General features: G+C 64.6%; 60 protein-coding genes (1 of these 60 running past the window's edge). 26 read left to right on the top strand and 34 right to left on the bottom strand.

All coding sequences use genetic code 11. The features are described 5' to 3' along the window. From EWH12_RS09150 to EWH12_RS09120, 7 genes are all read right to left on the bottom strand, one after another. Positions 1-1169, bottom strand: the 5' portion of a protein-coding gene (locus EWH12_RS09150; RefSeq protein ID WP_006966728.1) for a HipA domain-containing protein. The gene continues 685 nt to the left of window position 1, outside the view; only the first 1169 of its 1854 coding nucleotides appear in the window; it begins with the start codon at positions 1167-1169; the stop codon falls past the left edge of the window. Between the two features lie 232 nt (positions 1170-1401). Then, positions 1402-1797, bottom strand: coding sequence for a type II TA system antitoxin MqsA family protein (locus tag EWH12_RS09145; RefSeq protein WP_006966729.1), 396 nt, complete (start codon positions 1795-1797; stop codon positions 1402-1404). A 104-nt stretch (positions 1798-1901) separates the two neighbouring features. Then, positions 1902-3182: a tyrosine-type recombinase/integrase gene (locus EWH12_RS09140; RefSeq protein WP_129926373.1), complete on the bottom strand. Its 1281-nt coding sequence runs from the start codon at positions 3180-3182 to the stop codon at positions 1902-1904. Positions 3183-3715: 533 nt separating this feature from the next. Beyond that, positions 3716-5101, bottom strand: coding sequence for an efflux transporter outer membrane subunit (locus tag EWH12_RS09135; protein WP_129926372.1), 1386 nt, complete (start codon positions 5099-5101; stop codon positions 3716-3718). Then, a complete protein-coding gene (locus tag EWH12_RS09130; RefSeq protein WP_066599048.1) occupies positions 5098-6279 on the bottom strand; it encodes an HlyD family secretion protein in 1182 nt (393 codons plus the stop codon). The genes EWH12_RS09135 and EWH12_RS09130 overlap by 4 nt, the downstream gene beginning before the upstream one ends. Before the next feature lie 14 nt (positions 6280-6293). Then, complete coding sequence (locus EWH12_RS09125) at positions 6294-7961, bottom strand: MFS transporter (RefSeq protein WP_066599049.1); 1668 nt, start codon at positions 7959-7961, stop codon at positions 6294-6296. Further along, positions 7958-8527, bottom strand: a complete 570-nt coding sequence (locus EWH12_RS09120; RefSeq protein WP_066599051.1) for a TetR/AcrR family transcriptional regulator — start codon at positions 8525-8527, stop codon at positions 7958-7960. Before EWH12_RS09120 ends, EWH12_RS09125 begins: the two co-directional genes overlap by 4 nt. A 154-nt stretch (positions 8528-8681) precedes the next feature. Between EWH12_RS09120 and EWH12_RS09115 the strand changes: the two genes are divergently transcribed. From EWH12_RS09115 to EWH12_RS09105, 3 genes are all read left to right on the top strand, one after another. Then, positions 8682-9107 (top strand): organic hydroperoxide resistance protein, encoded by a 426-nt coding sequence (locus tag EWH12_RS09115; RefSeq protein WP_066599057.1) that lies wholly within the window; start codon positions 8682-8684, stop codon positions 9105-9107. Between the two features lie 11 nt (positions 9108-9118). Continuing rightward, positions 9119-9577 (top strand): MarR family winged helix-turn-helix transcriptional regulator, encoded by a 459-nt coding sequence (locus EWH12_RS09110; RefSeq protein ID WP_207212381.1) that lies wholly within the window; start codon positions 9119-9121, stop codon positions 9575-9577. Positions 9578-9937: 360 nt separating this feature from the next. Beyond that, entirely contained in the window at positions 9938-11380 is a 1443-nt protein-coding gene (locus EWH12_RS09105; RefSeq protein ID WP_207212380.1) for a mannose-1-phosphate guanylyltransferase/mannose-6-phosphate isomerase, read from the top strand. Between the two features lie 50 nt (positions 11381-11430). Here EWH12_RS09105 and EWH12_RS09100 read toward each other — a convergent pair whose 3' ends face one another. From EWH12_RS09100 to phhA, 6 genes are all read right to left on the bottom strand, one after another. Then, the gene (locus tag EWH12_RS09100; RefSeq protein WP_066599063.1) at positions 11431-11790 is read right to left on the bottom strand and encodes a Rieske (2Fe-2S) protein; all 360 of its coding nucleotides are present in this window, start codon (positions 11788-11790) and stop codon (positions 11431-11433) included. Next, on the bottom strand, positions 11787-12431 hold the full coding sequence (gene maiA, locus EWH12_RS09095) for a maleylacetoacetate isomerase (protein WP_129926370.1): 645 nt from the start codon (positions 12429-12431) through the stop codon (positions 11787-11789). The genes EWH12_RS09100 and maiA overlap by 4 nt, the downstream gene beginning before the upstream one ends. Next, entirely contained in the window at positions 12428-13732 is a 1305-nt protein-coding gene (gene fahA / locus EWH12_RS09090; RefSeq protein WP_129926392.1) for a fumarylacetoacetase, read from the bottom strand. The genes maiA and fahA overlap by 4 nt, the downstream gene beginning before the upstream one ends. Beyond that, a complete protein-coding gene (hmgA, locus tag EWH12_RS09085; protein WP_066599065.1) occupies positions 13732-15039 on the bottom strand; it encodes a homogentisate 1,2-dioxygenase in 1308 nt (435 codons plus the stop codon). Before hmgA ends, fahA begins: the two co-directional genes overlap by 1 nt. Beyond that, entirely contained in the window at positions 15036-16100 is a 1065-nt protein-coding gene (gene hppD / locus EWH12_RS09080; protein WP_165363591.1) for a 4-hydroxyphenylpyruvate dioxygenase, read from the bottom strand. Before hppD ends, hmgA begins: the two co-directional genes overlap by 4 nt. Before the next feature lie 65 nt (positions 16101-16165). Next, positions 16166-17035 (bottom strand): phenylalanine 4-monooxygenase, encoded by an 870-nt coding sequence (phhA, locus tag EWH12_RS09075; protein WP_129926369.1) that lies wholly within the window; start codon positions 17033-17035, stop codon positions 16166-16168. A gap of 101 nt (positions 17036-17136) precedes the next feature. Between phhA and EWH12_RS09070 the strand changes: the two genes are divergently transcribed. After that, positions 17137-17598, top strand: a complete 462-nt coding sequence (locus EWH12_RS09070; protein ID WP_066599076.1) for an Lrp/AsnC family transcriptional regulator — start codon at positions 17137-17139, stop codon at positions 17596-17598. A gap of 26 nt (positions 17599-17624) precedes the next feature. On the opposite strand, the gene EWH12_RS09065 is transcribed toward EWH12_RS09070, so the two are convergent. Then, a complete protein-coding gene (locus EWH12_RS09065; RefSeq protein ID WP_242495997.1) occupies positions 17625-18422 on the bottom strand; it encodes a hypothetical protein in 798 nt (265 codons plus the stop codon). Between the two features lie 120 nt (positions 18423-18542). Between EWH12_RS09065 and EWH12_RS09060 the strand changes: the two genes are divergently transcribed. From EWH12_RS09060 to EWH12_RS09035, 6 genes are read left to right on the top strand one after another with little or no spacing between them, the layout of a single operon-like run. Then, a complete protein-coding gene (locus EWH12_RS09060; RefSeq protein ID WP_066599077.1) occupies positions 18543-19238 on the top strand; it encodes a DUF4129 domain-containing protein in 696 nt (231 codons plus the stop codon). Next, the gene (locus EWH12_RS09055; RefSeq protein WP_129926368.1) at positions 19235-20476 is read left to right on the top strand and encodes a hypothetical protein; all 1242 of its coding nucleotides are present in this window, start codon (positions 19235-19237) and stop codon (positions 20474-20476) included. Before EWH12_RS09060 ends, EWH12_RS09055 begins: the two co-directional genes overlap by 4 nt. Next, the gene (locus tag EWH12_RS09050; protein WP_129926367.1) at positions 20473-21429 is read left to right on the top strand and encodes an AAA family ATPase; all 957 of its coding nucleotides are present in this window, start codon (positions 20473-20475) and stop codon (positions 21427-21429) included. Before EWH12_RS09055 ends, EWH12_RS09050 begins: the two co-directional genes overlap by 4 nt. Before the next feature lie 25 nt (positions 21430-21454). Continuing rightward, positions 21455-22768: a DUF58 domain-containing protein gene (locus EWH12_RS09045; RefSeq protein WP_129926366.1), complete on the top strand. Its 1314-nt coding sequence runs from the start codon at positions 21455-21457 to the stop codon at positions 22766-22768. Then, positions 22765-23799 (top strand): stage II sporulation protein M, encoded by a 1035-nt coding sequence (locus EWH12_RS09040; protein WP_129926365.1) that lies wholly within the window; start codon positions 22765-22767, stop codon positions 23797-23799. The genes EWH12_RS09045 and EWH12_RS09040 overlap by 4 nt, the downstream gene beginning before the upstream one ends. Continuing rightward, positions 23783-24661: an RDD family protein gene (locus EWH12_RS09035; RefSeq protein ID WP_129926364.1), complete on the top strand. Its 879-nt coding sequence runs from the start codon at positions 23783-23785 to the stop codon at positions 24659-24661. The genes EWH12_RS09040 and EWH12_RS09035 overlap by 17 nt, the downstream gene beginning before the upstream one ends. 63 nt (positions 24662-24724) lie before the next feature. Here EWH12_RS09035 and pgeF read toward each other — a convergent pair whose 3' ends face one another. After that, on the bottom strand, positions 24725-25486 hold the full coding sequence (gene pgeF / locus EWH12_RS09030) for a peptidoglycan editing factor PgeF (RefSeq protein WP_066599090.1): 762 nt from the start codon (positions 25484-25486) through the stop codon (positions 24725-24727). Positions 25487-25647: 161 nt separating this feature from the next. On the opposite strand from pgeF, the gene EWH12_RS09025 reads away from it, so the two are divergent. Further along, the gene (locus tag EWH12_RS09025) at positions 25648-27210 is read left to right on the top strand and encodes an amino acid permease (RefSeq protein WP_066599092.1); all 1563 of its coding nucleotides are present in this window, start codon (positions 25648-25650) and stop codon (positions 27208-27210) included. 59 nt (positions 27211-27269) lie between these two features. Here EWH12_RS09025 and EWH12_RS09020 read toward each other — a convergent pair whose 3' ends face one another. Beyond that, the gene (locus EWH12_RS09020) at positions 27270-28502 is read right to left on the bottom strand and encodes a multidrug effflux MFS transporter (RefSeq protein ID WP_422917721.1); all 1233 of its coding nucleotides are present in this window, start codon (positions 28500-28502) and stop codon (positions 27270-27272) included. Positions 28503-28767: 265 nt separating this feature from the next. Here EWH12_RS09020 and EWH12_RS09015 point away from each other — a divergent pair, with 265 nt between their 5' ends. Next, positions 28768-29064 carry a hypothetical protein gene (locus EWH12_RS09015; RefSeq protein ID WP_129926362.1) on the top strand — a complete coding sequence of 99 codons (297 nt, stop codon included), beginning with the start codon at positions 28768-28770 and terminating at the stop codon, positions 29062-29064. Here EWH12_RS09015 and EWH12_RS09010 read toward each other — a convergent pair whose 3' ends face one another. From EWH12_RS09010 to EWH12_RS08990, 5 genes are read right to left on the bottom strand one after another with little or no spacing between them, the layout of a single operon-like run. Then, positions 29065-30198, bottom strand: a complete 1134-nt coding sequence (locus tag EWH12_RS09010; protein WP_129926361.1) for a GNAT family N-acetyltransferase — start codon at positions 30196-30198, stop codon at positions 29065-29067. After that, the gene (locus EWH12_RS09005; protein ID WP_129926360.1) at positions 30191-30922 is read right to left on the bottom strand and encodes a glycerophosphodiester phosphodiesterase family protein; all 732 of its coding nucleotides are present in this window, start codon (positions 30920-30922) and stop codon (positions 30191-30193) included. Before EWH12_RS09005 ends, EWH12_RS09010 begins: the two co-directional genes overlap by 8 nt. Beyond that, positions 30891-31355: a RidA family protein gene (locus EWH12_RS09000; RefSeq protein WP_129926359.1), complete on the bottom strand. Its 465-nt coding sequence runs from the start codon at positions 31353-31355 to the stop codon at positions 30891-30893. Before EWH12_RS09000 ends, EWH12_RS09005 begins: the two co-directional genes overlap by 32 nt. Then, positions 31352-32008: an HAD family hydrolase gene (locus tag EWH12_RS08995; RefSeq protein ID WP_066599105.1), complete on the bottom strand. Its 657-nt coding sequence runs from the start codon at positions 32006-32008 to the stop codon at positions 31352-31354. Before EWH12_RS08995 ends, EWH12_RS09000 begins: the two co-directional genes overlap by 4 nt. Further along, a complete protein-coding gene (locus EWH12_RS08990) occupies positions 32005-32292 on the bottom strand; it encodes a DUF3572 domain-containing protein (RefSeq protein WP_066599111.1) in 288 nt (95 codons plus the stop codon). The genes EWH12_RS08995 and EWH12_RS08990 overlap by 4 nt, the downstream gene beginning before the upstream one ends. Positions 32293-32358: 66 nt before the next feature. Here EWH12_RS08990 and EWH12_RS08985 point away from each other — a divergent pair, with 66 nt between their 5' ends. Both EWH12_RS08985 and EWH12_RS08980 read left to right on the top strand, forming a co-directional pair. Next, complete coding sequence (locus EWH12_RS08985; RefSeq protein ID WP_201785464.1) at positions 32359-32721, top strand: response regulator; 363 nt, start codon at positions 32359-32361, stop codon at positions 32719-32721. A 151-nt stretch (positions 32722-32872) separates the two neighbouring features. Further along, positions 32873-34726, top strand: coding sequence for a PhoX family protein (locus EWH12_RS08980; RefSeq protein WP_066599113.1), 1854 nt, complete (start codon positions 32873-32875; stop codon positions 34724-34726). A gap of 183 nt (positions 34727-34909) precedes the next feature. On the opposite strand, the gene rpmG is transcribed toward EWH12_RS08980, so the two are convergent. Next, a complete protein-coding gene (gene rpmG, locus EWH12_RS08975; protein WP_066599119.1) occupies positions 34910-35077 on the bottom strand; it encodes a 50S ribosomal protein L33 in 168 nt (55 codons plus the stop codon). A gap of 200 nt (positions 35078-35277) precedes the next feature. Between rpmG and EWH12_RS08970 the strand changes: the two genes are divergently transcribed. The 3 genes from EWH12_RS08970 to EWH12_RS08960 all read left to right on the top strand — a co-directional run bounded on the left by EWH12_RS08970 (position 35278) and on the right by EWH12_RS08960 (position 36788). Next, positions 35278-35607, top strand: coding sequence for a hypothetical protein (locus EWH12_RS08970; RefSeq protein WP_066599122.1), 330 nt, complete (start codon positions 35278-35280; stop codon positions 35605-35607). 12 nt (positions 35608-35619) lie between these two features. Further along, complete coding sequence (locus tag EWH12_RS08965; RefSeq protein WP_066599124.1) at positions 35620-36186, top strand: TMEM165/GDT1 family protein; 567 nt, start codon at positions 35620-35622, stop codon at positions 36184-36186. 110 nt (positions 36187-36296) lie between these two features. Then, positions 36297-36788: a Dps family protein gene (locus tag EWH12_RS08960; protein WP_066599127.1), complete on the top strand. Its 492-nt coding sequence runs from the start codon at positions 36297-36299 to the stop codon at positions 36786-36788. 81 nt (positions 36789-36869) lie between these two features. Here EWH12_RS08960 and EWH12_RS08955 read toward each other — a convergent pair whose 3' ends face one another. The 7 genes from EWH12_RS08955 to EWH12_RS08925 all read right to left on the bottom strand — a co-directional run bounded on the left by EWH12_RS08955 (position 36870) and on the right by EWH12_RS08925 (position 43701). Next, positions 36870-37340: a GreA/GreB family elongation factor gene (locus EWH12_RS08955; RefSeq protein ID WP_129926358.1), complete on the bottom strand. Its 471-nt coding sequence runs from the start codon at positions 37338-37340 to the stop codon at positions 36870-36872. 96 nt (positions 37341-37436) lie between these two features. Beyond that, complete coding sequence (gene cobT / locus EWH12_RS08950; protein ID WP_066599132.1) at positions 37437-39263, bottom strand: cobaltochelatase subunit CobT; 1827 nt, start codon at positions 39261-39263, stop codon at positions 37437-37439. Beyond that, the gene (locus EWH12_RS08945) at positions 39260-40042 is read right to left on the bottom strand and encodes a tyrosine-protein phosphatase (protein WP_066599138.1); all 783 of its coding nucleotides are present in this window, start codon (positions 40040-40042) and stop codon (positions 39260-39262) included. The genes cobT and EWH12_RS08945 overlap by 4 nt, the downstream gene beginning before the upstream one ends. Next, complete coding sequence (locus EWH12_RS08940; protein WP_066599140.1) at positions 40039-40473, bottom strand: OsmC family protein; 435 nt, start codon at positions 40471-40473, stop codon at positions 40039-40041. Before EWH12_RS08940 ends, EWH12_RS08945 begins: the two co-directional genes overlap by 4 nt. Before the next feature lie 34 nt (positions 40474-40507). Beyond that, on the bottom strand, positions 40508-41515 hold the full coding sequence (gene cobS / locus EWH12_RS08935) for a cobaltochelatase subunit CobS (RefSeq protein WP_066599142.1): 1008 nt from the start codon (positions 41513-41515) through the stop codon (positions 40508-40510). An 86-nt stretch (positions 41516-41601) separates the two neighbouring features. Next, on the bottom strand, positions 41602-42894 hold the full coding sequence (locus EWH12_RS08930; RefSeq protein ID WP_129926357.1) for an Hsp70 family protein: 1293 nt from the start codon (positions 42892-42894) through the stop codon (positions 41602-41604). Positions 42895-43080: 186 nt separating this feature from the next. Continuing rightward, a complete protein-coding gene (locus tag EWH12_RS08925) occupies positions 43081-43701 on the bottom strand; it encodes a J domain-containing protein (protein ID WP_066599144.1) in 621 nt (206 codons plus the stop codon). A 45-nt stretch (positions 43702-43746) separates the two neighbouring features. Here EWH12_RS08925 and EWH12_RS08920 point away from each other — a divergent pair, with 45 nt between their 5' ends. The 3 genes from EWH12_RS08920 to EWH12_RS08910 are packed head-to-tail and all read left to right on the top strand — an operon-like array spanning position 43747 to position 45704. Next, positions 43747-44034 carry a BolA family protein gene (locus tag EWH12_RS08920; protein ID WP_066599146.1) on the top strand — a complete coding sequence of 96 codons (288 nt, stop codon included), beginning with the start codon at positions 43747-43749 and terminating at the stop codon, positions 44032-44034. A gap of 60 nt (positions 44035-44094) precedes the next feature. After that, entirely contained in the window at positions 44095-44802 is a 708-nt protein-coding gene (locus EWH12_RS08915) for a glutathione S-transferase (RefSeq protein ID WP_129926356.1), read from the top strand. Beyond that, the gene (locus tag EWH12_RS08910; protein ID WP_129926355.1) at positions 44799-45704 is read left to right on the top strand and encodes a pirin family protein; all 906 of its coding nucleotides are present in this window, start codon (positions 44799-44801) and stop codon (positions 45702-45704) included. Before EWH12_RS08915 ends, EWH12_RS08910 begins: the two co-directional genes overlap by 4 nt. A gap of 67 nt (positions 45705-45771) precedes the next feature. Here the strand turns inward: EWH12_RS08910 and EWH12_RS08905 are convergent, their stop codons facing one another. Then, positions 45772-46596, bottom strand: a complete 825-nt coding sequence (locus tag EWH12_RS08905; protein WP_129926354.1) for a zinc-ribbon domain-containing protein — start codon at positions 46594-46596, stop codon at positions 45772-45774. A gap of 169 nt (positions 46597-46765) precedes the next feature. Between EWH12_RS08905 and ftsE the strand changes: the two genes are divergently transcribed. The 4 genes from ftsE to EWH12_RS08885 are packed head-to-tail and all read left to right on the top strand — an operon-like array spanning position 46766 to position 49628. Next, positions 46766-47476 carry a cell division ATP-binding protein FtsE gene (ftsE, locus tag EWH12_RS08900; RefSeq protein WP_066599158.1) on the top strand — a complete coding sequence of 237 codons (711 nt, stop codon included), beginning with the start codon at positions 46766-46768 and terminating at the stop codon, positions 47474-47476. Next, positions 47476-48381: a cell division protein FtsX gene (locus EWH12_RS08895; protein ID WP_129926353.1), complete on the top strand. Its 906-nt coding sequence runs from the start codon at positions 47476-47478 to the stop codon at positions 48379-48381. The genes ftsE and EWH12_RS08895 overlap by 1 nt, the downstream gene beginning before the upstream one ends. Beyond that, the gene (locus EWH12_RS08890; protein ID WP_066599163.1) at positions 48378-48911 is read left to right on the top strand and encodes a YdcF family protein; all 534 of its coding nucleotides are present in this window, start codon (positions 48378-48380) and stop codon (positions 48909-48911) included. The genes EWH12_RS08895 and EWH12_RS08890 overlap by 4 nt, the downstream gene beginning before the upstream one ends. Positions 48912-48920: 9 nt before the next feature. Continuing rightward, the gene (locus tag EWH12_RS08885) at positions 48921-49628 is read left to right on the top strand and encodes a lysophospholipid acyltransferase family protein (RefSeq protein ID WP_066599166.1); all 708 of its coding nucleotides are present in this window, start codon (positions 48921-48923) and stop codon (positions 49626-49628) included. Here the strand turns inward: EWH12_RS08885 and EWH12_RS08880 are convergent. The 3 genes from EWH12_RS08880 to EWH12_RS08870 all read right to left on the bottom strand — a co-directional run bounded on the left by EWH12_RS08880 (position 49622) and on the right by EWH12_RS08870 (position 52694). After that, the gene (locus tag EWH12_RS08880; protein WP_066599168.1) at positions 49622-50527 is read right to left on the bottom strand and encodes a prephenate/arogenate dehydrogenase family protein; all 906 of its coding nucleotides are present in this window, start codon (positions 50525-50527) and stop codon (positions 49622-49624) included. The two genes, EWH12_RS08885 and EWH12_RS08880, sit on opposite strands and share 7 nt — an antisense overlap. A gap of 4 nt (positions 50528-50531) precedes the next feature. Then, complete coding sequence (locus tag EWH12_RS08875; protein ID WP_129926352.1) at positions 50532-51653, bottom strand: pyridoxal phosphate-dependent aminotransferase; 1122 nt, start codon at positions 51651-51653, stop codon at positions 50532-50534. A gap of 210 nt (positions 51654-51863) precedes the next feature. After that, positions 51864-52694, bottom strand: coding sequence for a 23S rRNA (adenine(2030)-N(6))-methyltransferase RlmJ (locus EWH12_RS08870; protein ID WP_129926351.1), 831 nt, complete (start codon positions 52692-52694; stop codon positions 51864-51866). Between the two features lie 226 nt (positions 52695-52920). On the opposite strand from EWH12_RS08870, the gene metX reads away from it, so the two are divergent. Continuing rightward, positions 52921-54057: a homoserine O-acetyltransferase MetX gene (gene metX, locus EWH12_RS08865; protein ID WP_066604775.1), complete on the top strand. Its 1137-nt coding sequence runs from the start codon at positions 52921-52923 to the stop codon at positions 54055-54057. Beyond that, entirely contained in the window at positions 54054-54647 is a 594-nt protein-coding gene (gene metW, locus EWH12_RS08860) for a methionine biosynthesis protein MetW (RefSeq protein WP_066599182.1), read from the top strand. The genes metX and metW overlap by 4 nt, the downstream gene beginning before the upstream one ends. A gap of 1 nt (position 54648) precedes the next feature. Here metW and EWH12_RS08855 read toward each other — a convergent pair whose 3' ends face one another. Next, the gene (locus tag EWH12_RS08855) at positions 54649-54963 is read right to left on the bottom strand and encodes a PilZ domain-containing protein (protein ID WP_165363590.1); all 315 of its coding nucleotides are present in this window, start codon (positions 54961-54963) and stop codon (positions 54649-54651) included. Positions 54964-55100 lie beyond the last annotated feature (137 nt).

Genomic DNA, 55100 nt, shown 5'->3' with positions numbered 1-55100 from the left:
CAGAGCCATTCCACGATCGGCAGCATCTCGAAGCCAGCGGTGCCTGCTGGTTTGAGGATATGGGTAAATGGCAGATCGATGGCCGGAAGGAGTGTGCCATCGGGTGCCAGATGCATCGGCGCCTTGATCTGAACACCCGACAAGCGCGGTGTTTCGGCGCGCGCGAATATGCGCGCGAGGTTTTGCTCGAAACTCTCCTCGATGGCACCGCGCGCCGGGCCATCATAGTGGCCAGTGAAACGGCCTGCCTCGACAAAGCCGCTCAGCTTCGTCGTGAGAATGTCAGCCGGTAGTGCCGTCAACTCGTCGCGCGTCTCGACCACAGCGACGTTGGACATATAACGCCGTCCACGCTTCAAAGCTTCGCGCTCGTCCCGCTCGTGAAGCACCTTTGCGAGCCAGCCTTCCGGCAGGAGGGATTCGACAAAAGCCGGAAGTTTGCCGGGCGTTGTCTCCCGGATGAGCGTCGGCCCTGAGCGCCGGGCCGGCTTCCAGCGCCACTCAAAGCCGTCATGGGCGAGGTTCCCGAGCGGCTCGCCATGCCAGGCGATCATCAGATCCAGCGCGGCCTTGTTTACGGGCGCTTTGGCCGTACCCGGCTGCGCCATAAGGAAGCGTTCAGCGGCTTCGCCTTCGCGATACCAGCCATTTTCGCGGGCCAGTGCCCAGACTGCATCGGCGGCTTCCTTGGTCGTGCCGTGCTCCTCGACGAGACGCGCAGCCAGTTGGACGCGCATCTCGGCGGTGATGGCGCTGGCATGTTCGCTGCGCAGCCGAAATGCTTCCAGAAAGCGTTGCCGCGGGGAGGATGCATGAATACGCAGCTCGCCCTGATCATCACCAACCACCGCTGATGCGGTCGAAGGGTGCTTCGGCGCTTCGTTCTGGACGATTTCCAGGCTGCGCAGCCGCGTGCGTTGGTTGCGTTTTCCGCTTATAAAAAGCCTGCCATCGGGTGTCGGAGCAAGCAGGACCGCGCTCGCCGACGACAGATAGGCATTGGGATAGAGATACTGTGCGATGCGGATCGCGTGGCCCATTATGGCAGCGTCCGCATCGACATCTTGATCGATATATATGCCGCGCACGAGCTGGACGAGCTCGCCCGCTTGCGCGCGCTGGTGCGCGCGCTTGGCATCGATCGTTTCGCCGACCAGATGGACTGTCATAGGATTATCTCGCACTTCAGATGCGCGTTAATCCCACGGGTGGATGTGATATGCAAGAATTATCTCGCATCTCACATGCACGTTAATTCCGCAAGCAGGTGCGGTGCGGAGCACACCGCTGAGGGCAAGCACCGACCCACCTCTGGACTAGGCTATTTCTGCTTGATCCCGCAGCATGTCCGAAATGCGTATACATTTTTCGGACAGCGTCCTGGAAGCGCCTCTTACTGGCCTACCGTCGGATATTGCGGAGAGTTGTGACCTCTTCCAGATGGCGATCAAGAATCTCAATCAAGCCAACCGCAGCTTCACTGGGCTGCATTGTACCACGCTCATACTTTTGGAACGCTCGCCGTCCGCCGCCAATGATCCTACCCGCCTCTTCTTGGGTGAGGCCAAGCTTCTTGCGCACGGCCTTGACCCGTGCGGCATAGGCCGCTCGCAACTCGAGATAGGCTTGATCCAATGCTTGAAGTTCAGCGCCCGAATGGATGGAATCGCCATCGCCTTCAGGATACCAGCCCGGCACCTCCACTTCGCGTGACAACGAGCCAACGCTCAGCGTTTGCATCCGGGCGTCACGCCGAAGCACATCACCGGTCTTGGGATGAAAGCGAGTCTGACCCATCTTCAAACCTCCTTGCCCGATGTCGATCGAATATCGTTAAGCATCTCACCGGCAAACCCCAGCGCCAAATGCTGTATTTGGCTTCCAAAAATACACCTTCAAGGTTAAATTTCAATTGCCGACGTTTGCCTGACTGGGCGCAACGATCCAGCGCCTTCGGCAAGCAGGCGGGCGATCTCGTCTGAAGTTTTGCGCACCGCTAGCTTCAGAGCTTCATCGATATGGATGTAGTCCTGCGTGACGTTCTGCGAAGCATGCCCGAGCATGGCCCGTATCGTCAGTTCCGTGAATCCGAGTTCGCCCGCGATGCTGCCGAAAGTGTGGCGAAGGGTATGCAGTGTGGCGCCCTCAATTCCCGCCCACTGACAAACTCTCCGGAAGCAGGCTGGTGCAGCCTGGTATGCGCCAGCGCCCGTCATTGACGGGAACACGTAGGGGTTACCAACGATCTCGGGTTGAGCGAGAACGACCTTCAGTGCTTCTGGGCCGATCGAGCGGACCTGTGCATCGGTTTTGGTATCCGGGAAGGAGACAAACCCACCCTCCGCATGCACCCAGGCGCGCTTCATCGACTGCGCCTCTTCCCGTCTGTATCCTGTCAGCGCAAGTGTCCGCACCACTGCAAGTGCTGTCGGATTTTCGCCATTACGTTCGGCATAGGCGATGGCTTTGCCGAACGCGACGAGTTCGGCAGTGCTGAGCCGTCTCGTCTTCTTGTTGATTGCGAGTTTCTTGGCTCCTCTGGTTGGGTGCTCCGCAATCAGCCCCTTGTGCTTGGCATGACCCAAAATGGCTTGCAGCGACCCGAGGCATCGCGACGCGACGCCAGGCCCGCCAGCGGGCCGACCACCACGGCCTTTACCTCTAGCCTTGGCAGTTTTCCCGTCCCGGACATCAGCCTGCATCTGCTCGACATCCGCGATTGTCAGCCTTTTCGCCATGCGATGGCCAAGAATCGGTTTGATGTGAGTGTTGATCCTGCTCTCATCCATCGCGAGCGAGGAGGCCTTGATTGGACGGTTCTTGCGGCCAAGAATGTTGCCGGCGCGGGCTTCAACCAGATACCAGTCACAGATCTCGGCGACCGTCATGCCACTGCGGGCCTGATGAATTGCCTCTGCCGGGTCCTGACCACCAGCAACTTCGCCAAGCTTAATCTTCGCCAGATCCCGAGCCTGCTCCGTCGTGATGACACCATAGCGACCGAGATTGATACGCCGCTTGATCCCTTCGATGTTGCGGTACTGAACGATGAAGGTCTTGAGCCCCGACGGAAGCGCCCGCAAGCCGAAACCCCGAATCTCGCTGTCCCACAGGACGGCCTGTTTATCTTTAGGCGGCGCGAATGCGTCCACATTGCGCTTGTTCAACTTCGCTGTCGGCATATTTGACCCTCCATTTGGAGACAAAGATTTCAGAGGGGTGCTTTGTCTCCATTTTGTCTCCAGATTTAAGCGTTTCGAGGGTATTATGGGCGGAGACAATCGTAAAGAGGAACATTATAAATATCTGATTTAGCGTAGTTAATCGTACTCAGGAGAGTTTTGGAAAAGTGGCTGAAATATTTTGCCAAGGTTGGGGTCGAGGGTTCGAATCCCTTCGCCCGCTCCAGAAATCATCGAAAAATCAATGGTTTCTGGGGCGCTGAGGCGAGGAAAGTTTGGGGACAAGGCTGTCCAAGCCGCACGCCCTCTCCATATTGTCGCCAGAAAATCAACAAGGCTAACGTCTCACATCGTCGCCAAATCTCTCGATATGACCGAACATATCGGCTCTTCGCTCCATTTACGTCCTCCAGTCCGATAACCACCTTGTCTTGGTGTCCACCAAACCGGCAGCAGGCCAGTCGCCTGTTGCGAGCTCTAATCGCTCAGGTGACCGGCGCAAATCCGTCACAGGTCCACGCTAAGGATGGCTTTCATCCTCCACCAGTTTGTCCGCCAGACCATCCGCCGCCCAGCGCACGGTAGAGCGTTATGATATTTTCCAGCTGGAGCTGTCGCACGCTGATCGCGTCAAGTTCTGTAGCATAGAGATTTCGCTGGGCGTCGAGTTGCTCGATATAGGCCGCATAGCCGCCCCGATAACGATCCGTGGCCAGCGCGACCGACCGTTTCAGGATCGTGCGCCGGTTGTGCAGCCGGTCGATTTGTTCGGCATAGCGCAAGACCCCGGTCAGCGCGGTTTCGACTTCCTCGAACGCGGCGAGCGCCGCGCCGCGATAGGCAAAGGCGGCCTGATCGCGCTGCGCGGTGGCGGTGGCGACCTGCGCCGTCAGCCTGCCGCCCGAAAAGATCGGGGCCAGGATGCTGCCGCCCAGGCTCCAGATGGTGACCGGATCATAATCGGTCGCATTGACCAGCAATTGCCCCAGGCTGGCGGATAGCGCGACTTGCGGCAGGAAGGCGGCGCGGTCGGCCGCCAGCCTGGCGTCGGCGGCGGCGATCGCCAGTTCGGCGCTGGCTATGTCGGGACGGCGGCGCAGCAGGTCGGATGGCAAGGTGGCGGGTACGACCGGCACGGGAAAATCGATCAGGCTGCGATGGCGCGCCACGGGTCCGGGCAGATCGCCGACCAGCCGGCGCAGGGCGTTCTCCTGCGCGCTCAACGCCAATCTGATTTGCGGAATGGCCTGTTCGACGGCCTGATATTCCGATTGCGCCTGGGTCAGTTCGAATTGAGAGATATAGCCGACCGACGCCTGGTCGGTCGCCAGGCGCAAGGCTTCCTTGCGCGACGTCACGGTTTCCTGCGACACGAACAATTGCGCGTCCAGCGCCAGCAGCCCGATATAGCCCTGCGCCACCTGCGCGGCGACGGACAGGGCCATGGCATCGCGATCCGCCTGGCTGGCGACATAGCGCAGCCGGGCGGCATCGGTCAGGCGCGACAGTCGCCCGAACAGGTCCACCTGCCAATTGGCCTGCAATTCCGGTTGCAACGCCGTGCTGGTGGAGAGGCCCGATGCACCCGGCGCGCGCGCATATTGGCCCGCCCCGATGGCGTCGACCGCAGGCAGCAGGGCCGATCGCGCGGTGCGTATGTCGGCCTGCGCCTCCTGCACGCGGGCGGCGGCGACGAGTATGTCGGTGTTGCGGGCAAGCGCATCCTCGATCAGCCGATCCAGAACCGGATCGCCGAACGCACGCCACCAGTCGGGGGCGATGGACCCGGCAGCGGCGACCGCGTCGCGCCATGCGGCAGGCGCTACGACCGTAGCGGAGGCCGGCGGGCGCACATCCGCGGGCATACATCCCGAAAGCAGGGTCGCTGCACCTGCAAGCGCCATACAATGCCGCTTCATCGCACGCTGCCTGTGCCGGTCGCGCCGGCGGTTTCGACCCGCGTCACGACCGACATGCCGGGCCGCAGCCGGTTGGCGAGCGGCTGGCCGGGGTCGATGTTGATGCGGATCGGGATGCGCTGGACGACCTTGGTGAAGTTGCCGCTGGCATTATCGGGGCGCAAAACGCTGAATTCCGAACCCGTCGCCGGGGCGAAGCCCTCGACATGCCCTTTCAGCGTTTCGCCCAGCGCATCGACCTTGAAGGTCGCGACCTGGCCGGGACGGATGTTGCGGGTCTGGGTTTCCTTGAAATTCGCCACCACCCACAGGCTTTCGGGCACCAGGAACAGCAGTTGCGAGCCCGCCGCGACATATTGCCCCTGCCGCACGCTGGCTTCGCTCAACTGCCCGTCCTTGGGCGCATGAATGACTGTGTTGGCAAGGTTGATCCGGGCAAGGTCGCGCTGCGCCGTTGCGGTCTTGACCTGCGCCTCCAGCCCAAGGCGCGACACTGACGTCGCCTTTGCGCTTTCCTCCGCTATGCGGATCGCGGCGCGCGCCTTGAGCACATTGGCGGCGCCCGATCGCGCGGTCGCGCGGATCTGGTCGCGCTCTCGCAATGATACCGATCCGCGCAGGGCCAGGTCGTTGACCCGCTCCTCGTCCGATCTCGCGCGATCGCGCTCCGCCTGCGCGGCAAAAAGGTCCGCGCGGCGCGCCTCTATGTCGGCCTGATTCTGGGCCAGCGTCTGTGCGGCGTTGGCCAGTTCCGCCCTGGCCGCATCGAGTTGCCCCTCGGCCTGTGCCAGTTGCTGGCGATAGATGCGGTCGTCGATCCGCACCAGCGGTTGCCCGGCGCGGACATGCTGGAAATCGCGCACCAGAACCTGCGCGACATAGCCGTTGACCTGCGGCGCCATCACCGTGATCTGGCCGCGCACATAGCTGTTTTCCGTCGTCACGATGCTGCTGGTGAACGGCCAGATGCGCCAGGCGGCCAGGATGAACAATATCCCGATCAGCGCGACGCCCGCCATGATGAACACCGTCTTGCGCCGGGGCTTGATGGTTTTGGGCGGTTCCGCAACGGTCGCGTCATCGCTCGCCCCCAGCGGGTTGCCATTGGCGTCCACCAGGTCGGGCGTTGGCGCGTCATCGACCGGGCGATCGTCGCGGATGATTGGTTCGTCTGCCATGTTCCGGTTTTCCATCAGGTCGGGGCCGCCGCGCCGGTCTGCGGACCGGGCGCGGCGGGAGGGTTGTTCTTTGCCTCCAGGGCGAGGCGGATGACGTGGAGCATCGACCAGCTGAGCAGCAGCAGCGCGAGCAGGCCGTTCAGCAGGAACACGTCGTTGAACGCGCGCACTTGCGATTCGCGCGTGGATATCTGGGCCAATTGCGCGACGCCCTGCGCTTGCCGCAGCACGGGATCGGTCATGACCCGGCCATAGACCTGACCTTGCATCTGAAGCCGCTGGGCGACGACGCCGTTGGTCGGATCCACGCCGGCGTTGATCGCGGCGGAATATTCATGCTGTCGAAACTGCTGGAACGTGCCGAGCGCAGCGGGGCCGGCCAGCCCGCCAATCGATTGGCTGACGCCGAATAATACAGCGAAACTGACAATATAATTGGGACCGTTCTTCAGCGCGCTCATCACGCCCACCAACAGCAACGGTCCCATGAACAGTCCCGCCCCGCAGGACAACAGGAGCTGGCTGAAAAACATATCATGCGGACGGGTCAGGCTGGTGGCGTTCCAGTCCAGAAAGCTGCCGATCGCGATCAGCACTATGGAAAGCAAGATTTGCGGAATGACGGTTTTCTGATTGAAAGTCAGGGCGCTTGCGCCGATCCCCGCCACCAGACCCAGTAGCATGACGGCATAAAGCGGCTGCAATTGGTCCGGTCCCATGCCCAGCGTGCGCAGCAGGCCGGTCGCGCCATAGGTCTGTTCCGACAACAGGAAACGGATGCCCATCGCGCCGATTGCAAAACGGATGGTGGAGGCGGTGCCCAACCAGCGCGTCTGGATCATCGGATTGGCGCGATGATGTTCGACAAATATGCTCGCCATGAACAGGATGATCGCAACGATCAGCGCAGCGGCGATCCATGGCTGTGACGTCCACCATTGGGTGCGTCCCTGCGCCAGCACAGCCACGATCAGCGCCAAGGCTGGAGCAAGCAGCAGGAACGTCAGGAAATCGCGGCCCTCGAACACCTTGATGCGAATGCCAGGCGGCAGCTTCAGCGTCACCACGGCGGCGAGGCAGCATAATGCCAGCCCCGATTCAAACAGGTAAAGGGTCCGCCATTCGCCAAGATCGAGCAAGGCCGGCGACAATAGCCAGGCCAACGGGGTCGCCAACTGGGAAATGCCAAGGCCGATGACCAAACCTTGCCCCAGCTTCGCCTTGGGAAAGGCCTGCAATGTGTAGAAAATGGCCAGCGTGCTGATCGTGGCGCCGACAAACCCGCTGACCGCGCGCACCAGCAGCGCCATGGCGTAGCTGTCCGCAAACAGATGCAGGATCGTGACCGCGGCATAAAGCGGCAGGCCGATCTCCGCGAACAGGCGCAGGCCGAATTGCTGGCGGAACTTGAACAATAGCAGGCTGGTCGAGACATTGACCATTAGATAAGCTGCGGGCAACCAGGCCGCCTCGACCGGCGTGAGGCCCAGTTCCCCCTGGATGCTGGGCAGATTGGCGCTGATCAGCGCGTTGCCAAGCCCGCCCGTGATTCCCAGCAGCAGCGCCGTGGCGACATAGGCGACGCGGACCGGGCCGCTGTGGCGCGGCGTGGATGGCGACCCCGGCATCGATGGCTTTTCATCGTCGGTCCAGTTGGGAATGGGTTCGAGCGGCGTCGTCATCGTGACGCGCCGGAATCGACTGGTTGTAACCCTGAAACCAGCAGATCGACCAGACGGGCGGCCATGGCCCGGCGTTTGTCGGCATCAGGTTCTCGTGCGACGGCCCCAAGCATACCGCCAACCAGCAGCATGTCGTCGGACCTGAAGTCGCCGCGTAGCGTGCCGCCTTCGATAGCGTCGCTTACGGCCCGGTCGAACATGAGCCGAAAGCGTTGGAGCTGACCTATCCGCTGGGCGTTGTCGGATGGAATAACCCGCCAGAAGTCCGCCAGCGAGGGATCCTTCGCAAGGATATCAGCCAGATGCAGCAGCAGAATCTGAAACGTCGCGCGATCGTGGGGAACAGCCTTAGCCAAGGCTTCCAGCGCGTCGAGAGACTGATCGACCAGCGCAAGAACCAGCGCAACCCGATCGGGGAAATGGCGATAAAGCGTCGCGCGCCCGACCCCGGCGCGCGTGACGACCAGATCGAGCGGCGCGGTGATGCCATGTTCCAGAAAGATTGCGGAGGCAGCCTGAAGCAATGCTTGGCGATGTCGTCTCGCGTCGGTCCGATCGTTGGTCACACGAGCATAAGCGGACTATTTTGTCCGAATGTCAATCTTTTTGGCTTCGGATCAAGGTTTTTGGCAAGCGGATTTCCGATGGACGCTCACAGGCCTTGATCAAATATATTGTGCGCAATATATTTGTATATGATTTAATAGTGAGGATCGATGAATGAGCCTGCTTTACAGCACTAAAGTCACCGCCGTCGGCGGACGTTCCGGGACCGTGAAAAGCGCCGATGGCCTGCTTGACCAGCCCTTGGCCCTCCCAAAGGCTTTGGGTGGGAAGGGTGGCGCTACTAATCCGGAGCAATTGTTCGCCGCCGGCTATGCGGCGTGTTTCGGCAATGCCGTAATCCATGTGACGCGCGCGACATCTGAAAAGGTCAAGGACGAGGATATCGTCGTCATAGCCGATGTCGGGATGCAGCCCAACGGAACAGGCGGCTTCGCCTTGACGGTGGCGCTTGATGTGACGATCACGGGCCTGGATCAGGCAACGGCGGAAGAAGTGGTTGCCAAAGCCCATGCCGTATGCCCCTATTCAAACGCGGTGAAGAATAATATCGATGTTGCGATTGCGGTGTCGGTGAACTGAGAGGAAATGGCATGACGCTGCCGGATTCGGATCCGCTCGATCTCGACCGGCAGGTCTGCTTTCCCCTTTATGCTGCGTCGAACCTGCTCAATCGCCTGTATAGGCCCATTCTGGCGGAGTTGGGACTGACCTATCCCCAATATCTGGTCATGCTGGTTTTGTGGAAACATACGCCGCAAACCGTCGGGTCCCTGGGTGACATGCTCCATCTCGACAGCGGCACCCTGACCCCGCTGCTCAAGCGTATGGAAAAAGCGGGCCTGATAAGCCGGACCCGTGATGCGACTGACGAGCGGCGGGTATTGATCGACGTGACGCCAAAGGGTCGGGATCTGAAATCCGCCGCCGCGCGGGTGCCCGAAATGCTGGGCGCCGGGCTCGACATCGATACAGAATCGATCATCGAATTGCGCAGCCGGGTTCGCGCCTTGGTCACCGCGTTGAAAGGGGTGCCGGTCGGGGAATCCTAGCACGCATCTGGCAGATATGATGTCCCAAGCCGTTACCGATCACGAAGATGATGTCGCTGATGTTTCCGCGATCATCGACCCGTGGCCTCCGTGCGACAACGGGAAATACGGCTTGATCCGCCGCATCTGCGCCTCCGGTAGCCAGATCAAATCACCCGTGAAGACGTCTGCTTGCGCCGCCATTGGATCAACCCGCCGCCATCCCAGCAAGCGATTTAATAGGTCCTCAACCTGGTTTCACCAAAAGCGATAGGCGATCACCGCGTTAGATTATAAGTCACACATGGAATGCGGATATAAAGCAACTCTGCTTCGCAACCGATTTGTAGAAGATCCTTTTTATAGGGGCGCGCCTCTGTCATGCCGACTGACCATAATGTGATTTATCCCGTGATTCTATGCGGCGGTGCCGGCACGCGCCTTTGGCCGCTGTCCCGCAAAGCCTATCCCAAGCAGTTCGCCGACCTGATCGACGGGACCAGCCTGTTCCAGCGCGCCGCCACGCTGGTGCAGGGCGAAGGCTTTGCCGCGCCCGCGATCGTCACCGGCGACCCGTTCCGCTTCATCGTGGCCGAGCAGCTCGACGCGGCCGGCGCCACGCCATCGGCGATCCTGATCGAGCCGGAGGGGCGCAACACCGCGCCCGCCATCCTGGCCGCCGCGCTGGTGCTGCAACGGCAGGACCCCGACGCGCTGATGCTGGTCCTGCCGTCGGACCATCTGATCCCCGACGCGCCCGCCTTCCAGGCTGCGGTGCGCGCGGCGCGGCAGAGCGCGCTCGATGGATCGCTCGTCACCTTCGGCATCGAACCCACCCGCGCGGAAACCGGCTATGGCTATCTGGAACTGGACGACCCGTCGGCCCGGTCCGCACCCACGCCCAGCCCGCTGATGCGCTTCGTCGAAAAGCCTGACGCAGAGCGGGCCGCGGCCATGCTGGCTTCGGGCAAATATCTCTGGAATGCGGGCATTTTCCTGTTTTCCCTGGCCGCGATCATCGACGCCTATCGCCGCCACGCCCCCGACCTGCTGGCCGCGGTCGAAGGCGCTGTGGCCGGCGGTTCGGCGGATCTGGGCTTTACCCGGCTGGGAGTGGAGGCGTGGCGCGGGGCGGCGACCATCTCGATCGACTATGCCATCATGGAGAAAGCCGACAATCTGGTCGTGATGCCGTTTGCCGCGGGCTGGTCGGACCTGGGCGACTGGAAAAGCGTGTGGCAGGAAAGCGGCCCCGACGCACAGGCCAATGTCTGTTCGCGCGGCGCGACGGCGATCGATTGCACCGGCACATTGCTGCGATCGGAAGTGGACGGGCTGGAACTGGTGGGGATCGGCCTGGACGACATGATCGTCGTGGCCATGCCCGACGCCGTGCTGGTCGCGCCGCGCGCGGCCAGCCAGCGGGTGGGCGAAGCGGTCAAGACGCTCAAGGCGCGATCGGTCAAACAGGCCGAGACGATGCCGCGCGATCACCGGCCATGGGGCTGGTTCGAAAGCCTGGCGATGGGCGACGGGTTCCAGGTCAAGCGGATCATGGTGAAGCCGGGAGAGGCGCTGTCGCTGCAAAGCCATCATCATCATCGCGCCGAACATTGGATCGTGGTCGCGGGCACCGCGCAGGTGACGATCGGCGAGACGGTCAAGCTGGTGAGCGCGAACGAGTCGGTCTATGTGCCGCTGGGCGCGGTTCACCGGCTGGAAAATCCCGGCAAGATCCCGGTCGAGATGATCGAGGTCCAGACCGGCCATTATCTGGGCGAGGACGATATCATCCGCTATGAGGACCGCTATGCGCGTCAGTGACGTGCCGGGGGGGCAGGCCAAAATCCTGCAATGGACGCAAAGGGATAGGGTCAGGCGGTGACGATCCAGTCCTCGACCAGCGCCACCGGCCAGGCCTTCAGCGACTGGCCGGTGCAAGGGCCGCCGACGCACCGGCCGTCCTGCTTGTCGAACAGGGCGCCATGCCAGCTGCAGGCGATGAAGCGACCGTCGGGCGTGAGATAGTCGTCCAGCGTCTGCGCCAGCGGCAGGCCCGCATGGGGGCAGCGGTCGACAAAGCCCGACACTCGCTGGCCGTCCCGCACGACGAAGCCGTGGAAACGGCCCGCGCGCATCTGCAGGACGAAATTGCGGGCGGCCCCGTCCTGCAGGGCGTCGAGCGCGCAGAGTCGCACACCCGTCGGCGTCGCCGTCACCCGATCGCCGTTCATCTGTCGGCGTCCGGCTGCACATCGGGACGAGCTGCGGCGACGGTCGTCAGCGCAGCGGCTTTGTCACCGGCCGCCACCAGCGCGGGGTAGGGCGTCAGATCGACGCCGGAGCGCCGTGCATTGAAAAGCTGCGGTACGAGATAACAGTCCGCCAGTGTCGGCGCATCGCCAAACGCAAAGCCGTCGCCATGGCGCGCGATCATCTGCTCCAGCGCCCCGAAGCCCGCGCCGATCCAGCGATGGGTCCAGGCATCGATCTGTGCTTGATCGGCCCCGAAATCATGCTTCAACGCCTTGAGTATGCGCAGATTGTTGAGCGGATGAATGTCGCAGGCGATCAGCGCCGCCATCGACCGGACGATCGCCTTGTCATCCTCATCCCTTGGCAGCAACATCGGCTCCGGCCACCGGGCGTCGATCCATTCGAGGATGGCGGGGCTTTCGATCAGCACCCGGCCGTCAACCTGCAACGCGGGCACCAGTCCGTGCGGCGCAATCGCCAGATAGGCGTCGTCGCGCTGGGCGCCTATGCGCAGGTCATGATTGATCTGAGTATAAGCGACGCCCTTGAGATTGAGGGCCATCCGCACGCGATAGGCGGCTGACGATCGCCAATAGCCGTGCAGGACGACCCCGCTCATGGCGCGGGCTTCACCAGCGCCCGACATTCGCCCAGGCCGATGGACACGCGGCCCGGCGCCGACGCATGGGCGCGCAGGATGATCTCGTCGCCATCCTCCACGAAGGCGCGGCTTTCGCCATTGGGCAGGGCGATCGGTTCTTTGCCGCCGATGCTCAGTTCCATCAGGCTGCCGAAGCCGTCGCGGGAGGGCGCCGAAATGGTGCCGGTGCCCAGCAGGTCGCCCGGATTGAGGTCGCAGCCATTGGACGCATGATGGGTGACGATCTGTTGCACAGTCCAGTACATATTGGTCGCGGGGCCGCGGCTGAGGCGGATCGGCGCCTGCCCCGCCTCCCGCATTCTGGCGGTCAGCAGCCAGGCTTCCAGCATCAGGGCGAGTGCGCCATGCGCCTGATCGCTCGCATCCAGCAGATAGGGTAGCGGTTGGGGATCACCGTCCGGCCGCATGGGCTGGGCTGTGCGGAATGGCGCCATCGCCTCTGCGGTGACGATCCAGGGGGAGATGGTCGACTGAAAATTCTTGGCGAGGAAGGGACCGAGAGGCTGATATTCCCAAGCCTGAAAATCACGCGCGGACCAATCGTTGAGCAGACAGAAGCCCGCGACATGATCGGCCGCCTGCGCAATCGGGATGGACGTGCCGAGCGCATTGCCCGGCCCGATCCACACGCCCAGTTCCAGCTCATAATCGAGTCGGGTGGTCGGCCCGACGACCGGCGCATCGGCTTCGGGTGGCTTGCGCTGGCCCAGCGGCCGCCGCAGCGGCACGCCAGACGCGCGGATCGAGGACGCGCGTCCATGATAGCCGATCGGCACATATTTATAATTGGGCAACAGCGGATTGTCGGGCCGGAACTGGCGGCCGACATTATTGGCATGATGGATGCCGACATAAAAGTCGCTATAGTCGCCGATCCGCGCGGGCACGTGCAGGGTGCAGTCCGCCGCGCTATGGAGAAAGTCTTCCACGACCGGCCGATGCGCCGGATCGGACAATAGTCCGCTCAGCCTATGGCGCAGCGCGCGCCGCCGGTCCGCCGGGAGGGCGAGCAATTCGTTCACCACGCTGCCGCGGCACGCCATCGCCACGTCGTTGGGCAGTAACCCGGCGTCGGCGCTGGCCCGCAGGTCCAATATCGCGTTGCCGATCGCGACGCCGATGCGCGGTTCGTGACCGGGCGGGGAGAATAACCCGATCGGCAGATTTTGGATCGGGAAATCGCCATGGTCCTGCGCGCTTTCGACCCAGCTGGTCAGCGCCGGGTCATGCGTCGCGTCGGTCGTCCACCAGTCCGCCATCATATATCCCCCTGCGTAACCGGCAATTGCGCCTTGCGAAAGCCCGTCCAGCAGGCGTCATAGTCGGGTTGCAGCAGCGGCGTTTCCGTCGCCCAGGCGGTCGGCTGGATCATGTGGCGGCTTTCGAACATGAAGGCCATCGTTCCTTCTATTCTGTGCGGCGCCAACTGCGCGGCGACCGCCTTGTCATGGCTCGACAGGTCTGGCCCGTGAGCCGACATGGCATTGTGCAAACTGGCCCCGCCCGGCGCGAAGCCCCCGGCCTTGGCGTCATATTCGCCCTCGATCAGTCCCATAAATTCGCTCATCACATTGCGGTGGAACCAAGGCGGGCGGAACGTATCGTCCGCCACCATCCAGCGCGGCGGGAAGATCACGAAATCGATATTGGCCGTGCCGGGCGTGTCGCTGGGCGATGTCAGCACGGTGAAGATCGACGGATCGGGGTGGTCGTAACTGACCGTGTTGATCGTATTGAAGCGCGTCAGGTCGTACCGATAGGGCGCGACCGTGCCGTGCCAGGCGACCACATCGAAGGGACTGTGGTCGATCGTCGTCGCCCACAGCCTGCCGCCGAATTTCTGGACGATCTGGGTCGGCCGCTCGACATCCTCGAACGCCGCGACCGGCGCTTCGAAATCGCGCGGATTGGCCAGGCCGTTGGACCCGATCGGGCCAAGGTCCGGCAGGCGGAACAGCGCACCGTAATTTTCGCAGACATAGCCGCGCGCAGCCCCGCCCGGCAGCTCGACACGGAAACGGATGCCCCGCGGGATCAGTGCGATCTGGAGCGGCGCAACGGTCAGGACGCCCATTTCCGTCACGATCCGCAACGTACCGACCTGCGGCACGATCAGCCATTCGCCATCGGCGCAAAAGAAGGCGCGATCGACCATCGACTGGTTCGCCGCGTACAGATGAATGCCGCAACCCGCGCCCGTCGCGACATCGCCATTGCCGGCATAGGTCACCAGGCCGTCGATGAAGTCGGTGGGTTCCGCCGGCATGTCCAGCGGGTTCCAGCGCAGGCGATTGGGCGAGGCGGGGCGCTCGTCAAAGGGACCGGATCGCAGCAGGCTGTCGCGATCATAGGGCAGGAATGGACCATGGCCGGCGCTCGGCCGCATACGGTACAGCCAGCTACGCCGGTTTTCGTGCCGCGGCGCGGTGAAGGCGGTCGCCGAAAACTGCTCGGCGTAAAGGCCAAAGGGCACGCGCTGCGGCGAGTTGCGTCCGACCGGCAGCGCGCCGGCAATCGCCTCGGTCGCATGATGGTTGCCAAATCCGGTGAGGCGCATATCCGTCATTCGCTCACCGTGATGACACCGCGCCGAATCTGGTCCAGCTCGATGCTTTCGAACAGCGCCTGGAAATTGCCGTTGCCGAAACCTTCATTGCCCTTGCGCTGGATGATTTCGAAGAAGATCGGGCCGAACATATTTTCGGTGAAAATCTGCAGCAATATGCCCTCGCTCTCCACATCGCCGTCGATCAGGATGCGGTTCGCGCGCAATCGCTCCAAATCCTCGCCATGGCCGGGCACGCGCTTGTCGACCAGCTCATAATAGGTTTCGATCGTATCCTGCAACCTGACGCCGCGCGCGCGCAGCCGCTCGACCGTGTCGTAGATATCGGCGGTGGTCAGCGCGAGATGCTGGATGCCCTCGCCATTATATTGGCGGATGAACTCCTCGATCTGGCTTCTGTCGTCCTGGCTTTCGTTCAGCGGAATGCGGATCGCCTTGTCGGGCGCGATCATCGCCTGGCTGAACAGGCCGGTGGCCTGGCCCTTGATATCGAAATATTTCTGCTCTTCGAAATTAAACAGGGTGCGGTAGAATGCGCTCCACACCCGCATCTGGCCGCGCCGGACATTGTGGGTCAGATGATCGAGCAGGTCGAGGCCGACATTGTTGCGCGCTTCCGCTTCGCGCCAGCCGGAAAATTCCGCCCAGTCGGCGTAGAGATCTGCATCATCCGCCACGAAATAGAGGTAGGAGCCGCCGATGCCCTGAATCACGGTGTCATCCTCGTCGGTGCGCTTGGCGCCATGGTCCAGCGCCCAGCGCATCGCCGCCTGCGGATCGTTGACGCGGAACGCCATCGCGCTGGCGGACGCGCCATGTTCGCCCCGGAACGCCGCGACGCGACCGGCGTCGTCGCGGTTCAGCATCAGGTTGATGCGACCCTGCTTGTAGCGGGTGATATTCTTCACAGGATGGCGGTGCGTCGCGGTAAAGCCCAACTGTTCGAACTGCGCGGCCATTCCATCGGGGTCGGGAGACGTGAATTCGACGAATTCGAAACCGTTGAGGCCGAGCGGATTGTCGGTCACGGACTCCGGGGCGACGTTGACGTTGACGTCCATGGACAGGTCCTCTTTCTTATGTTCGTTATGCAGCAAGGGCGGTGCGTGTGGGGCCGTCGCCGGGATCATGCGCCGACCTCCGCCCGACTGCGGGCATGGGCCTGCGTTCCGCGCGTAAAGATATGGTCCCTTGGCAACAGCGCATCGGTGGCCAGATCGGGCTGCCCGTCCAACTCCGTGTAAAGGGGCGCAAAGTCGGTCTGCGCTGTCTGGCGCAGCAGGTCCTCGAAACTGTCGATCACGAAATAGCTCTGCTGATAATCGTCGATCTTGTAATTGGTCCGCATCAGCCGCCTGAGATCAAAGCCGATGCGATGGGGCGACGGATCGTCGAGCGCGAATAGCGATTCGCCATAAGAAGAGACGATGCCAGCGCCGTAGAGCTTGAGCCCGTCCTCCTGGCGGATCAGGCCGAATTCGACTGTGTACCAGTAAAGCCGCGCCAGCCGTTCGATCGCGCCCAGGCTGTCGGCGCGCAGCCCGCCCGCGCCATAGGCCTGCATATAGTCGGCGAACACGGGGTTCGCGAGCAGCGGCACATGGCCGAAAACATCATGGAATATGTCGGGCTCCTCCAGATAATCGATCTGGTCCGGGGTTCGGATGAAGCGCCCGGCGACAAAGCGGCGGTTGGCGAGATGGTCGAAAAATACCGCGTCGGGGACCAGCCCAGGCACGGCGACGACCTGCCAGCCCGTCGCCTTCATCAACCGTTCCGACAGCGCATCGAAATTGGGAATACCCGGCCTGTCCATGCGCAATATATCGAGACCAGCCATATATTCCGGCACGACCCGACCGGGCAGCATCCGGGCCTGCCGTTCGAACAAACGGTCCCACATCGCATGTTCCGCCGCGGTGTAGCGGTGCCAGTCCTGAGCGACCGTCCAGTCCCCGGCGGCACCCTCCGGCCGTTCGTGTATATCCTGTCCCATAGCGACCTTATCGCATGGAAAAGCCGAAATCCCGTTTCAATATGCGCTAGTTTTCGGTATAATTTGAACTGCATGTTTCACAATAAAGGATAATATGAAATATGATCGACCTGGACGCCGTTGATCGGCGCATTCTCGACCAGTTGCAGTCGGACGCGACGCTCAGCAACGCGGAACTGGCCGAACGGGTCGGCAGCTCGGCCGCCTCCTGCTGGCGGCGAGTCAGGGCGCTGGAGGCCGCCGGGGTTCTCGGCCCGGCGGTCCGGTTGTTGAACGCGGTGGCGATCGATCGGAAGGTCAATGTCTTCTGCAACATCCGCGTGCGCAGCCACGCGCGGGAAGTGCGGGCGCCGTTCGAGGCGTTCGTGCGGGAACGGCGGGAGATCATCGAATGCTATTCGATGTCGGGCGACTGGGATTATCTGCTGCGCGTGGTCGCGTCGGACGTCGAGGACTATGAGCGCTTCCTGATGCGCGTCCTGCTGGAGCATCCCGCCGTCGGCGGCGCCTCCTCCCACTTCGCGCTGTCGCTCACCAAATATACCACCGCATTGCCGGTATGACTGGCCGCGGCGCAGAGCGGCGCGAGTCAGCCGAAGATGTCCGCCAGATCCTGCGATTGCGGCCCGTCCTTCCAGGCGCGCAGGTCGATATAAAGGCTGGCCTGCACCGTGCTCCAGAAGGCGATGATCAGCGTGTTGCTGACCGCCGACATCAGGAGATAGGGTAGCGACAGCGCCGCTTCGCCAATGGCCTGGGTCGCCATGCCGCTCGCCAGAATGACCGCGCCCAGCGCTGCCGACACCAGCCATATCAGCACCAGCAACAATAGCTGTAGCGCGAAAATGCGCCAGCGCGCGCCCTTGGTCAGGAACCGGCTGCGCGAAAAGGCGGCCAGCACGCTGCTATCTTCGGCGATCAGCGCCGGCGCCGCGACCGACCACATCAGGAACAGGATCATGCCGGGCACGACGAACAGCGCGAACCCGGCCATGATCCCCAGGATCAGCAGGATGGTAAGGCCGATCAGCGGCGCCGCCTTGGCCAGGCCCGTGCCGATACATTGTCCAAAGCTGGCCCTCTGCCCCTGCGCCTGGGCCAGCGTGGCCCGGACGAGCGCGCCCTGCACCAGCATCGACAGCAGCAGGAACACGACGAAGGAGGCGACCGATACGGCAATCGCCGCGATCGCGCTCGCCCGGTCCGCGCTCGCCAGCGTCGAACCGATGAAATAGCTGTAGAGAGATTGCGGGATCGATCCGAACAGGAACGCGATGCCGAAGGTTGCGAGTGGATTGTCGCCCAGCGTGCCGAAGGCGCGGCTCAGCACCCGGCCGACCGAAAAGGATCGTTGCTCGTCCAAGGCCGCGCGCGTCGCCATCATCATATCCCCCATTTCCAAACCCGGATTCGACGCTGTCGTATTCGACCGGCTTTGTCATCCTTTGAATGGCTTGCGCCCGCGCCGCCAGCCGCTAGGGTCGCCCGCGACGGGGGGTGGGCATCGATGGCCGGACCAGCGCATATGTCGGACGATCAACTGGCTGCGGCGCATCGCGTGCTGCTGGCCGGCGGCGACGTGCAGTTCGACATGACGCCAGCGCCGGGTCGCCCGCCACCGCCCGCCTGGCTCAGGGCGCTGGGCGAATGGCTGGAATGGGCGCTTGCCCCCGTCGGCCGTTTCCTGCGCTGGATCGGCGGTTTCATGCCCGACGCGCCCTATGCCCGCATCGTCCTGTGGGCCATGATCGCTGCGCTGGCGCTGCTGATCCTGGGGATCGTGATCGACCGTGTCCGCCACGGCGTCTGGCGCTTGCCGCGCTGGCGACGGCGTCGTTCGGCCGCCGCAGTTGACGCGGCGGAAGAGGATTGGACCCCGGACGCCGCCCCGGCGCGCGCCTGGTTGGACGAAGCCGACGCCCTTGCCGCGCAGGGCCGTTATGCGCAGGCGGTGCATCATCTGCTGCTGCGCAGCGTCGAGGATTTGGCCCGCCGCCGTCCGCACGTCGTCCGCCCGGCGCTCACCAGCCGCGACCTCGCCCGCGCTGAGGGCATTCCGTCCGCGCCGCGCCGCTTGTTCACGGAAATCGCGTCCGCGGTCGAGCGCAGCCTGTTCGGCGGTCGCCCGATCGACGCCGACGAATGGGGCCGCTGCCGCCACGCCTATGCCGATTTCGCCCGGACACGGAACTGGGCGTCATGAGCGACGTCACGATCGCCCCGCCGTCGTCCGACGCCACGCTGTTCCACGGCCGCACCGTCGCGCTGATGCTGGCGATCGGGATAGTCGGCTTTTCTGCCATGCTGGTGCTGGGCGCCTATGCCCCCGACCTGCGATCGGGCCGCAACGGTGGCGCGCACGCTTTGTCCAATGCGGTAACCGGCTATGCCGGCCTCGTGCAATTGGCGCAGGCGACCGGCCGCCACCCGCGCATCATACGCACCGCCCACGAATTCGATACCGAAGACCTGCTGGTGGTCACCGCCGAAAGCGGCGCGACCGATATCAGTGCGGCGCTGATGCAGCGTGCGACCCGGCCGACCCTGTTCGTCCTGCCCAAATGGCGCACCGTGCCGGATGACGATCATCCCGGCTGGGCGCGCTATCGGGGGCTTTTGCCGCTTTCCGAGCCGATCGGCGTGCTCGCGCCCGGCGTCCGCTTCGCCATGCGGCAATATCGCAGCGGGGGCGGCGCGCTCGTCTCCAATGGCGTCCCCGGCCGCTTCCGGGCGCCGCGTCCGATCCAGGTCATCACTGGCATCGATCCCGACAATGACCAGCAACAGGACCGCTGGCGCAAACTGATCCCGCTGTTGACCGATGGCAGGGGCGGCGTCGTGTTGGCGCAGGTGGGGGAAGGACCGCTCTATGTGCTGTCCGATCCCGATTTGCTCAACAATCGCGGCATGAAGGATCTGGGCCAGGCCCGATCCGCGCTGGCGCTGTTAGACTGGATGAACAGCACCGATCCTGATGGCATCGCCTTCGACGTGTCGATGAATGGCCTCGGCCATTCGCGCAGTCCCCTGAAATTGCTGTTCGAACCGCCCTTTCTCGCCATGACGCTGGCGATCGTCGCCGCGCTGCTGCTCGCCGGCCTCCATGCCTTCGGCCGCTTCGGCCCGCCGCGCGCCCGCACGCGCGCCATCGCTTTCGGCAAGGCCGCGCTGGTCGACAATAGCGCGCTGCTGATCCGCAAGGCGGGGCGCGAGGCGCGGTTGGGCGGCCGCTATGCCGCCGCCATGCGTGATCGCGCGACGCGGGCGTTCGGCGCGCCCGCCCGTCTTCGCGACGGCGCCCTCGACGATTATCTCGATAGTTTGAAGGGCGCATACCGCTTCACCGACCTTATGCAGGCGGCGGATGCGGCAAGCGACCGGCGCAGCCTGCTCGACGCGGCGCAGGCGCTCCATGATTGGCAGGAGGATAAGAGCAGATGAGGGTAGAAGAGGTTCAGGCGCTCGGCCAGGCCATCAAGCAAGAAGTGGCCCGCGCGGTCGTAGGGCAGGAATCCACCATCGATCTCATGCTCGTCGCGCTCTTTTCCGGCGGCCACATATTGCTGGAAGGGCCGCCCGGCACCGCCAAGACGCTGATCGCGCACAGCTTCGCCCATGCGCTCGGCCTTGATTTCGGCCGTATCCAGTTCACCCCTGACCTGATGCCCGGCGACATCATCGGCGCCAATCTGTTCAACTTCCAGACCAGCCAGTTCAACCTGACGCGCGGTCCCATCTTCACCGAATTGCTGCTGGCGGATGAAATCAACCGCACCCCGCCCAAGACGCAGGCCGCCCTGCTGGAGGCGATGCAGGAACGCACCGTCACCATCGACGGCGAAAGCCTGGCCTTGAGCGACCGTTTCATGGTCGTCGCCACGCAAAATCCGATCGAGCAGCAGGGCGTCTATCCGTTGCCCGAAGCGCAGCTCGACCGCTTCCTCTTCAAGCAGAGCGTCGATTATCCCAGCGCCGCGGAAGAACGGAAGATCGTCGCCACCCACGGCGCGCGCACCCATGCGATGACGCCGCAGGCCTGGGGCGTGGCCCCGGTCGCCGATGCCGCCCGCATCGCCGAAGCAATCGCCATGGTCAACGGCGTGCGGCTGGTCGATGAGGTGATCGACTATATCCTCGCCCTCATCCGCGGCACGCGCGATGTCGCCGACCTCGAAAGCGGCGCAAGCCCCCGCGCCGGCGCGATGCTGGCGGGGGCGGCAAGGGCGCGTGCGGCGCTGGACGGGCGCGATTTCGTCATCCCCGACGACGTGAAGGCGCTCGCGCCCGCCCTGCTGCGCCATCGCCTCATCCTCTCGCCCGCCGCCGAAATCGATGGCCGCCGGGTGGAGGATGTCGTGACCGGCATCATCGACACTATCGAGGCGCCGCGCTGAGCGCGCCCGCCATGACCAGCCGCCCATGATCTATCCCACCCGCAACGCCATATGGACGGCGGCGGCCGGCGCGCCCGTAACGCTGCTCGTCGCCCTGCTGGTGCCGGGCCGCTGGTACGCCGCGCTCGCCTGGCCGGTCGCGGTGCTGCTGGCGAGCCTCGCCGACGCGCTGCTGGGCAGCCGGCCGGCGCAAGCGGCGCTGCGGCTCGATCTGCCCCGCGCCGCCAGCGTCGGCGCGCCCGTGGAGGCGGCCGCGCATGTGACGATCGCGGGCGTCCCCCCGGCCCGCGCGCAACTGCTGCTGGACAGCGGACCGTTGCTGGAGCCGGAGGACGAGGACGGCCTCTGGGTCGACCTACATGCGGGCAAGGCGTCTGCCGCCATTCCGCTGCGCACCGTCCGGCGCGGCATGGCGCGGATCGCGCGCGGCTGGCTGCGCTGGAAAGGGCCGCTCGGCCTCGTCTGGAAACAGCGGATCGTGCCGCTCGACGCGACCATGGCGATCCTGCCCGACATCCGCCCTGTCCATGATCGCGGTGCGCAGATATTCCAGCGTCATGCGCTGCAAGGGCTGATGGCGCAGGTCGATCGCGGCGACGGTGCGGATTTCGACGCGCTGGTCGAGTTTCGCTCCGGTATGGACCGGCGCGCGATCGACTGGAAACAATCTGCCCGCCACAGCAAATTGCACGCCAAGGAATTCCGTTCCGAACGCAATAACCAGATCGTCTTCGCGATCGACGCCGGCCGCCAGATGAGCGAGCCGGTCGCGGGCCTCAGTCGCCTCGACCGCGTCGTCTCCGCTATGCTGCTGACCGCCTGGGTCGCGCTGAAGCTTGGCGACCGTGTCGCGCTCCACGCCTTCGATTCGCGCCCGCGCATCGCCAGCGGACTGGTATCGGGCGCCGCCGCCTTTGGTGAACTTCAGCGTCTCGCCGCCCGTATCGACTATAGCGGGGAGGAAACCAACTACACCCACGCCCTCACCACGCTGGCGACGCGTCTCACCCGCCGCTCGATGATCGTCCTCTTCACCGAGTTCACCGACCTCACCTCGGCCGAATTTCTAGTCCGCGCCGCCAGCCGCCTGGTCGAAACCCATCTCCTGTTGATCGTCGTTCTGCGCGACGAGGAACTGGAATCGATCCTCGACCGTCGCCCCAGCAATGCCGACGATGTCACCCGCGCCGTCACTGCCGCCGCCCTGCTGCGCGACCGGCGGATGGTGCTCACCCGGCTGCGGCATCTGGGCGCCCATGTCATCGAGGCCGAACATGACCGGGTCGCCGACCGGCTGGTCCAGGGCTATGTCGATCTCAAGCGGAGGAACCTGCTATGAGCGCGCTCATCGACGGCCGCGCCGCCGCCCCTCTGGTCAACGCCAGCCGCTTCCGCGCCGCGCATGAGGGCGAATGGGACCGGCTCGACCAACTCGTCACCCGCATGGAAAAACGCTCGGTCCGCGCCCTGTCCGAAGACGATATCCTCGCCCTGCCGCTGCTCTACCGCTCGGCTCTGTCGTCGCTCTCGGTGGCGCGCGAAACCTCGCTCGACCGGGCGCTCGTCATTTATCTCGAACAGCTTTGCACCCGCGCCTATTTCCAGCTCTACGGCGTGCCCGACACCGCGACGCGCCAGCTCGGCCGCTTCTTCGCTCGCGACTGGCCACTCAGCATCCAGTTGCTCTGGCGCGAAACCCTGATCTGCCTCATCCTGACGGTGGCGGGCGTCGTCGCCGGCTGGTGGCTCGTCGCCACCGATCCGAGCTGGTATTACAGCATCATCCCCGACGCGATGTCGGGCGGGCGCGATCCGTCCGCCAGCGCGGAAACGCTGCGCGCCACCATCTACGGCCCGCAGGAGGATGGCGGCCTCGCCACCTTCGCCGCCTATCTCTTCACCCATAACAGCCAGGTCGCGATCTTCGCCTTTTCCCTCGGCTTCGCCTTCACCGTGCCCACTGTGCTGCTGCTCGTCTATAACGGCCTCACTTTGGGCGCGATGCTCTGCCTGTTCGCGACCAAGGGGTTGGGTCTCAATTTTCTCGGCTGGCTCACCATCCATGGTTCGACCGAAATGTTCGCCATCATCCTGGCGGGCGCGGCGGGCATGAAGATCGGCACGGCGGTCGCCTTCCCTGGCCGCGAGGCGCGCACGCAAGCGGCCGTCATCGCCGGGCGCAGCGCCGCCATCGCCATGGCGGGCGTCGTGCTGATGCTGTTGGTCGCAGGCCTGCTCGAAGGAATCGGGCGGCAGACGGTCCAGTCGGACGCGATGCGCTACGGCATCGGGCTTGCCGCGCTGGCCGGCTGGCTGACTTATTATTATCTCCCCCGGCACCGGGAGGATCGCGATGCGCTGGCGGCGTAACCGCGCGCCAAAGGCGCCCGCCTCGCTGCGGCGCAGCTTCATCACGCCCGAAGGCGTCGACCTGCGTCTGGAACTGGCCAGCGCGGGGACGCGCGCCTCGGCCTTCATGCTCGATATCCTCATCCTCTTCATCAGCCTCATCTTCGCCACCATCGCCATCGGCCTGCTCGGTATCGCCGGGGCCAGTGGCGAAATATTCCTGATCCTCTGGTTGGTCGGCGCTTTCGTCCTGCGCAACGGCTGGTTCATCCTGTTCGAAATGGGCGGGCGGGGCGCGACGCCGGGCAAGCGGCTGCTCGGCCTGCGCGTTATCGCGCGCGATGGCGGCCGGTTGACCGGCGGCGCGGTGATCGCTCGCAATGCGCTGCGCGAAATCGAAGTCTTCCTGCCGCTTTCATTCCTGGGGATGCAGGCTGCGCAGGGCGCGGCCGACGGCTTCCTCACCCTCTTCGCCTTGTGCTGGACCGGCATCTTCCTTTTTTTCCCGCTGTTCAATCGCGACCGGCTGCGGGTGGGGGATCTGCTCGCGGGCACCTGGGTCGTGAACAATGTGCGCGCGAAACTGGGCGCTGATCTCGTCGCCGCGCGCGCCGAGCAACCGCGCCGGGTCTTCACCGACGCCGCGCTCGACCTTTATGGCATTTATGAATTGCAGACGCTGGAAAATGTGCTGCGGGCTGGACAGGACGATGCGATCGCCACCGTCGCCGCCACGATCCGGCGTAAGGCGGGCTTGCCCGACGATGGCGACGATTACGGCTTCCTCGCCGACTATTATGCCGCGCTCTGCATCCGCCTCGAACGCGCCATGCTGGTCGGCCGCCGCCGCGAGGACAAGCATGGGACGGTGGGGCGGCGCTGACCTCAGCGCCGTTCGTTTCGAGCGAAGTCGAGAAACGGCGCGCGACGCGAACGCCTTTCCGTGTCAGCCCGGCAGCGCGATCATCGAAATCTGCCGCCCATAATCGCTCTCGCCCCGATGACAGGACCGGCGATAGCTGTAGAATCGATCGGGCTGGCTGTAGGTATCCTCGTCCAGCATCGCGATCCGGCCCACGCCGGCCCCCGCCAGCCGCGCCGCGACATAGGCGGCGATATCGAACTGGCAATGATCCGGCCGACCCGGCGTGAAGAAGCGCTCATTGGCCGCGTCGTCATCGACGAAGCGCGCCGCGAAATCGTCCGTGACCTCATAGGAGACGCGGCCGATGCACGGCCCGATGGCGCAGGCGATTCGCGCCGGATCGGCCCCCAACCCCACCATCGCGTCGATTGTGCGGTCCGTGACGCCTCCGATCGCGCCCTTCCACCCTGCATGGGCCGCGCCCACCACGCCCGCCGTCGCATCTGCGAACAGCACCGGCACGCAGTCGGCGGTCAATATCCCCAGCACCAGTCCCCGCCGGTCCGTGACCAGCGCGTCGGCGCCCGGCCGTTCGCCCTCTGCGATCGGCGCGGTCACCGTCACGACGTCGGGCGAATGGACCTGCCGCACCGTCACCAGAGTCGCACCGGGCAGCAGCGCGTCCCGCGCCAGGTCGCGATTGCGCAGCACTGCGTCGCGTTCGTCCGCCGATCCCAAGCCGACATTCAACCCTGCATGGACCCCTTTCGATACCCCGCCGCGCCGTCCGGCAAAGCCATGAGGCACCATTTCCAGCCCCGACGCACGCAGCAATTCGATCATCAATCAACCCCTTGTCACCGCGCGCCGCATTGGGACGAGCATGTCGCATCCACGCAACATACTTGCGCGTGGCGGATTAGGCGATAGTCTCCCCTCCATAGCTCAACCGGGGCGGCGGCGCGTCGTCCGAGCAGAACAAATGAGTGTAAAGGGCATCATCCATGATTTTCGGGCGCGTTAAGCCTCTCGACGCCATATTGGCGACGGCCGAGAAGAAATCGCTGCACCGGTCGCTGGGCGCGTTCCAGCTGACCATGTTGGGCATCGGCGCCGTCATCGGCACCGGAATCTTCGTGCTGACGGCGGAGGCCGCGCAAAAGGCGGGGCCGGGCATGATGCTCTCCTTCGTCATCGCCGGCTTCGTCTGTGCGGTCGCGGCGCTCTGCTATGCCGAAATGGCCGCCATGGTCCCGGTGTCGGGTTCGGCCTATACCTACAGCTATGCGGTCATGGGCGAACTCATCGCCTGGATGGTCGGCTGGGCGCTGATCCTGGAATATGCGGTGGCGGCCGGCGCGGTATCGGTCGGCTGGTCCGGCTATGTCGTGGGCCTCATCGAACATACATTCCATATGGACATACCAGACCTGTTGACCCGCGGCCCGTTCGACGGCGGCATGGTGAACCTGCCCGCGATGCTGATTGCCTCGCTTGTCACCTGGCTGCTGGTCATCGGAACCAAGGAAAGCGCGACCGTCAACGCCGTGCTGGTGCTCATCAAGGTCGCCGCGCTGACCCTGTTCATCGTTCTGGCCCTGCCGGTCATCAACATGGACAAGTTCACCCCCTTCGCCCCGCTCGGTTTTTCGGGCATTTCGGCGGCCGCCGCCTCGATCTTCTTCGCCTATGTCGGCTTCGACGCCGTTTCGACCGCCGCTGAAGAAACCAAGAACCCGCAGCGCAACATGCCGATCGGCCTGATCGGCTCGCTCGGCATCTGCACCATCTTCTACATGCTGGTCGCCGCCGGCGTCATCGGCACCGTCGGCGCACAGCCCGTTGCGGGTCCGGCCGGCGAAATTCTGGCCCCCGGTTCGACGGCCCTGTCGCAGCAATGCGCCGCGCTCGCCGCCGCCGGCACCGAAGCGGTGACCTGCTCGAAGGAAGCGCTGGCCTGGACCCTGCGCGAAATCGGCTGGCCCCAGATCGGCAACCTGCTCGGCCTCGCCGCCGGCCTGGCGCTGCCCTCGGTCATCCTGATGATGATGTTCGGCCAGACCCGCATCTTCTTCGTCATGAGCCGCGATGGCCTCCTGCCGGCTGTCTTTTCGAAGGTGCATCCGACCTACAAGACGCCCCATGTCATCACCATCCTGACCGGCATCTTCGTCGCTTTGTTCGCGGCCTTCTTCCCGGTCGGTATTCTGGCGGATATCTCCAACTCCGGCACGCTGTTCGCGTTCGCCGCCGTGTCGATCGCCGTGATGCAATTGCGCAAGAGCGATCCGGGCCGCGCTCGCCCGTTCCGCACTCCCGCGATCATGGTGACCGCGCCAATCGCGATCCTGGGCTGCCTCTATCTCTTCTGGAGCCTGGGCGTCGAAACCAAGCTGATGTTCGTCGGTTGGGCGGCGATCGGCCTCTTGGTCTATTTCGGCTATAGCCGCAGCCGCAGCCATGTCGGCCGCGGTGTGGTGGACGTGCCAGAGGACGACGCCGGCATCCCGCCCCAGCCGGTGCCGCCGCTCCCTGGCGCGCATACGCCGGGCGGGCAGGACGCCTGATCGACACAAAGAAAAAGGGGCGGTTTTCCGGCCCTTTTTCTTGTCCGTTTCAGCCTGCTTCAGTGAAAGTCGATCTCCGCCTCGCGCAGCCCGCCATGGTGGGGTCGGGTGAACAGCTTGCCCCGTTCCGCCCAGATCACGATCAGGAACGACCCGATGCCGAACACCAGCAATCCGATGGTGAAGGGCAGGGTGGTGCCGTCAAAGGCGCGGCCGACGATGCTGCCCAGCGCGCTCGACAGCGCCGTCGTCAGGAACGCCTGGAAGGAGGAGGCGACGCCCGCGCCCTTGTGGAACGGTTCCATCGAAATCGCGCTGAAATTGGACGCGGTGAAGGCGACGGTCATCATCGTCATCGCCTGCAGCGCCATGAAGGTGGCCAGCGTCTCCATCCCCGTCAGAATCACCGCCAGATGGACCGCGGCGATCAGGATGAAGGCGATCAGCGCGCTCTGGCTCATCCGCCGGGCGCCGAATCGCTGCACCAGCCGGCTGTTGATCAGGCTGCCGATGCCCATGCACCCGGCGATCGCGGCAAAGGCGATCGGAAAGATATGCTCTGCCTCGAACACATCGAAAAAAATCTGCTGGACCGACAGGATGAAGCCGATCAGGCCGCCCATCACCGCGCCGCTCGCCAGCATATAGCCGATCGAACTGCGCGTGCGCATCACCATGCCCACCGTCTGCATCAGCGATCGCACCGTGATCCGCATCCGGTTTTCCGGCAACAGCGTTTCGGGCAGGCGCACCGTCATCCAGATCAGAACCAGGCTGGCCAGGATCACCAGCGCCCAGAAGATCCAGCGCCACGGCGCGACCCACAATATCGCCTGGCCGAAACTGGGCGCCATCACCGGGATCAGCATGAACACCGCGAAGATCAACGACATCACCCGCGCCATCGCGTCGCCCTTGAACCGGTCGCGCACGATGCCCACGGTGATCACCCGGCTCGCCCCGGCGAAAAATCCGGCGCAGGCCCGGCCCACCAGCATCATGGTGAAGCTTTGCGCACTGGCGCAGGCGACCGATGAGACGATGAACAGCGCCATCGCCCAGCCCAGCACCTTTTTGCGCCCATATCGGTCCGACAAGACGCCAAACAGCAAAGACCCAAAGCCCAGCCCCAGGAAATAGACGCTGATGATCAGTTGCCGGTCATTGGGATGCGGGATGGCAAGATCGCGGCCGATTTCCGGCAATGCCGGCAACATCGGGTCGATCGACAGCGCGTTCATCGCCATCAGGCAGGCGCATAGCAGCACGAATTCGCGGAACTGGATGTCCATGCGCGCTGGGGCGGGCGAAGCAGGGGGGACTGGACTCATGCCGGGGGCTATGCGGGCAATGGTCCGACGATGCCAGTCCCAATCCGCTACTGATGCCAAGAAGTTCGGCGAAGCGTTAACCCTGGTTGCGCCCCGATTACCTTAGGCGCGCGCTGTTACGGCGAAAATCACATTAACCATTTCTTATCGCTTCCCGGTCAAACCTGCTGTTCGTGGAAAAGGGGGTCCAGATCCATTGCATTAGATTGGGAACAGGGGAAATCACATGGGCAACAGCATCAAGAGCGCAGAATTTCTAATGGAAGCCCGCCTGTCGCGGGCAGCATATGGATCGGCCGACGATTGTTTCGACCTGGGCGTAGCCTATAGCTGCGGCACCGGCGGCCTGTCGATCGATCTGGTCGAAGCGCATAAATGGTTCAACCTGGCGGCGCTGCGCGGCAGCGAGCAGGGCCAGTCGATGCGCGCCGAAATCGCCGAGGAAATGACCGCGCGCGAAATCGCCGAGGCGCAGCGTCAGGCTCGCGCCGTCATCGCCGCCAGTCAGCTTCGCGCCGCCTGATCAGTCGCCTTTTCTGAACGGCGTCCGTTCGGCCAGCCACATCCGGTCCTGCCGCACGCCCGCGCGTTCGGCCGTCAGGAAATCGGCGATAGCCCGGCGAAAGCCCGCATTGGGAACATAATGGGCGGAAAAGGTCGGTTCGGGCGCATAGCCCCGCGCCAGCTTGTGCCCGCCCTGCGCGCCCGCCTCCACCTTGCGGAGCCCGCGCGCGATCGCCGCGTCGATCGCCTGATAATAGCATAGCTCGAAATGCAGGTTGGGGACGTCCTCGACGCAGCCCCAATAGCGGCCGTACAGCGTATCCGCGCCGATCAGGTTGAGCGCGCCCGCGATCGGTCGTCCGTCGCGCAGCGCCAGGATCAGCAACACCCTCTCCGCCATCGTCTCGCCGATGATCGAGAAGAAGGCGCGGGTCAGATAGGGCTGCCCCCATTTGCGCGCGCCGGTATCCTGGTAGAAGCGCCAGAACATATCCCAATGCCCTTCGGTCAGGTCGCCGCCGCTCAGATGGACGATTTCCAGTCCCTCGACCGCGCGCGCCCGCTCCTTGCGGATATTCTTGCGCTTTTCGCTCGACAGGTCGGCCAGGAAATCGCTGAACCCGCCATAGCCGCGATTGGTCCAGTGGAACTGGCTATCCTCCCGGATCAGCCAGTCCGCCGCCTCGAACAGCGGCACCTGCTCTGGCGCGACGAAGGTCGCATGGGCCGACGACAGGCCGTTGCGCTCCACCAGGGTCTCGATCCCTGCGATCAGGGCGGGCGCCATGCTCTCGTCGCGCAGCAGCAAGCGGGGGCCGGGAACGGGGGAGAAGGGCGCGGCGATCTGGATCTTAGGGTAATAACGCCCGCCCGCCCGCTCCCAGGCGTCGGCCCAGCTATGGTCGAACACATATTCGCCCTGGCTGTGGCTCTTGCCATAGGCGGGCGCCGCCGCGGCGATGCGGCCGTCCGGCCCATCGACCACGATCGGCAAAGGCTGCCAGCCGCTGCCTTCGCCGACGCTGCCGGATCGCTCCAATGCGACAAGAAAATCCCAACTTATGAATGGGTTACCTCTTCCTGCGCAAGCATCCCATTGGTCCCGATCAAAATCCGCGACGCCCGCCGCGATCCGCGCTACGACCTCAGTCATGAGGATGCTCGAAGATGATCTGGTCGGCATGAATCGCCGCCCGCGCGCGATCGGCGGCGCTGCGCACGGTCCATGTCAGCACGGGCAGTCCCCTGGCGCGGGCGCGGCGGGACAGGCGAGAGGGCAGGTCGCGTATATCACAGGCCAGAAAATCGGGTTTCGACAGCCAAAGCGCAAGGGCGCGTTCGATCGGGCCGCGCATTCGCCCCTTGCCCTGTTGCGTCACGACAAGGCCGAGATACTGTCCAACTCGCTGTCGCACGAACCAGCGCACCGCCCATGGGTTGAAGGACATGACAGCCACCGGCGCATAGGGCCATGCGGCCAGGTCGCGCGCCACCGCTGCGCAAATCGGCCGGACATGCCGCCCCTCCGCCTTGATCTCTACCAATAGCGGCACCCGTCCGCCGCACCGCGCCAGCAGCGCCGCCAAGCGCGGGATCGCACCGCCATCGGGCAGGGTGACGCCGTCAATCGCCACGGCGTCCAGCGCGGCGAGCGCCTCTTCGCGCCCGGCCATCCTGCCCAACGTCGCGTCGTGAAAGACGAAGGCGACGCCGTCGCGGCTCGCCCGCACATCACATTCGATGCCATGGCCGGCGGCGATGGCGGCATCGAACGCCGCCATCCCATTCTCGCTCACGCCGCCACCGTGTAATCCACGATGGGCGAAGGAGCGATCGGTCGGAAAATCAGGCCTGCGTTTTGACAAGCACGATCGCATCGATCTCGACCACAGCACCCAGCGGCAGCACCGGCACGCCGACCGCGCTGCGCGCATGTTTGCCCGCTTCGCCGAAGACTTCGACCATCAGTTCCGACGCGCCATTGGCGACCTTGGGCTGGTCGGTGAAGGACGGCGCGCTGGCGATGAACGCGCCCAGCTTGACGATACGTTCGACCCGGTCGAGCGATCCCAGCGCCGCCTTCATCTGGGCGATCAGGTTGAGGCCGCACACCCGCGCAGCGGCGACGCCGTAATCCAGATCCTTATCTTCGCCGAGGCGGCCAGTCATCAGGCCGTCGGGCGCCAGTGCGATCTGGCCGCTGATATGCAGCAGGCCGTTCGCTTCAACCGCAGCGACATAGGCGGCGACGGGGGCGGCGGCCTGGGGCAGGGTGATGCCCAATTCGGTCAGGCGGGCTTCGATGCTCATGATGGGACTCCTTGGATGATGCCTGTGTCGGTCGGGGCTGGCCCTTGCGCCAGCTTCTCCCTGATCCATTGTTCGGCCGCCGCCCAATCGTCAATCCGCACATGGGCATGGGTGGCGTCGGCCACATGTCCGGCGATTTCCGGTTCGCCCACCATGTGCAGCCGCCACACGTCCGGCGCATGGGAGGCGACCGATTTATGATGTTCGGCCAGATCGTCGATGAACAGGGTAACGCTGGGCTGGCGCTCCGCCACGATAGCGGCCAGCGGTTGCCCCTTGCCGCCCTGATTCCAGTGGACCGGCAGCGTCAGGCCATGGGACGCGAGTTGCGCGGAGCGGGCTTGCTGGTGCCGTTCGGTGATGTTGGTCAGCACGACGATGTCGGCGATGCGTGACAGCCGCTGGATCGTTTCGATCGCGCCCGCGATCGGTGTCTGCCGGTGCATTTCGGTGTCGAAAAAGCCCAGCAGCAACTCCCATACCAGCGCGCGTTCGACCACCGCGCCGCTATCCTTGTGCCGCAGCGCCTCGGCGAAGCCGCGATCATGCATGTCGAAATGCACGTCATGCGTCTCGTCCAGCCAATGACGGAACGGCACGACCATGTGCAAAAGCACCTCGTCGCAATCGGTGATGATCAGCGGGCGGGTCATCGGCTCAATCTCTCCTGCGCCGCGATCAGCGCGGCGGGCGTGGTGTCGATCGCATCGGCGCAGGCGATCAGGTCCGGCTCATGGTCGGCCAGGAAAGCCAGCACCGCGCCCAATATCGCGGGATTGTCGATCCCCGCGCGCAGCGCGTCGGCATCCAGCCCCGTCAGCGACAGCAGCCGCTCGGCCCGCCCTACGTCGCTCAACGTCCACCCCAGCGCCATCAGCGCCAGGGTCGCGGCATCTGGATTGCTATCCTGCTTGCCATTGCCTGTGTCGGGTCGCATGATTGGCTTTCGGGGCGGGGTGGGTGTAGATGCGCCCCAAATTCATTTTCGGACCGCGGGTGACTGGTGGCAAAGCGCGTGCTCGTTGTCGAGGACAACGAACTCAATCTCAAACTTTTTTGCGACCTGCTGCGCGCGCACGGGCATGAGGTGCTTGCCTGTCGCGACGGGCGCGACGTGCTGGCCCAGGCGCAAGACTTCCTGCCCGACCTCGTCATTACCGACATCCATCTGCCCCATGTCAGTGGTCTCGACCTCATCGTCTCGCTCAAGGCGGATGATCGGCTGTCCGGCGTCCCGATCATGGCGGTCACCGCCTATGCCGGGCATGGCGACGAAGACCGGATTCGCGCCGCCGGGGCGCAGGCCTATGTCTCCAAGCCGATATCGGTGCTGCGCTTCGTCGAGCAGGTGAACGCCCTGCTGTAGCGCTCCCGACAGCGTCGTCACCGCGTTGTCATATGTTTTTCACGGACGTGACTTCGTTTCGAAGCCTTGCCGTCATGCCCCTCTGTCAACTCGCTGCCCAAGGCTGCGGCGTCCCGCCGACGGCCCTGCAACAAACCAGGGGTAGATATCCATGTCTCATCTGACCGACGAGGCGCGCGCGGCCTCTCGCGCCGCGCAGCCCACCATCGATATGGGCGCAAACAGCTTGGAAGCGATCGTCGCCGCCAATCCGGGCCGCCGCTCCGTGCTGAAGAACGGCCTGCTCGGCCTGTCGATCCTGCCCATGCTGGGCACGCTGGCCGCCTGCGGCGACGATGATGACGATTCGAGCACGCCCACGCCGACCCCAACGCCGACCCCGGCGCCCAGCTACGGCATCAGTTTCGCCGCCGTCGCCGCCAACATGAACGACACCGTGACCGTGCCGACCGGCTACACCGTCGATATCCTGCTCAAGGCCGGCGATTCGGTCGAAACCGGCACCCCCTATTCGGGTAGCTTCCCGACGCCTGCCGACGCCGAAAAATGGGCCGGCGGCAACCATGACGGCATGGAATATTATGAACTGTCGGGCACGGACGCCAACGGTGGCGGCCTGCTGGCCCTGAACTTCGAATATCCCGATTTCAACATCCTGATGGACGGCAGCTACGACGCCGCGACCGCGACCGCCGACCAGAAGGCGCTGGCGCTGTCCGCCGTCGGCATCGGCGTGGTAGAGATCGCCAAGGGATCGGACGGCAAATGGGCGGTGAAGGCCGGCTCCAAATATAACAAGCGTTACACCGGCAACAGCAGCTACAAGGCCAGCGGCCCCGCATCGGGCCTGCTGTCGGGCACGATCAAGGGCATGTTGAACAATTGCTCGTCGGGCCGCACCCCTTGGGGCACCTATCTGACCTGCGAGGAATCGACCGACAATTATCTCGATCCGACGCAGCCTGAGGAAGATTATGGCTGGGTGGTCGAAATCGACCCCTATCAGGAACTGGACGTGCCGACCAAGCGCACCGCGCTTGGCCGTTTCGACCATGAAAACACCGCCTATATGGCCAATGGCGATAGCCGCGTCGCTTTCTATATGGGCCATGACGGCACGCCGGGCTGCATCTACAAATTCGTGTGCGACCGCGCCTTTTCCAGCAGCAACCGCGCCCAGAACCGCGACATGCTCGATCATGGCACCCTTTATGTCGCGCGCTTCAACGCGGACGGCACCGGGCAATGGCGCGCATTGGTCCAGGGCCAGAATGGCCTGACCGTCGGCGCATCCGACCCCGGCAATGTCAGCCAGGGTCCGCAGACGCCGGAAATCGTCGATTTCCGCAACCAGGGCGATGTCCTGGTCAACACCATCTCGGCCGCGCGCGTCGCAGGCGGCACCGTGATGGATCGGCCGGAATGGATCACGGTCGCGCCCGATAACAGCGCCGTGTTCGTCACGCTGACCAACAACAGCAGCCGCGCTGTGGTCGATGCCGCCAATCCGCGCACCAAGAACCGTCACGGCCATATCGTGAAGTTCAAGGAGGAGGGGAATTCGCCGCTCGCCATGACGTTCAGTTGGGAAATCTTCCTGCTGGCGGGTGATCCGAGCCTGGCCGGCTTCGGCGACAAGCTGGAAGGCGACATCAACGGCGACACCTTCTCCAGCCCCGACGGCATCCGCATCGACCCCCAGGGCCGTCTGTGGGTCCAGACCGACCACAGCGTTCCCGGCACGTCGGGCAAGCCTGACACGTCGATCGAGGATGTGTTCGGTCAAAACGCGATGTTCCACATCGACCAGACCACCAAGAAGTCGTCGCGCTTCCTGGTGGGGCCGAAAGGCTGCGAGATCACCGGCCTCGCCTATACGCCGGACCTCAAGACCTTCTTCGTGAACATCCAGCATCCCACCGGCGACTGGCCGATAGCGGGGCAGGAGCCGCGCTCCTCGACCATCGTCGTGCGCCGTACCGACAGCCAGCCTGTCGGCAATTAGGCACGACCAAATCCCCTTCCCGCTTGCGGGAGGGGTTGGGGAGGGCCTGTCATGGTCCTCCCTCTTTGCTTCCCGAAATCGGGCCGATAGCAACAGAAAAAGGCCCGGTCCCACGAAGGGAACGGGCCTTTTTCGATTTCGAAAACCGAAAGATCAAACGCGCGGGCCTGGACCCGCAGCGGCTTACTTGATCTTGGCTTCCTTGAACTCGACATGCTTGCGCACGACCGGGTCATACTTACGGAAGCTGAACTTCTCGGTCTTGGTGCGCGGGTTCTTCTTCGTGACGTAGAAGAAGCCAGTGTCAGCCGTGCTGACGAGACGAATCTTGACGGTTGCCGGCTTGGCCATGGCCCTATTCCCTGGTCGTAAGTGCGTAAAAAGATAAAGCGGCCAATGCAGACCGCTCCGTTTCAGCCGTGGCCCATGGGGTAGATTCGGATTCATGTCAAGGCTGGGCATCCTATCGCGCGCTCGATCTACGCACTTTACACGCCTTTAACCAATCGGGCGCATGATCGTTTGTGGGGCGATAAGACGGGGGCTTTCCCATGCGACATGATCCGATGCTGGCCATATTGGCGGACCTGATGCGCCGGGTCGACGGGCTGGCGAACCAGCGCGGCCATCTGTCGGCTCCGCGCCTGCACGACGAACTGGACCAGATTCGCCACATCGCCCGCGCCTTCCGCCTCGACACGGTCGAAGGATTGGCCGGTACGCTCGAATCGGCCCTGTCGCTGCATGGACTTGGCCCGATCATGCTGTCCTATCTCGACCTGATGCGCGATGCGATCGCGCAGGATATGCCCGCCGCTGACATCGTTCCGATAATCCCGCAGGCGATGCCGTCCGCCACCATCCACGCCCTGCGCGCCTGATTCGCGCCGCCGATGGACGCCCTGCTGATCGCCCTGCTCGGCTGCGTGCTCGGCGAAATCGGAGACAAGAGCCAGTTGCTCGTCCTGGCGCTCGCCACCCGCTATGATCGCAACGGCGCGGTCATCGCCGGGATTGTCGTCGCGGCCACCGCCAACGCCATCATCTCCGCCTTTGCCGGCGCCTGGATCGGGCCGATGCTGGGCGCGGACGCCCGGCTGCTGTTCATGGCGTTGTCCGTCATCTTCCTGGGCGCAGGCCTGTTCTGGCCGGCCTCCGCGCCCGATCCGCTTTCTGGCTGGCCGACTGGCGCTTTCCTGACCACCGCGCTCGGCCTCTTCATCCTGGGCTTTGGCGACGGCCCGCAATTTCTGATACTGGGCATCGCCACCCGCACGGCCGATCCGATGCTGGCCGGAATCGGCGGCGCACTCGGCGTCATCGCCGCGCTCGTCCCCGTCGTGCTGCTGCGCGCGCGCATCCTGGCGGCGCTGCCGCTGCGGGCGATCCGCTGGACCGGCGGCGCGCTGCTGCTGCTGGCCGGGGCCGGCATGGCGCTGTCAGCGACCGGCCTGCTCTGATCGACCGGCTCCATCACGCTGATCGGATATTCCCACCCGAAAAAATGGCACCATCTGGGCGCGCGTTCATTATATATCCGAAATCATTTTCGCGAACAGGAGGATAGTGCATGACCGCGCCCGATCTGAAGACCCCGACCGACCTCAAAAGCAACGCAACCAAGTCCGTCGCCGAAGCGCTCAACGGCGCATTGGCGGACAGCTACGCGCTGTATCTCAAGACTAAGAATTTCCACTGGCACGTCTCCGGCCCGCATTTTCGCGACTATCATCTGATGTTCGACGAGCAGGCGACCGAGATATTGGGCACGACCGACCTGATCGCCGAGCGCGTGCGCAAGACCGGCAACGTGACCCTGCGCTCGATCGGCGACATTGCCCGGCGCCAGACCGTCAAGGATAACGACGCCGAGTTCGTAGCCCCGGCGGACATGCTCAAGGAATTGCGCGACGACAATCTGGCGCTGGTCGAAACCTTCCGCGCGGTGAAGGCCGCCGCGACCGAAGCGGGCGACAACGCGACCGAAGGCATTGTCGACGACTGGACCGATCAGGCCGAACAGCGCGCCTGGTTCCTGTTCGAAGCGGCCCGCGGGGCGTGATTCGTCTTTGAACCAAAACAAAAAGCCCGCCGGCGCAAAACGGCGGGTTTTTTTGACCGTAGGAAACGGGTCGAGTGAAGATCAGTCCTCGCCAATCACCGTAATGGCCACTATCTCGACCGCTTCGGCCTTTCCTGCAAAATCGACCTTCTCGCCGACCTCCGCCTCCATCATCGCGCGGGCAAGCGGGGAAGAGAAGCTGATCCGCCCTTCATGCGGATCGGCTTCGTCATCGCCGACGATGGCCACAGTCTTGTCCTGTCCGTTCAACCGATAGCGCACCCGCGTCCCGAACGCGACCGCATCGCCATCGGGCGCCGCCTGCAATTCCGCCGTCGCCAGCCGCGTGCGCCAATAGCGCAGCACCCGCTTATGTTTCTTGCCGGCCTCTTCTTCCATGGCGCCGCTGTCGACGCTCTCCAGCGCCTGCACCTTCTCCCGCGTCAGTCGCAGCCCCCGCGCCGTAACCCAATTGGGACCGGCCGGCAGCGGCAGCTCGAACTTGGGCTCCATATGCTCGTCATCGCTCTCGCGACGAAAGGCCACGCTCATGCAAACTCTCCAAACACAAATAGGCCTGCGAAGGCGGAAGCCCGGTCCAAATGCATGAGACTGGGCTCCTGCCTCGGCAGGCCTATGATTTTATCGTCAATCTTCGTCGAATAATCCGGCGAGCTGCTCCACCATGGTTCCACCCAATTGCTCGGCGTCCATGATCGTCACCGCGCGACGATAATAGCGGGTCACGTCATGACCGATGCCGATCGCGACCAATTGCACCGGCGATCGGTTCTCGATCCAGTCGATCACCTGCCGCAAATGCCGCTCCAGATAGGTGCCGCTGTTCACCGACAGGGTCGAATCGTCCACCGGCGCGCCGTCGGAGATCACCATCAGGATGCGCCGCTCTTCGGGCCGCGCGATCAGCCGGCTGTGCGCCCATAGCAGCGCCTCGCCGTCGATATTCTCCTTCAGCAGCCCTTCACGCATCATCAGGCCCAGATTCTTGCGCGCCCGCCGCCATGGATCGTCGGCCTTCTTGTAGACGATATGGCGCAGGTCATTGAGTCGCCCCGGCATCGGAGGACGCCCGGCGGCCAGCCATTCCTCGCGGCTCTGCCCGCCCTTCCACGCCCGCGTGGTGAAGCCCAATATCTCGGTCTTGACCCCGCACCGCTCCAGCGTGCGCGCCATGATGTCGGCGCTGATCGCCGCGATGCTGATCGGCCGGCCACGCATCGATCCGCTATTGTCGATCAACAGCGTGACGACGGTGTCGCGAAACTCGGTGTCGCGCTCGATCTTGTAGGACAGCGAATGGGTGGGATCGATCACGATCCGCGCCAGCCGCGCCGCGTCCAGCATCCCCTCTTCCTGGTCGAAATCCCACGACCGCGACTGCTGCGCCATCAAACGGCGCTGCAAGCGGTTGGCCAGCTTCGTCACAGCGCCCTGCAAACTGACCAGTTGCTGGTCCAGGAAGCCGCGCAGCCGCAACAGCTCGTCCTCGTCGCACAGCTCTTCGGGGCTGACGACCTCGTCGAACCTCAGCGTATAGGCCTTATAATCGAAACCGGGCGGCAGGTCGGACAGCGGCCGGTTGGGGCGGACCGGCATCATGCCTTCTTCGCCCATATCGTCCGCGCCTGCATCGCTGTCGGCGTCGAACTCGTCGCTATAGTCTGTGTCGCCCTCTTCGGTGTCGCCGCCCTGGTCCTCGGCGCGCGCCTCGGCGTTCATGTCGCTGTCGCCCGACTCGTCCTGGCCGCTATCGCCTTCTTCCTGCTGCTCTTCCTGCTCGTCGCTCTCTTCCTGCGATTCAGGCTCCTCCGTGTCGGGCGGCACATCGGCGTCGATCAGTTGCAGATGCTCCAGCATCGCCGTCGTCAGCCGTTGGAAGGCGCGCTGGTCGTCGATCGCCAGGCCCAGCGCGTCGAGATCGGCGCCCGCCCTGTCCTCGATCCACTGGTCGACCATGGCGACGCCGGCCGCAACGTCCCTGGGGATCGCCTGGCCCGTCAGCCGCTCACGCACCTTCAGCGCCAGCGCGGTCGAGAGCGGCACCTCGTCGGCGGATCGCGCCCGGCGGATCGCGTCGGACTTCAGCCGCAGGTCGAGCGCATGGTTGAGGTTGGCGCGCACCCCCGCCATCGACCGCGAACCGATCGCCTCGACCCGCGCCTGCTCGACCGCGTCGAAAACCGCGCGCGCGACGGCTTCTCCGGGCGCTGAGTGGGCGTGCACCTTGGCATTATGATGACGCAGCTTGAGCGCGGAGGCGTCGGCGAAACCGCGCGCCAGCGCCACCTGATCGGCGGGCAAAGCGCGACTGGGCGTCGGCACCTTGATCGCCTTGCCCGCGGCGTGGGGCGTGTCGGCGGTGAAGCCGACCTCCACTTCCGCGTCGCGCGTCATCGCCCGCGCCGCGCCGGACAGCACATCCTTGAAGGCGTCGAGGGGAGAGCGTTCCGTCATGCTTCCAGCAGCGCATCGCACAAGGACGCGCGGGCGGCCGCATCGATGCCCAGCACGTCGCGCAGATAACCATCGATACCGCCATGCATAGCGTCGAACTGCGCGAACAACGCCTCCAGATAGGCCGCGTCGGCGATCAGCAACGGTTCCACCACATCGGCCCTGACCTGCTGCAGCTTGCTCAGATGATTCTCGCCCTGCGCCAGCCGCCACGCCCAGTCGGCATGGCTGTTGGTCAGCAGATAATCCTCGACGATGTCGTCCCGCGCCACGCCCAGCGCCGCCAGAATCATCGCCGCGCCTGCCCCGGTGCGGTCCTTGCCGGCCGAACAGTTGATCAGGATGGGCAGCCGCCCGCCCAACATCTGCGCGAACATGGCGCGATAGGCTTCGGCATGGTCGGTCGCGATCTCATGATAGACATTCAGCATCGCCGCCCGCATGTCCGCGGCGGTCGTCCGATCTTCGCGTACCAGGTCCATCAACACGCCGGTCGCGCCGCTATAATCGCGGCAATAATAATCGACGTCGGCATCATGCCAACTGGTCGGTTCCGACCTGCGTTCGCCGGGACGGCGGAAATCACAGATGGCCCGGATGCCCAGCGACTGCAATTGCGCGCTGTCCTCCGGCGTCAGCAGCGCCATCGTGCCCGACCGGTAGAGCATACCGCGCCGCACCCGCCGGCCGTGCTGCGTCGGATAGCCGCCGAAATCGCGCAGGTTGAATGCGCTCGCCAGCGGCAATCCGCGCCGCTCCATCATCGCCCCGCCGCTCATGGCCGTTCCGCCTCGCCGACGCGCGGCACCGCGATCGTTTCGATCTGCGTCTCAACCTCGCTCATCAGCTTGTGGACCGGACATTTAGCGGCAACCGCGATCAGTTTGTCATGCTGCTCATCGCTCATCGGCCCCGTCACCGCGATGCGGGTGGTCAGCTTGTACATGCCTTTGCGCTCCTGGCTCGCGTCGCGGACGACGCCGACATGGATGTCCTCCACCGGAATGGCGTTGCGCTGCGCATACCAGAGCATCGTCATCGCCTTGCACGCGCCCAGCGCCGCATCATACAGGTCATGCGGGTCCGGCCCGGCGTCATCGCCATCGGGCGCGGACATGTCCGCGACGATCTCATGCCCCCGGATGCTGATCCGGTGTGTCGTGCCGTCCCCAATGCCACCTGCTGGGTCGATCCGTTCGACGACGATCATGGGAAACTCCCGCCTTTAAGGCCGGCGCGAACGGTCAGTTCGCCCGGCTCGCCACGCTTTCCGGCAGATCCTTGCCGAACACGCGCTGATAATATTCGGCGACCAGCGCCCGCTCGGCTTCATCGCATTTGTTGAGGAAGCTCAGGCGGAAGGCGAAGCCGACATTCTTGAAGATCAGCGCATTCTGCGCCCAGCTTATCACGGTGCGTGGCGACATGACGGTCGAAATATCGCCGTTGATGAAGCCCTGCCGCGTCAGTTCGGCGACCTTGATCATGTTTTCGACTTCCTTGCGGCCGCCCTCATGATCATATTCGCCCGACTTGGCGAGGACCACCTGCGCCTCGGTCGCGGCGGGCAGATAATTCAGCGCCACGACCAGATTCCAGCGGTCCATCTGGCCCTGATTGATCTGCTGCGTGCCATGATACAGGCCGGTCGTATCGCCCAGGCCCACCGTATTGGCGGTCGCGAACAGGCGGAAATGCGGGTTCGGGCGGATCACGCGATTCTGGTCCAGCAGGGTCATCTTGCCATCCGTTTCCAGCACGCGCTGGATCACGAACATCACGTCGGGGCGCCCCGCATCATATTCGTCGAACACCAGAGCGACGGGGCGCTGCAACGCCCAGGGCAGCAAGCCTTCCTTGAACTGCGTCACCTGCTGTCCGTCCTGCAACACGATCGCGTCGCGCCCGACCAGATCGATGCGGCTGATATGCGCGTCCAGGTTGATGCGGATGCACGGCCATTTCAGGCGGGCGGCGATCTGTTCGATATGGCTCGACTTGCCGGTGCCATGATAGCCCTGCACCATCACGCGCCGGTTGAACGCAAAGCCCGCCAGGATCGCCAGCGTGGTGTCCGGGTCGAACACATAGGCGGGGTCCAGGTCCGGCACGCGCTCGTCGGCCTGGCTGAACGCCGGGATCTTCATATCGACGTCGATGCCGAACACGTCGCGCGCATCCACTTCGCGGTCGGGCGCGTCCAGCAGCGTTTCGGCGCGGGTGTCAGGCTGGACGTTGGAAATATCGGTCATCGGGTCATCATCTTCCTGCGAGTCATCTCCGCCCTAAACGATCCATGAAGGCGATGTCGAGAGAGTGGCGGCAAGGCGCGCCCGGATCAAGCTGCCCATTCCGCCAAATTGGCTTCCGCGCCGATCAGCGCCAGCCCATGGGCGATGGAGGTCAGTTCGCCTCCGGTCGCCAGCCTGTCCTGCCCGAAACGCGCGCGGAAAATATCGCGGATCGCCGGAATGAGCGACGATCCGCCGGTCAGAAACACCCGGTCGATAATATCAGGCGCGACATTCGCCTTGGCCAGCGCCTTGTCCACAGTTTCCTCGATCCGGGCGATGTCGGGCGCGATCCAGCGTTCGAAATCGGCGCGCGTAACCGCCTGCTCGATCTCCAGCCCGCCGCCCGAAAAGCGGAAGGTGGCGCTTTCGCTCTCGGACAATGCGCGTTTCAGCGCGCCGACCGCATCATAGAGCGGATAGCCCAACTCCTTCTCGATCACGGTCATCATCCGCCCGATCGCCACCGGCTCCTTCGCCGTCTTCTGCAACCGCGCCAGTTCGTCCATCGTGCGCCGGTTGCGCATCAGGGCGAGGCGCGACCAGTCGGCGAAATCGGCGAAATAGCTGCGCGGTATCTCCAATTCCTTGCCGAAACTCTGATAACTGCCGCCCTTGCCCAGCATCGGCAGCACCAGATGGTCGAGGATGCGATAGTCGAACCGGTCGCCCGCCAGCCCGATGCCGGTCGATCCCAGCGGTACGCAGCGGCGCGCCGCACCCGGCGCCTCGACCCGGACCAACGAAAAGTCGCTGGTGCCCCCGCCGAAATCGGCGACCAGGATCGTCGCCGCCCCGGTCAGACGGCTGGCATAGCTGAACGCCGCGCCCAGCGGCTCATAGACATAATGTATTTCCGTGCCGAACCCGGAAAACATCGCGTCGTAGCGCTTGCGCGCCAGCGCCTCGTCGGGGCGCGATCCGGCATATTCGACCGGCCGCCCGACGACGATCCGTTCGGGACGCTTGTCGAGTGCGCCGCCGGCATGGCCGATCATCCGATTGAGGAACATCTGCCCCAGTTCCTCGAAACGAAACCGCTTTTCGAACACATTGGCGGTTTCGAAGATCGGGCTGGCGGCCACCGACTTGAACGATTGGAGGAAGCGGCTGTCTTCGGGATATTGCATATATTCCGCGATCGCCCACGGCCCTGCCTCATGCGCCATGCCGCCCTTGACCGCCTCGTCATGCCAGAAACAGAGCGCTGACCTGAACACCGCGCCGGTCGCTTTCGTCCCGGCAAATTCGACCAGTCGCGACTCCCCGCCGTCCGCCAGCGCGGCGACGCTGTTGGTCGTGCCGAAATCGAGGCCCAGCGCGCGCGGCACCTGCTGCATGAACATCTCCGGTTTTTTGAAAGGCCGCGCGCTATGACAGCCCAATCGGACTGGGGCAAGGCTGCGCTGTGCTACATCACGCGGCTCTGGTATAAAGGTGAACGGCGCTTGCTTTGGTCCACCCTCCTCGCAGTCAGATTTCCTATCATGTTACGATAATGTCAAAACATGTGGAAAAGTGCGAAGTTAAGCGAAAACCGAAGCCTTCTTCAAATGCCCATAGGCTTCTATCACGCTTTGCAGCGCGCTTTCGTGGGTGCGGTCGCCGCCATTATGGTCGGGATGATAGCGGCGCAGCAATTGCGTGTAGCGGGTGCGCAGCGCCTTGCGATCGGCGTCGATCTCCAGCCCCATCAGCGATAGCGCCTTGCGATCCTCGACCGACAGGAATTTGCCGTCCTGTCGCACCTGTGCGTCGGCTCGCGCCTTGGCCATGCGCTCTTTGAACTTCGCCCCGATCGCATCGAGCGGATCGACGAAATCGGCCCATTTGGGCGAGGGACTATGCGCATTGGCGGAAAAGGCGCGCGTCTCCCGTTCCCACCCGGCATAGGGGCGCTGCGCCGCGGCGATCTCGTCGGGGGTCATGCCGGTGAAGAAATTATAGCCTTGGTTGAACGCCTTGACATGATCCAGGCAGAACCAGCGCCAGCGCGGTCCTTCCTCGCCCGGTCGCGCGCTCCCTTCCGCCGGTGGCGCGCGGAATTCGCCCGGTTCGGGGCATCCTGGCGCGGCGCAGGGGCGGTCGCCTTCCACCCGGCCATGAAAACGGTTGAAACGACGTGTCGAGAAAGGATCGGTAGACAAGGAAGTCCTGATGCAAGTGGCGGCAAAGCAGCCTATATAGGGGATATGACTACCGACCTCAAAGGCCCCGTTGCCATAGAAATCGAGGCGCGGCTGCGCGCCGCCCTGTCACCGGACCATCTCGTCGTCATCGACGACAGCGAAAAACATCGCGGCCATGCCGGCCATGACGGATCGGGGGAAAGCCATTTCACGGTGGAGATCGTGTCGGATCGCTTCGCCGGCCAGACCCGCGTCGCACGCCAGCGACTGGTCAACGCCGCACTCGCCGACCTGCTGGCGGAAAAGGTCCACGCCCTAGCCATCAAGGCGCGCGCGCCCGAAGATGCATGAGACTTTAGGTCGCGCCGCGGCGTTCTCCCTGCTTCGTGCAAGCAAGGAGCGCCGTCCGTCATGGCCTATGATTTCTGGTACTGGCCCACTATCCCCGGCCGAGGCGAGTTCGTCCGCCTGACGCTGGAAGCTTGTGGCATCCCCTATCGCGACCGCGCGCGGGAGGAGGGTGCCGACGCGCTGATCACCGACATGGCGGGTCATGCGCGCGGCCCCACCTTCGCGCCGCCCTATCTTGGCGTTGATGGGTCCACCATCGCCCAGACCGCCAACATCCTGTTCTACTTGTCCGAACGGCATGAATGCGGCCCGTCCGGTATGAAAAGCCGCTATGGGCTTTCTCAGCTTCAACTTACCATCATGGACTTTGTGGCGGAAGCGCATGATGTCCATCACCCGATCGGCGTCGATATCTATTATGAGGATCAGAAGCCGGAATCGCTGCGCCGCGCGCATGGCTTTCGCGGACAGCGCATCCCCAAATTTCTCGACTATTTCGAACATGCCCTGAAATCTGAAGCCGGCCACTGGCTGGCGGGCGCGCGGTGGAGCTACGCCGACCTGTCGCTGTTCCATCTGGTCGCAGGCTTGCGCTATGCTTTTCCCCTGCGCATGGCGACGCTGATGCCCGGCTATCCAGAACTCGGCGCGCTGCACGACAGGGTTGTGGCGCTGCCCGAATTGCAGGACTATCTATCCAGCGACCGGCGGTTGCCCTTCAGCCAGGAGGATGTCTTCCGCCATTATCCCGAACTGGACGCCCCATGACCGCAGACGATCTCATCCTCCAGACGATCACCCCCACCAGTCACAATCTGGGCGATTTCCGGGTGCATCGCTCCCTCCCGGTCAAGGGCCGCACCATGGTCGGTCCCTTCATCTTCTTCGACCAGGCAGGACCGGCGAAGATCGGCGCGGGCCATGGCGTGGACGTCCGCCCGCACCCGCATATCAACCTCGCCACTGTCACCTATATGTATGAGGGCGCCTTCCTCCACCGCGATTCGCTCGGCACCGAGCAGTTGATCGAAGCGGGGGCGGTCAATCTGATGACTGCGGGCAAGGGCATCGTCCATTCGGAGCGTTCGCCCGATGCGGACCGGGCCAAGGAATCGAAGCTGTCCGCGATCCAGACCTGGCTCGCCTTGCCCGACCGTTATGAGGAGATGGACCCGGCGTTCGAGCATGTGGGCGAGGGCGGGATGCCCGTGATCGATGACGGCCATGTCCGCGCGCGCGTCATCATGGGATCGCTCTGGGGCGAAACGTCGCCGGTCACGACCTATGCCCAGACCATCTATGCCGATATCCAGCTATCGCCGGGCGGCCGCATCGCCATCGATCCGTCCGCCGACGAGCGCGCCATTTACGTCTCTGGCGGCGACGCCATGCTCGACGGCCTGATGCTCGTGCCGCAGACGCTCTACGTCCTGCGGCCCGGCGCGTCGGCGACCCTGATGAGCGTCGATGGCGGCCGGGTGGTGCTATGCGGCGGCGAAGCTTTCACCTCGCCCCGCCATGTCTGGTGGAATTTCGTGTCGTCCAGCCAGGACCGGCTGATGCAGGCGCGCGAAGATTGGGAGGCGATGCGCTTCCCACTCATCCCCGGCGACGACCAGGAATTTATTCCCATTCCGCAGGGCCGCCCGAAAACGGTCAGCTATCCCTGAACAGCAAAGGGGCGGGCCGGCCCCGTTCGTTTCGAGCGACGTCGAGAAACTTTCGCGCTACATGGCCTTACTGAACAAAGGTCAGCGACAGATTTTCGGCATTTTTGGGAATATCGATCCGACTTTCATTGATCGACGCTTCTTCGCCGGGCTTCAGCCTGCTCTTGTCCGCCTTGGTGGTCCAGCTGAACACCAGTCGATTCTGCCGGTCGCGTAATTGCACCAGCACCGGCGGCACCGGCAGCGCCTGCGCGCCGCTGTTCACGATCCGCGCGCCGAAGGCGAAATATTCTTCTCCGGTCGGCAGCTTGCGCCGTTCGGCGGGCTTGGACAGGTAGAAGAGCAGGTCCGGGTCGCCCTCTTCGCCGGCAAGTCCCATCGACACCATCCAGGCGGGCGGTCCGAAATAGACGAACGCCCCGCCCGCCGCCGCGACGACCAGACAAAAGCCTATGGCGGCATAGGTCCACAGCTTGAGCGGATTGCGCCGCGCCTTGAAAGGCGGCGCAGGGATGAAGCGGCTCTCCTCGACCGGATCGGCCGGCGCGCCGGCATAGATGTCGTCGAACCGATTGTCCGCCGGAGCCGCGATCGGCGGCGCTTCTTCCGCAGGGGGGGCGTCCTCTGCCGTGGCAGGCGCAACCGCCGCCATGTCGGGATCGGGGACTGGGAACGGTGTCGCATCGACAGGCGGTGGCGGTGAAGGGGCCGGCGCTGGCGCGACAACGGGCGCGGCGATCGGCACAGGCGGGGTATCCCGCTCCGGCAGGGCCGCCGGTTCCTGGAACCAGCTATGTTTGCACGCGGCGCACCGGACCTGGCGGCCGCTCGTACCGACCGCACTGTCCGGCACGACATAGCGCGTCGCGCAATTGGGGCACACCAGGATCATGATGCTTCATAGGCATGGCAGGGACTCGCGCGCAAGCGGTCAACGACGGCCGGTGCAAATCGACCGCGACTCGCGGCGATATGCGGCGTGGGCTTTACGGCGGGCGGGCCGCTGTGCCATGGCTGACGCTTCGATACGTAGGGAGCGCGACGGCGCGAAATTTCAAGACATGTCGGCCATCGTCCAGTTCGAAAATGTCGGCCTGCGCTATGGTCTGGACAGCGAGACGCTTTCCGACGTCAGTTTCTCGCTTGCCGGCGGCGGCTTCTATTTTCTGACCGGCGCATCGGGCGCGGGAAAGACTTCGCTGCTCAAATTGCTCTACCTCGCCCAGCGGCCCAGCCGCGGCGTCATCCGCCTGTTCGGCGAAGATGTGGTCACGCTGCCGCGCAAACGCCTGCCCGGCTTTCGCCGCCGCATCGGCGTGGTGTTCCAGGATTTCCGGCTCGTCCCCCATCTGTCCGCCTATGACAATATCGCCCTGCCGCTGCGGGTGTCGGGGATGGAAGAAGGGGAGATCGACGCCCCCGTGGTGGAGATGCTGAACTGGGTCGGGCTGGGCGATCGTGGCCAGGCGCGCCCCGCCACCCTGTCGGGCGGGGAGCAGCAGCGCGTCGCCATCGCCCGCGCAGTGATCGGCCGCCCGGAGATACTGGTCGCGGACGAACCGACCGGCAACGTCGATGCCGACATGGCGCGTCGCCTCATGACCCTGTTCGAAGCGCTCAATCGCCTTGGCACCACCATCGTCGTCGCCACCCATGACCTGCCGCTGATCGCGCAGGTGTCGGGCGCACAGATGATGCGGCTCGACAAAGGGCGGCTTGCCGACCCGACGGGCACGCTCCGCTATCCGCCCAATTCGCAAGGCCGCGCCTGATGGCCACCCGTGTCGATCGCCGGGCCGCCGCGGCCGCGCGCCATCGCTTGTTACCCGGCGGCCGACTGGCGGGACCGATGCCCTGGATCATCGCGATCATGATGTTTCTGACCGTGCTCGCCGCGGCCGCCGCCCTTGGCCTGGGCGCCGCTGTCCGGTCGATGAGCGCCGACCTTGCCGGCCGCGCCAGCGTGCAGGTGGTGGAGGCGGACGGGCAGGCGCGCGACCTGCTCGCCGCCCGCACCTTGCGGGCGTTGCGCGGGGCTGATGGCGTCCGCGCCGCCGATCCGGTCGATCCGGCCAAGCTGGCCGATCAGTTGCGCCCCTGGCTCGGCGACGCGGCGAGCAGCGGCGACCTGCCGGTGCCGGCGCTGATCGACGTCATGCTGACCCCCGGCGATGCCGACGCCAAGCTAGATCGGCTGCGCCGACTGCTCGGCGGCCTGTCGCCCAAGCTGCGGATCGAACCCCATGCCGCCTTCCTCCTGCCGCTCGCCGGACTGCTGACGGCGCTTGGCTGGCTCGCCGCCGGGATCGTCTTGCTGATGATCCTGGCGACCGGCGCGGTGGTGGTGCTGGCGGCGCGGGGCGCGCATGACAGCCATCGCGGCACGATCGACGTGCTGCACCTGATGGGGTCGACCGACGTGCAGATCGCCCGCCTGTTCCAGCGCCGCATCGGCCTCGACGCGCTGATGGGCGGGGCGCTCGGTTTTTCCTTCGCCGCGCTGGTCATCCTGCTGATCGGCCTGCGGCTGTCGGCGACTGGATCGGACGTCGTCGGCGCGGTCAGTCTCGACCCGCGGGGCTGGCTGCTGCTGGCGGCGCTGCCGATTTTCGGCGTCATATTGGCGACTCTCACGGCGCGCTGGACCGTGCTGCGCGCGCTGGGCCGGGCGCTGTGATCGTCCGCTTCCTGGCGGTCGCGCTGCTGGCCTGGATGCTGGGCTTCGTCTGGTTCGCGGTTCTTTTGCCCCAGCCGCTCGATGGCCGCCGGACCGACGCCATCGTCGTGCTGACCGGCGGCGCGGGCCGCATCGATCGCGGCATCGCGCTGTTGCAGGGCGGCGCGGCCCAGCGGATGCTGATCTCCGGTGTCGACCGATCCGTCCGCCCGGTCGAACTGGCGGCGGAATATAGGACGCCCGAAGCGCTGTTCAGCTGCTGCATCACGCTGGGCCGCGAGGCGATCGACACCCGCTCCAACGGTCTGGAAACCGCGCGCTGGCTGAAACGGCGCGATTACAAGACCGTGCGTCTCATCACCACCGACTGGCATATGCGCCGCGCCGCGCTGGAACTGCGCCAGGCGTTGCCGGAGGGCAAAGTCTCGATCGTCTATGACGCCGTGCCCAGCCGCCCCAGCCTTTCCATTTTGGCGCGCGAATATAATAAATATCTCCTCCGTCGCATCGCCGCGTTGATCGGCATCTGAAAGACATCCATGCTGACCGCGCTGCGCTCTCTCCTTTTCATGCTGGCTTTCTACGTCGGCAGCCTGTTCTTCGTGCTGGCGGCGATGGCGCTGGGGTCTCTCACGCCGAACATGGTGCAGCGGATCGCGGCGGGCTGGAGTCGCTACCACCGCTGGTGCGCGCGCTGGCTGTTGGGCCAGACGGTGCGGGTGGAAGGAAATCTGCCGCGCGGCCCTTATCTCTATATCATCAAGCATGAATCGATGTTCGAGACGATCGACGTGCTGTGCCTGCTTGATAGCCCCGCGGTTGGCGCCAAACGGGAATTGTTCGACATTCCGCTCTGGGGCCGGATCGCGCGATTATACGGTTTGATTCCTGTCGAACGGGCGGCTGGGGCGAGCGCACTGCGCGTCCTTCGGGCGGCGGCGAAAGACCGGATCGCGCAGGGGCGGCCGATCTGCCTCTTTCCCGAAGGCACCCGCGTCCCCCATGGCGAAGCGCCGCCGCTGCGGGCTGGATTTGCAGGCCTTTACAGCCTGCTCGGCCTGCCGGTCGTGCCGATCGCCATCGACAGCGGGCGGGTGTCGCCGCGCGGCAAATTCCTCAAACGATCAGGCGTCATCACCTATAAGGTGGGGCAGATCGTGCCCATCGGCCTCGATCGCAGGGAGGCCGAGCGGCAGGTCCATGCCGCGATCAACGCGCTGAACCCGCCGTCCGCCCTGGATCAGTGAGAGCGGCCGAAGTCGGGCTTGGCGTCGTCCTGGCCCTGTTCGATGATCGACCGGCGGATCGCGCGGGTGCGGGTGAAGAGATTGAACAGCGCGTCGCCGTCATTCCAGCGGATCGCCCGCTGCAAGGCTGACAGATCCTCCGAAAAGCGCTGGAGCATTTCCAGCACCGCATCCTTGTTCGCCAGGAACACGTCGCGCCACATGGTCGGATCGGACGCCGCGATCCGGGTGAAGTCGCGGAAACCACCGGCCGAATATTTGATGACTTCGGACTGGGTGACATTTTCCAGGTCGCTGGCGGTGCCGACGATGGTGTAGGCGATCAGATGGGGCAGATGGCTGGTCACCGCCAGCACCAGATCGTGATGCGCCGGGTCCATCGTCTCGACGTCCGCGCCGACCCGCCGCCACAGCTCGGATATCCGCTCCACCGCCGCCGGATCGGCATCGGCGGGCGGGGTGACGATGCACCAGCGGCCCTTGAACAGGGTGGCGAAGCCGGCCTCCGGGCCGCTATTTTCGGTGCCTGCAACCGGATGGGCCGGGATGATCGTCCGCCCCGGCAAGGCAGCGTTCAACTGCGTCAGGACGTCGGCTTTGCAGGAGCCGACGTCGCTGATGATCGCGTCGGTGGGCAGGTCATCGGCGATCTCCGCCGCCGCCGCGCCCATGGCGCGGACCGGCACGCACAAAACGACCAGATCGGCGTCCGTCACCGAAGCGCCCGCCGTATCGGTCACATCGTCGCACAGGTCGATCCGCCGGGCGATGTCCCGCACCGCCGGGTCGGCGTCATGGCCGGTGACGCGCACGGTCGGCATGTCCGCCCGGATCGCGCGGGCGAGCGAGGAGCCGATCAGCCCCAGGCCGATGATCGTGACGCGGGCGAAGGGCAGCATCGCGTCAGGCCGCTTCCGCCATGGCGCGCAGCTTGGCCGCGACGGCGCGGGTCTGCGCCTTGGTGCCGATGGTGATGCGCAGGCCGTTGGGCAGGCCCTGTCCGGGCAGCCAGCGGGTGGCATAGCCTTCGTCCCACAGACCCTTCATCGCGGCTTCGGCGGTCAGCTTGCCGTCGAACAGGATGAGGAGGAAGTTGGTCTTGCTGGGCACGACGCGCAGGCCGTGGTTGGACAAGGATGCGACCTCACCCGCCAGCCATTCGCGCCAGCGGGCGGTGTGGGTCCGGCTGAAGGCGACCCATTCGGCGTCGTTGATCGCGGCGACGGCAGCGGCCTGGCCGGCGGTCGTGACGTTGAACGGCGCGCGGATGCGGTGGAGGATGTCGATCACGTCCGCACTGGCATAGCCCCAGCCGATCCGTTCGGCCGCCAGGCCGTGGATTTTGGAGAAGGTGCGGGTGACGAAGATATTGGACGCGGTCCTGGCCAGTTCGAGGCCGCCATCATCCTCTTCCGCGTCCAGATATTCGGCATAGGCCTGGTCGAGGACGAACAGGATATCGGGCCGCAGCCCGGCGTGGAGGCGGGCGATCTCTTCGCGGCTGGTCATGGTGCCGGTCGGATTATTGGGGTTGGCGAGGAAGACCACCCTGGTCTTGTCCGTCACCGCGGCGAGCAGCGCATCGACGTCGGTGGCGTAATCCTTGTCCGGCGCGATCACCGGGGTCGCGCCGACGCGCCGCGCGGCTATGTCGTAGACGGCAAAGCCATAGCGGACATAGAGAATCTCGTCGCCCGGCCCGGCATAGGCGGAGGCGGCGATATGGAGCAGTTCGTCGGAGCCGGTGCCGTAGATGATCCGTTCGGGATCAAGCCCATGGACCGCACCGATCGCCTCGCGCAGGCTCGTCGCGCCCGGATCGGGATAGGTGGCGAGGTCGGCGGTGGCGGCGACGAGGGCGGCGCGCGCGGCGGCGCCAGTGCCCAGCGGATTTTCATTGGCCGACAGCTTGATCAGCGGGCGGCCGTCATCGGTGGCGGACTTGCCCGGCACATAGGCGGAGATGCCGAGAATCCAGTCCTTGGGCGCAGGTTTAGCAGCGGGGTTCGCAAGTGTGTCTGTCATGGTGCGCGGCTTTAGCGGCTTCCGCGCCAAAGGCAAAGTGGCAGGCCATGGTGCTTTTTTGGCGCGACGGCCGAAGTTCACACCGTCGTCGGGCTTTTCCGGCGAAAAGCTATCGCGAAGCCTCTGCGAAGCTTCGCCCAAGTCACGCCAGGGTAACGAATGGGTCACACCAGCGCGCCTGTTGCGCGTCTGTGAACTTTCTCGACGCCCTCAATCCCCCAACCAACCGGATAGTATCTCGCCCTTATGCCCGTCGGGCGCCAGCGCCGCGCGCAAAGCGTCCAGCAGCGGCGGCAGCGCCTGCGTGAAGGCGTAGGGCGGGTTGACGATAAAAAGGCCCGCGCCGTTATAAATGCCGGGTTGCTCGCTATCATATAGCCAATGCTCCACCACCAGCAATTTCGGGATGCCGAGCTTGCGCAACTGCTGCTTCCACTTCCAATGCGTGGCGTGGTCTTTCAGCGGATACCAGATCACCGTCACGCCATGCGCCCATTTGCGATGAGCCGCGGCGAGGGTGGCGGTGATGCGCGCGCGTTCGTCCGTCTGCTCATAGGGCGGGTCGACCACCACCACGCCGCGCGCGGTGCGGGGCGGCACCATAGCCAGCCACAGTTCGTAGGCGTCGCGTTCATGCACCGCCGCGCTGGCGCCCCGCATCACGCCGCGCAGGGTGTAAGCGTCTTCCGGGTGCTTCTCGTTGAGGATCAGGACATCCTGCGGGCGCAAAAGCTGCGCCAGAAGCCGCGGCGAGCCGGGGTAAAGCCGCGGTTCGTGCCCCAGATTCACCGCCTGCACGGCGGCGCGATAGTCGTCCAGCAAGGGATTCGGGTCTGCAAAGGCCCGCAGCACGCCCTGCGTAGCCTCGCCAGTGCGTTGGGCTTGGTCGCCGCCAAGGTCGTACAGTCCGCAGCCGGCATGGGTGTCGATCAGCGTGAGCGCGCCCGGCTTGTGCTGCAAGGCCCGCACCAAGGCGATCAGGAGGCTGTGCTTGACGACATCGGCGCTATTGCCGGCATGGAAGGAATGGCGATAATTCATTGTGATTCAGATCCTGACGCCCTGCCTTTACGAGCTACTGGGCCTTGTGCAAAGCGAAGCGATGGCAGCGCCGATATGGGCCGGAAGCGGACCTGGGATGGCCATTCCAGCTTGCCCCATAGCCGTGTCTCTCAGGCAGCGACAGAAGGAGGCGAGCCGTCAGATGCTATACGTTTTACCGCTCCGATTGACAGCGCGCGGTCGCGGTCCTAGCGCCGCTCAGATCATGGCCAGCGTTCCCATCAGCGAAGACAGCCGGTTCGGCCTGCGGCGGCAGGCCCGCCTGACCACCCCGTTGAACCTGTCCAGCGGCGCGCGGCTGGGGCCGGTCGACATCGCCTATGAAACCTATGGCGCGATGAATACGGACAAGTCCAACGTCATCCTGATCTGCCATGCGCTGACCGGCGACCAATATGTGGCGTCCGACCATCCCGTTACGGGGAAGCCCGGCTGGTGGTGGCGGCTGGTGGGGGCGGGCAAGCCGGTCGATCCGGCCCGCCATTTCATCATCTGTTCCAACGTCATCGGCAGTTGTATGGGATCGAGCGGCCCGGCCAGCATCGATCCGGCGACGGGCGACCCCCACGCCATGCGATTCCCGGTGCTGACCATCGCCGACATGGTGCGGGCGCAGGCGGCGTTGCTCGACCATCTGGGGGTGGAGCGGCTGAGCGCGGTGATCGGCGGTTCTATGGGCGGGATGCAGGCGCTGACCTGGCCCACGCTGTTCCCCGACCGGGTCGAAAGCTGCATAGTGATCGCCTCGACCGCGCGGCACAGTGCGCAGAATATCGCCTTTCACGAGGTCGGGCGGCAGGCGATCATGGCCGATCCGCACTGGCGCGGCGGCGACTATTATGCCGATGGGCAGGTGCCGAGCGCCGGGCTGGCGGTCGCGCGCATGGCGGCGCACATCACTTACCTGTCCGAAGCAGGGCTGACCGAGAAATTCGGGCGGCGCTTGCAGGGGCGCGACACGAAGACATTCGGGTTCGACGCCGATTTCCAGGTAGAAAGCTATTTGCGGCATCAGGGGCTGAGCTTCGTCGATCGGTTCGACGCCAACTCCTATCTCTACATCACGCGCGCGATGGATTATTATGATATTGCCGACGATCATGGCGGGTCGCTGGCCAAGGCGTTCACCGCCAGCAAGGCGCGCTTCTGCCTCGTCAGTTTCGATACCGACTGGCTCTATCCCACCACCGAATCGCGGATCATCGTCCATGCGCTCAATGCGTCGGGGGCGCAGGCCAGTTTCGTCGAACTCTCCAGTCCGTTCGGGCATGATGCCTTCCTGCTGGAATGTCCCGAACTCAACCGGGTGGTGGACGGGTTCCTGAAGGGCGGCCGGGCATGAGCGAGGCGTTGCGGCCGGACCTGGCCCTGATCGCGCGCACCGTGCGGCGGGGCGCGCGGCTGCTGGACGTGGGCTGCGGCGACGGCGCGCTGATGGCGGCGCTGCGCGACAATGCCCAAGTCGATGCGCGCGGGTTGGAGATTGACGGGTCCAACGTCGCGGCGGCGGTGGGGCGCGGCCTGTCGGTGGTGCAGGGCGATGCCGACACCGACCTTGGCTATTATCCCGACGCCAGCTTCGACTATGCGATATTGAGCCAGACGCTGCAGACGACGCGGCGACCTGACCTGGTGGTGGAGGAATTGCTGCGCATCGGCCGTCAGGCGTTCGTTTCCTTCCCCAATTTCGCGCATTGGCGCGGTCGGATTTCGCTGCTCTGGGGCGGGCGGATGCCAGTGACGCGACTGTTGCCCGACACTTGGTATGATACGCTCAACATCCATCATGTGACGGTCGACGATTTCCGCGCGCTGGTGAAGGAGCGGGGCTGGACCATCGATGGCCAATGGTTCCTGAAGGGCGACAGGGAAACCACCCACGCCAACGCCAACCTGTTCGCCGAACATGCGGTGTTTTTGTTGCGCAAATAACTTAACGGCCGGCTTCCGTCAGACGCAGGCCGAAGGAGGCTGTTCGGCCGCGCGGCGTATGGCGCTGAAAATGCGTCAGTCCCGACGTGAGGGCGGCGGCGTAGACCGGGCGGTCGGGCGATTTGCGCCCGCTGGCCTTGAGCACCGCATCGACGTCCACCGGCTTGTCGAAGGCCACGCCGAAATGGCGGTCTGCGGTCCATACCACCCGGCCCGGCATCTCCGTTTCGCCGCGTGTGACGACGATTCGGGCGCCGACGCCCGGCGATTTGCCCTGAATGCGCGCGCCCCCCACCGAGATGTCCCGGATGCGCACGACCTGTGTCTGTCAACGGCGGAGCAAAAGTCGGCCATTCGGCGGCGTAAAACCAGGCCATCGTGTTACATGCCGGGGGGAGTGGCGTGAGGGCGTAGCCCGAGGGCCACTCCCCCCGGCATTGGTGTAATTTTCAG

The sequence above is a fragment of the Sphingobium cupriresistens genome (genome assembly GCF_004152865.1).
GTDB lineage: Bacteria > Pseudomonadota > Alphaproteobacteria > Sphingomonadales > Sphingomonadaceae > Sphingobium > Sphingobium cupriresistens.
The sequence above is the reverse complement of the archived record's forward strand: the minus strand, read 5'-3'. Positions and strand labels throughout refer to the sequence as shown.

Coding starts and splice junctions, on each gene's coding strand:
- EWH12_RS09145 (WP_006966729.1), bottom strand. CDS start 1,797: ATGGGTCAGACTCGCTTTCATCCCAAGACCGGTGATGTGCTTCGGCGT.
- EWH12_RS09140 (WP_129926373.1), bottom strand. CDS start 3,182: ATGCCGACAGCGAAGTTGAACAAGCGCAATGTGGACGCATTCGCGCCG.
- EWH12_RS09135 (WP_129926372.1), bottom strand. CDS start 5,101: ATGAAGCGGCATTGTATGGCGCTTGCAGGTGCAGCGACCCTGCTTTCG.
- EWH12_RS09130 (WP_066599048.1), bottom strand. CDS start 6,279: ATGGCAGACGAACCAATCATCCGCGACGATCGCCCGGTCGATGACGCG.
- EWH12_RS09125 (WP_066599049.1), bottom strand. CDS start 7,961: ATGACGACGCCGCTCGAACCCATTCCCAACTGGACCGACGATGAAAAG.
- EWH12_RS09115 (WP_066599057.1), top strand. CDS start 8,682: ATGAGCCTGCTTTACAGCACTAAAGTCACCGCCGTCGGCGGACGTTCC.
- EWH12_RS09110 (WP_207212381.1), top strand. CDS start 9,119: ATGACGCTGCCGGATTCGGATCCGCTCGATCTCGACCGGCAGGTCTGC.
- EWH12_RS09105 (WP_207212380.1), top strand. CDS start 9,938: ATGCCGACTGACCATAATGTGATTTATCCCGTGATTCTATGCGGCGGT.
- EWH12_RS09100 (WP_066599063.1), bottom strand. CDS start 11,790: ATGAACGGCGATCGGGTGACGGCGACGCCGACGGGTGTGCGACTCTGC.
- maiA (WP_129926370.1), bottom strand. CDS start 12,431: ATGAGCGGGGTCGTCCTGCACGGCTATTGGCGATCGTCAGCCGCCTAT.
- fahA (WP_129926392.1), bottom strand. CDS start 13,732: ATGGCGGACTGGTGGACGACCGACGCGACGCATGACCCGGCGCTGACC.
- hmgA (WP_066599065.1), bottom strand. CDS start 15,039: ATGACGGATATGCGCCTCACCGGATTTGGCAACCATCATGCGACCGAG.
- hppD (WP_165363591.1), bottom strand. CDS start 16,100: ATGGACGTCAACGTCAACGTCGCCCCGGAGTCCGTGACCGACAATCCG.
- phhA (WP_129926369.1), bottom strand. CDS start 17,035: ATGGGACAGGATATACACGAACGGCCGGAGGGTGCCGCCGGGGACTGG.
- EWH12_RS09070 (WP_066599076.1), top strand. CDS start 17,137: ATGATCGACCTGGACGCCGTTGATCGGCGCATTCTCGACCAGTTGCAG.
- EWH12_RS09065 (WP_242495997.1), bottom strand. CDS start 18,422: ATGATGATGGCGACGCGCGCGGCCTTGGACGAGCAACGATCCTTTTCG.
- EWH12_RS09060 (WP_066599077.1), top strand. CDS start 18,543: ATGGCCGGACCAGCGCATATGTCGGACGATCAACTGGCTGCGGCGCAT.
- EWH12_RS09055 (WP_129926368.1), top strand. CDS start 19,235: ATGAGCGACGTCACGATCGCCCCGCCGTCGTCCGACGCCACGCTGTTC.
- EWH12_RS09050 (WP_129926367.1), top strand. CDS start 20,473: ATGAGGGTAGAAGAGGTTCAGGCGCTCGGCCAGGCCATCAAGCAAGAA.
- EWH12_RS09045 (WP_129926366.1), top strand. CDS start 21,455: ATGATCTATCCCACCCGCAACGCCATATGGACGGCGGCGGCCGGCGCG.
- EWH12_RS09040 (WP_129926365.1), top strand. CDS start 22,765: ATGAGCGCGCTCATCGACGGCCGCGCCGCCGCCCCTCTGGTCAACGCC.
- EWH12_RS09035 (WP_129926364.1), top strand. CDS start 23,783: ATGCGCTGGCGGCGTAACCGCGCGCCAAAGGCGCCCGCCTCGCTGCGG.
- pgeF (WP_066599090.1), bottom strand. CDS start 25,486: ATGATCGAATTGCTGCGTGCGTCGGGGCTGGAAATGGTGCCTCATGGC.
- EWH12_RS09025 (WP_066599092.1), top strand. CDS start 25,648: ATGATTTTCGGGCGCGTTAAGCCTCTCGACGCCATATTGGCGACGGCC.
- EWH12_RS09020 (WP_422917721.1), bottom strand. CDS start 28,502: ATGGACATCCAGTTCCGCGAATTCGTGCTGCTATGCGCCTGCCTGATG.
- EWH12_RS09015 (WP_129926362.1), top strand. CDS start 28,768: ATGGGCAACAGCATCAAGAGCGCAGAATTTCTAATGGAAGCCCGCCTG.
- EWH12_RS09010 (WP_129926361.1), bottom strand. CDS start 30,198: ATGACTGAGGTCGTAGCGCGGATCGCGGCGGGCGTCGCGGATTTTGAT.
- EWH12_RS09005 (WP_129926360.1), bottom strand. CDS start 30,922: ATGCGATCGTGCTTGTCAAAACGCAGGCCTGATTTTCCGACCGATCGC.
- EWH12_RS09000 (WP_129926359.1), bottom strand. CDS start 31,355: ATGAGCATCGAAGCCCGCCTGACCGAATTGGGCATCACCCTGCCCCAG.
- EWH12_RS08995 (WP_066599105.1), bottom strand. CDS start 32,008: ATGACCCGCCCGCTGATCATCACCGATTGCGACGAGGTGCTTTTGCAC.
- EWH12_RS08990 (WP_066599111.1), bottom strand. CDS start 32,292: ATGCGACCCGACACAGGCAATGGCAAGCAGGATAGCAATCCAGATGCC.
- EWH12_RS08980 (WP_066599113.1), top strand. CDS start 32,873: ATGTCTCATCTGACCGACGAGGCGCGCGCGGCCTCTCGCGCCGCGCAG.
- rpmG (WP_066599119.1), bottom strand. CDS start 35,077: ATGGCCAAGCCGGCAACCGTCAAGATTCGTCTCGTCAGCACGGCTGAC.
- EWH12_RS08970 (WP_066599122.1), top strand. CDS start 35,278: ATGCGACATGATCCGATGCTGGCCATATTGGCGGACCTGATGCGCCGG.
- EWH12_RS08965 (WP_066599124.1), top strand. CDS start 35,620: ATGGACGCCCTGCTGATCGCCCTGCTCGGCTGCGTGCTCGGCGAAATC.
- EWH12_RS08960 (WP_066599127.1), top strand. CDS start 36,297: ATGACCGCGCCCGATCTGAAGACCCCGACCGACCTCAAAAGCAACGCA.
- EWH12_RS08955 (WP_129926358.1), bottom strand. CDS start 37,340: ATGAGCGTGGCCTTTCGTCGCGAGAGCGATGACGAGCATATGGAGCCC.
- cobT (WP_066599132.1), bottom strand. CDS start 39,263: ATGACGGAACGCTCTCCCCTCGACGCCTTCAAGGATGTGCTGTCCGGC.
- EWH12_RS08945 (WP_066599138.1), bottom strand. CDS start 40,042: ATGAGCGGCGGGGCGATGATGGAGCGGCGCGGATTGCCGCTGGCGAGC.
- EWH12_RS08940 (WP_066599140.1), bottom strand. CDS start 40,473: ATGATCGTCGTCGAACGGATCGACCCAGCAGGTGGCATTGGGGACGGC.
- cobS (WP_066599142.1), bottom strand. CDS start 41,515: ATGACCGATATTTCCAACGTCCAGCCTGACACCCGCGCCGAAACGCTG.
- EWH12_RS08930 (WP_129926357.1), bottom strand. CDS start 42,894: ATGCAGCAGGTGCCGCGCGCGCTGGGCCTCGATTTCGGCACGACCAAC.
- EWH12_RS08920 (WP_066599146.1), top strand. CDS start 43,747: ATGACTACCGACCTCAAAGGCCCCGTTGCCATAGAAATCGAGGCGCGG.
- EWH12_RS08915 (WP_129926356.1), top strand. CDS start 44,095: ATGGCCTATGATTTCTGGTACTGGCCCACTATCCCCGGCCGAGGCGAG.
- EWH12_RS08910 (WP_129926355.1), top strand. CDS start 44,799: ATGACCGCAGACGATCTCATCCTCCAGACGATCACCCCCACCAGTCAC.
- EWH12_RS08905 (WP_129926354.1), bottom strand. CDS start 46,596: ATGATCCTGGTGTGCCCCAATTGCGCGACGCGCTATGTCGTGCCGGAC.
- ftsE (WP_066599158.1), top strand. CDS start 46,766: ATGTCGGCCATCGTCCAGTTCGAAAATGTCGGCCTGCGCTATGGTCTG.
- EWH12_RS08895 (WP_129926353.1), top strand. CDS start 47,476: ATGGCCACCCGTGTCGATCGCCGGGCCGCCGCGGCCGCGCGCCATCGC.
- EWH12_RS08885 (WP_066599166.1), top strand. CDS start 48,921: ATGCTGACCGCGCTGCGCTCTCTCCTTTTCATGCTGGCTTTCTACGTC.
- EWH12_RS08880 (WP_066599168.1), bottom strand. CDS start 50,527: ATGCTGCCCTTCGCCCGCGTCACGATCATCGGCCTGGGGCTGATCGGC.
- EWH12_RS08875 (WP_129926352.1), bottom strand. CDS start 51,653: ATGACAGACACACTTGCGAACCCCGCTGCTAAACCTGCGCCCAAGGAC.
- EWH12_RS08870 (WP_129926351.1), bottom strand. CDS start 52,694: ATGAATTATCGCCATTCCTTCCATGCCGGCAATAGCGCCGATGTCGTC.
- metX (WP_066604775.1), top strand. CDS start 52,921: ATGGCCAGCGTTCCCATCAGCGAAGACAGCCGGTTCGGCCTGCGGCGG.
- metW (WP_066599182.1), top strand. CDS start 54,054: ATGAGCGAGGCGTTGCGGCCGGACCTGGCCCTGATCGCGCGCACCGTG.